This is a genomic window from Empedobacter sp. GD03861 (assembly GCF_029840885.1).
In the GTDB taxonomy this organism is placed as follows: domain Bacteria; phylum Bacteroidota; class Bacteroidia; order Flavobacteriales; family Weeksellaceae; genus Empedobacter; species Empedobacter falsenii_B.
In genome coordinates, this window is record NZ_JAOCDJ010000018.1 from 1 (window position 1) to 43046 (window position 43046).

At 31.5% G+C, this 43046-nt stretch carries 34 protein-coding genes and 1 pseudogene; 23 read left to right on the forward strand and 12 right to left on the reverse strand.

Features of this window, described 5'->3' with window-relative positions; genetic code table 11:
• The 3 genes from N5D03_RS09575 to N5D03_RS09585 form a co-directional block, all read left to right on the forward strand.
• On the forward strand, positions 1–728 hold a 728-nt coding region (locus N5D03_RS09575), incomplete at its 5' end, for a GLPGLI family protein (RefSeq protein WP_280051504.1).
• A 15-nt stretch (positions 729–743) separates the two neighbouring features.
• The gene (locus N5D03_RS09580) at positions 744–3371 is read left to right on the forward strand and encodes a carboxypeptidase regulatory-like domain-containing protein (protein WP_280051505.1); all 2628 of its coding nucleotides are present in this window, start codon (positions 744–746) and stop codon (positions 3369–3371) included.
• Between the two features lie 143 nt (positions 3372–3514).
• Positions 3515–5779 (forward strand): NADP-dependent malic enzyme, encoded by a 2265-nt coding sequence (locus N5D03_RS09585; protein WP_280037204.1) that lies wholly within the window; start codon positions 3515–3517, stop codon positions 5777–5779.
• A gap of 163 nt (positions 5780–5942) precedes the next feature.
• Here N5D03_RS09585 and dnaK read toward each other — a convergent pair whose 3' ends face one another.
• Both dnaK and N5D03_RS09595 read right to left on the reverse strand, forming a co-directional pair.
• A complete protein-coding gene (gene dnaK / locus N5D03_RS09590; RefSeq protein ID WP_125349684.1) occupies positions 5943–7844 on the reverse strand; it encodes a molecular chaperone DnaK in 1902 nt (633 codons plus the stop codon).
• Between the two features lie 378 nt (positions 7845–8222).
• Positions 8223–8549 (reverse strand): tRNA-binding protein, encoded by a 327-nt coding sequence (locus tag N5D03_RS09595; RefSeq protein WP_280051519.1) that lies wholly within the window; start codon positions 8547–8549, stop codon positions 8223–8225.
• A 615-nt stretch (positions 8550–9164) separates the two neighbouring features.
• On the opposite strand from N5D03_RS09595, the gene N5D03_RS09600 reads away from it, so the two are divergent.
• The 6 genes from N5D03_RS09600 to ftsY all read left to right on the forward strand — a co-directional run bounded on the left by N5D03_RS09600 (position 9165) and on the right by ftsY (position 14370).
• On the forward strand, positions 9165–10808 hold the full coding sequence (locus N5D03_RS09600) for a M1 family metallopeptidase (protein ID WP_280051508.1): 1644 nt from the start codon (positions 9165–9167) through the stop codon (positions 10806–10808).
• 142 nt (positions 10809–10950) lie between these two features.
• Positions 10951–12606 carry an apolipoprotein N-acyltransferase gene (gene lnt / locus N5D03_RS09605; protein WP_280051509.1) on the forward strand — a complete coding sequence of 552 codons (1656 nt, stop codon included), beginning with the start codon at positions 10951–10953 and terminating at the stop codon, positions 12604–12606.
• Positions 12607–12688: 82 nt separating this feature from the next.
• A complete protein-coding gene (rpmB, locus tag N5D03_RS09610; protein WP_038337064.1) occupies positions 12689–12925 on the forward strand; it encodes a 50S ribosomal protein L28 in 237 nt (78 codons plus the stop codon).
• A gap of 11 nt (positions 12926–12936) precedes the next feature.
• A complete protein-coding gene (gene rpmG / locus N5D03_RS09615; RefSeq protein WP_038337065.1) occupies positions 12937–13119 on the forward strand; it encodes a 50S ribosomal protein L33 in 183 nt (60 codons plus the stop codon).
• Between the two features lie 14 nt (positions 13120–13133).
• Complete coding sequence (locus tag N5D03_RS09620) at positions 13134–13283, forward strand: DUF4295 domain-containing protein (protein ID WP_084106961.1); 150 nt, start codon at positions 13134–13136, stop codon at positions 13281–13283.
• Positions 13284–13407: 124 nt separating this feature from the next.
• Positions 13408–14370 carry a signal recognition particle-docking protein FtsY gene (gene ftsY / locus N5D03_RS09625; protein ID WP_114999036.1) on the forward strand — a complete coding sequence of 321 codons (963 nt, stop codon included), beginning with the start codon at positions 13408–13410 and terminating at the stop codon, positions 14368–14370.
• 56 nt (positions 14371–14426) lie between these two features.
• On the opposite strand, the gene N5D03_RS09630 is transcribed toward ftsY, so the two are convergent.
• Positions 14427–14903, reverse strand: a complete 477-nt coding sequence (locus N5D03_RS09630; RefSeq protein WP_280049161.1) for a hypothetical protein — start codon at positions 14901–14903, stop codon at positions 14427–14429.
• Between the two features lie 2 nt (positions 14904–14905).
• Positions 14906–15340 carry a hypothetical protein gene (locus N5D03_RS09635; RefSeq protein ID WP_280049160.1) on the reverse strand — a complete coding sequence of 145 codons (435 nt, stop codon included), beginning with the start codon at positions 15338–15340 and terminating at the stop codon, positions 14906–14908.
• 115 nt (positions 15341–15455) lie between these two features.
• Between N5D03_RS09635 and N5D03_RS09640 the strand changes: the two genes are divergently transcribed.
• Positions 15456–17546, forward strand: a complete 2091-nt coding sequence (locus N5D03_RS09640) for an outer membrane beta-barrel protein (RefSeq protein WP_280051510.1) — start codon at positions 15456–15458, stop codon at positions 17544–17546.
• Between the two features lie 128 nt (positions 17547–17674).
• Here the strand turns inward: N5D03_RS09640 and N5D03_RS09645 are convergent, their stop codons facing one another.
• The gene (locus N5D03_RS09645) at positions 17675–18736 is read right to left on the reverse strand and encodes an acyl-CoA reductase (protein WP_280051511.1); all 1062 of its coding nucleotides are present in this window, start codon (positions 18734–18736) and stop codon (positions 17675–17677) included.
• A gap of 62 nt (positions 18737–18798) precedes the next feature.
• On the opposite strand from N5D03_RS09645, the gene N5D03_RS09650 reads away from it, so the two are divergent.
• The 6 genes from N5D03_RS09650 to N5D03_RS09675 all read left to right on the forward strand — a co-directional run bounded on the left by N5D03_RS09650 (position 18799) and on the right by N5D03_RS09675 (position 24384).
• Positions 18799–19149, forward strand: a complete 351-nt coding sequence (locus N5D03_RS09650; protein ID WP_114999046.1) for a 4Fe-4S dicluster domain-containing protein — start codon at positions 18799–18801, stop codon at positions 19147–19149.
• 163 nt (positions 19150–19312) lie between these two features.
• On the forward strand, positions 19313–19522 hold the full coding sequence (locus N5D03_RS09655; protein ID WP_280037216.1) for a hypothetical protein: 210 nt from the start codon (positions 19313–19315) through the stop codon (positions 19520–19522).
• Positions 19519–19986, forward strand: a complete 468-nt coding sequence (locus N5D03_RS09660; RefSeq protein WP_280037217.1) for a hypothetical protein — start codon at positions 19519–19521, stop codon at positions 19984–19986. The genes N5D03_RS09655 and N5D03_RS09660 overlap by 4 nt, the downstream gene beginning before the upstream one ends.
• Positions 19987–19991: 5 nt before the next feature.
• The gene (locus N5D03_RS09665; RefSeq protein ID WP_125349677.1) at positions 19992–21659 is read left to right on the forward strand and encodes an ABC transporter ATP-binding protein; all 1668 of its coding nucleotides are present in this window, start codon (positions 19992–19994) and stop codon (positions 21657–21659) included.
• A 12-nt stretch (positions 21660–21671) separates the two neighbouring features.
• The gene (locus N5D03_RS09670) at positions 21672–22985 is read left to right on the forward strand and encodes an HlyD family efflux transporter periplasmic adaptor subunit (RefSeq protein ID WP_125349676.1); all 1314 of its coding nucleotides are present in this window, start codon (positions 21672–21674) and stop codon (positions 22983–22985) included.
• Positions 22969–24384, forward strand: coding sequence for a TolC family protein (locus N5D03_RS09675; RefSeq protein WP_185144165.1), 1416 nt, complete (start codon positions 22969–22971; stop codon positions 24382–24384). Before N5D03_RS09670 ends, N5D03_RS09675 begins: the two co-directional genes overlap by 17 nt.
• A 130-nt stretch (positions 24385–24514) precedes the next feature.
• On the opposite strand, the gene N5D03_RS09680 is transcribed toward N5D03_RS09675, so the two are convergent.
• From N5D03_RS09680 to N5D03_RS09700, 5 genes are all read right to left on the reverse strand, one after another.
• A complete protein-coding gene (locus tag N5D03_RS09680; RefSeq protein ID WP_280037221.1) occupies positions 24515–26863 on the reverse strand; it encodes a T9SS type B sorting domain-containing protein in 2349 nt (782 codons plus the stop codon).
• A gap of 423 nt (positions 26864–27286) precedes the next feature.
• Positions 27287–28957 carry a gliding motility-associated ABC transporter substrate-binding protein GldG gene (gldG, locus tag N5D03_RS09685; protein WP_280051512.1) on the reverse strand — a complete coding sequence of 557 codons (1671 nt, stop codon included), beginning with the start codon at positions 28955–28957 and terminating at the stop codon, positions 27287–27289.
• A 4-nt stretch (positions 28958–28961) separates the two neighbouring features.
• On the reverse strand, positions 28962–29690 hold the full coding sequence (locus N5D03_RS09690; protein WP_219034141.1) for an ABC transporter permease subunit: 729 nt from the start codon (positions 29688–29690) through the stop codon (positions 28962–28964).
• A 1-nt stretch (position 29691) separates the two neighbouring features.
• On the reverse strand, positions 29692–30237 hold the full coding sequence (locus N5D03_RS09695; RefSeq protein WP_280051513.1) for a CopD family protein: 546 nt from the start codon (positions 30235–30237) through the stop codon (positions 29692–29694).
• Between the two features lie 40 nt (positions 30238–30277).
• On the reverse strand, positions 30278–31120 hold the full coding sequence (locus N5D03_RS09700; protein WP_114999051.1) for an SAM-dependent chlorinase/fluorinase: 843 nt from the start codon (positions 31118–31120) through the stop codon (positions 30278–30280).
• A 76-nt stretch (positions 31121–31196) separates the two neighbouring features.
• Between N5D03_RS09700 and N5D03_RS09705 the strand changes: the two genes are divergently transcribed.
• Positions 31197–32171, forward strand: a complete 975-nt coding sequence (locus N5D03_RS09705) for a PhoH family protein (RefSeq protein WP_115001971.1) — start codon at positions 31197–31199, stop codon at positions 32169–32171.
• Positions 32172–32238: 67 nt separating this feature from the next.
• On the opposite strand, the gene N5D03_RS09710 is transcribed toward N5D03_RS09705, so the two are convergent.
• Complete coding sequence (locus tag N5D03_RS09710) at positions 32239–32412, reverse strand: hypothetical protein (RefSeq protein ID WP_280037895.1); 174 nt, start codon at positions 32410–32412, stop codon at positions 32239–32241.
• A 238-nt stretch (positions 32413–32650) separates the two neighbouring features.
• On the opposite strand from N5D03_RS09710, the gene N5D03_RS09715 reads away from it, so the two are divergent.
• A complete protein-coding gene (locus tag N5D03_RS09715) occupies positions 32651–35566 on the forward strand; it encodes a VIT domain-containing protein (RefSeq protein ID WP_280051514.1) in 2916 nt (971 codons plus the stop codon).
• A 79-nt stretch (positions 35567–35645) separates the two neighbouring features.
• Here the strand turns inward: N5D03_RS09715 and N5D03_RS09720 are convergent, their stop codons facing one another.
• Entirely contained in the window at positions 35646–37172 is a 1527-nt protein-coding gene (locus tag N5D03_RS09720) for a YifB family Mg chelatase-like AAA ATPase (protein ID WP_114999055.1), read from the reverse strand.
• A gap of 107 nt (positions 37173–37279) precedes the next feature.
• Here N5D03_RS09720 and N5D03_RS09725 point away from each other — a divergent pair, with 107 nt between their 5' ends.
• The 5 genes and pseudogenes from N5D03_RS09725 (at position 37280) to N5D03_RS09745 (ending at position 42817) form a co-directional block, all read left to right on the forward strand.
• Positions 37280–37753, forward strand: a complete 474-nt coding sequence (locus N5D03_RS09725) for a cytidine deaminase (RefSeq protein WP_038337075.1) — start codon at positions 37280–37282, stop codon at positions 37751–37753.
• A 56-nt stretch (positions 37754–37809) separates the two neighbouring features.
• Positions 37810–38814 (forward strand): pyruvate dehydrogenase (acetyl-transferring) E1 component subunit alpha, encoded by a 1005-nt coding sequence (gene pdhA, locus N5D03_RS09730; protein WP_125349669.1) that lies wholly within the window; start codon positions 37810–37812, stop codon positions 38812–38814.
• 5 nt (positions 38815–38819) lie between these two features.
• A complete protein-coding gene (locus N5D03_RS09735) occupies positions 38820–40424 on the forward strand; it encodes a pyruvate dehydrogenase complex dihydrolipoamide acetyltransferase (protein WP_280051516.1) in 1605 nt (534 codons plus the stop codon).
• A 99-nt stretch (positions 40425–40523) separates the two neighbouring features.
• On the forward strand, positions 40524–41465 hold the full coding sequence (locus N5D03_RS09740; protein ID WP_280051517.1) for a YihY/virulence factor BrkB family protein: 942 nt from the start codon (positions 40524–40526) through the stop codon (positions 41463–41465).
• A gap of 506 nt (positions 41466–41971) precedes the next feature.
• Positions 41972–42817 (forward strand): annotated as a pseudogene (locus N5D03_RS09745) (IS982 family transposase).
• Positions 42818–43046: the final 229 nt, after the last annotated feature.

A 43046-nucleotide genomic window follows, 5' to 3' on the forward strand; every position in this document is an offset into this window, starting at 1 on the left:
CATATAAATATGACAGTTTACATCCTAATAATATAATTGAAGAAGATATATTTGTTTTAAGAAACGATATCGATAGATATTATGTTTCTAAAAATACTTACAACATTAATGAAATTGAGTATTTAGCTAATCTCAATAACGAGAATCCTCAAACAACTTGGAGTAAATTAGGTCAAATTCCTAATTCTAAACTAACCACTATCATCTACGAGAAAGCTTCAAATACAATGATTCTTAATTCTAAATTAGGAACAATCAATTATGAAACAGAATTAAGTTTTCCTGATATCATATGGAATTTAAAAGATGAAAAGCATAAAAATAATATTGAATTAAAAAAAGCTACTACTACTTACTTAGGGCGTCAGTGGATTGCTTGGTATAATGATAATATTCCCATTAACGATGGTCCATTTATTTTCAAAAATTTACCAGGACTAATTGTAGAATTATATGATGTAGAAAATAATTACAACTGGACTTTATCCCAATATAAATACGATGTTAATAATCAAAACAAAGAAATTTTAGCTAAAAGAATTAAAAAAGCAATTAAACTTTCAAATAAAGAATTTAATAATATCATAAATCAGGACTTCATGGACCCAACTATTTCAATTGAAAGCGCTGGAATACAAGTTTCCGAAGATAAAAAAACAAAAATAAGAGAGTTTTTAAAAAATCAAAAATATAGATTTATAATTAAAGATTTAATGCTATACCTATAAAATATCATTATCAATTTGAGATATCAATTAACACTATTATTTACTCTAATCTCACACTTTATTTTTGCACAACTTACTATTTCTGGTGTTGTTAAAAATGAAGAAGGAAAACCTATTTCTGGTGCTAATGTTACCATTTCACCAAGTACTTCGGAAGAAACCTTGGCGTATTTTATTACAAAATCTGATGGTAAATATTCTATCAAAATAGATAATCCATCGCACGAAACCTATGAAATTAAGGTTCGTGCGATGAATTATGCTTTTACTTCAGATTTGGTAAATGAATCGTCTACAAACTTTGATTTCACTTTACAAGAAAAAGCTATCGAGTTAAAAGAAGTTAAATTAAAAGAATCTCCTATTCGTAAAAAAGGTGATACCATTGCGTATGATGTTAGTAATTTTAAAGATATAAAAGACCGTTCTATAGCAGATGTGATCAAAAAAATGCCTGGAATAGAAATCGAAAATTCTGGTAGAATCTTGTATCAAGGCGAACCAATCAATAAATACTACATCGAAGGAATGGATTTGTTGGGCGGAAAATATGCATTAGCAAACGAAAATCTTTCTGCAGACGCTGTGGATAAAGTACAAATTTTAGAGAATCATCAACCGATCAAGATTTTAGACAGTTTGGTTTATAGCTCTAAAGCCGCATTAAATATCAAATTAAAAAGCAAAATTACCTATTCTGGTAAAGCAGAAGTTGGTCTTGGCGCTTCACCATTGTTGTATCAGGCGAATATTACACCAATGTTGTTCACAAAAAAGCAACAAATGATAGGTTCTTATCAAGGAAATAATCGTGGAAATGATGTTTCTCGTCAATTAAAAACCTTAAGTCTTGAAGATTTTTTAAATGACTCTGAAAAATTTTCGAACGAAAGTTGGTTATCAATTGCAGGTGTACAAACTCCCAATTTTGATGGCGAACGTTGGTTAGATAATGCAATAAATATTGGTTCTTGGAATCATCTTTTTAAATTAAAAAAAGAGCTAGATTTACGAATTAACTTGTCTTATCACAACGATTTTCAAAAGCGATTCGGAGAAACAAACACACAATATTTTTTACCAACAGGTGATATATTTCTCAACGAAATCAAAAAAAATTATTTGCAAATAGAAAGTCTTAATCTAAAAGCAACATTATCTCAAAATAGTTCTAAAAATTATCTTGAAAATGTCTTGGAATTTAAAGGAGACTGGAACAGTTCGAGAGGAGATCTCAATCAAAATAATAATTTTATTACACAACGATTAACACAACCAAATCGGCAGTTTACCAATCAGTTTAATACAATCAAGAAAGTTGGTAAACAATTAATTACGCTAAAATCTAGTATCTCGTATAAAAGTTATAGTGAAAATTTAAGTGTTTCTCCTGGAGTTTTTACTGATTTTATAAACAACGGAAATGATTATCAAAATGTGTTTCAACAAATTAATTTTGAGAAATTTTCGACAAATAATTTCGCTGAATTTTCAAAAGGAATAAAAGCTTTAACGCTACAATCAAAAATTGGAATTAAGTACACCAATCATACAATGAAAAGTGATTTGTTAGCAGATAATCAACCAATAAATTCTACTTTTACTAACAATACACGCTGGTCAACTTTAAATCCGTATGTAGAAAATAACTTTTCGTACAGAAAGAATCGACTTAATTTTTCTTTTGGAATTCCTTTTCAGTGGTATAATTTAGAGAATAATTCTTTCGGAAATAAAACTTCATACAATCGTTTTTACATCGAACCAAAATTTAATATAGGTTTAGAATTTTCAAAATTCTGGAAAGTATCAACCTCGCATAATTTATCTAATGATTTGGGGGATTTAACACGTTTGCACGAAGGATTTATATTGTATCGATACAATTCTATTCAACAAAATGACGGAAATTTTAACGAAGTAAAAAAATGGATTTCTTCTTTACGTTTCGAGTATAAAAATCCGATAAAATCTAGGTTTATCAATTTTGGATATTCGTACAATTGGTCAGAAAATAACTTAATCTACAATTACAGCTATAATGCGGATGGAAGTACAGTTTTAGAAGCTTTGAACTTAAAAAATCATCAAAAAACACATTCTGTTAATGCTAAAATAAGTCAATATTTTTCTAAAATTAAGACAACATTTAATTTAGCTGGAGGTTATAATTTTAGAACCTACGATCAATTATTAAATGATGATTTAATCGAAATTCACAATACCATTTTAACTTCTAATTTTGATGCATCTTTCAGATTATTAAGTTGGATGACTTTTGAATATAAATACGGTTTAACAAATTATAAAAATAAGTTTTCAAAGGAATCTGAATCACGTTCAATCACCAATCAAATCCACCAAATAGGATTACATTTTTTTCCTGTAGATCAGCATTATATAAAACTTAATTTTGATTTGTATGTTAATGATGATTCAGAATTAAATCCAAATTCAACTTTAGGAGATTTAATGTATCGTTATTCATTAAAAAAGAAGAAAATAGATTTTGAATTGTCTGCTTATAATCTTTTTAATGAAAAATATTTTTCTCAAAACAGTTTTTCTTCCAATTATGAACAACGATTTATCTATGAGTTGAGACCAACTCAAGTTATGTTTACCACTCGATTTAATTTTTAATTTATCAACCTCATAATTATTAACTTCAAAATTGTATAACTCGATAATTTATTTTAATAAAATATCAAAATCTAACATCTGTCATAAGTGGGTTGAATATATTTTACCTAAATTTATTTTGAAAAAATATAAACCACAGAGAAATGAATGACAATCGTAAGAAAGATGCATTGAATTACCATTCAATGGGTCAACCAGGAAAGATTGCAGTAGTGCCTACAAAACCTACGAATACACAACGTGATTTATCGCTTGCTTATTCACCAGGTGTTGCGGAGCCTTGTTTAGAGATTGAAAAAGATCCAGAAAATGCTTATAAGTACACAGCAAAAGGAAATCTGGTTGCAGTTATTAGTAACGGTACAGCCGTTTTAGGCTTGGGAGATATTGGTGCGGTAGCTTCAAAACCGGTGATGGAAGGTAAAGGTCTTCTATTCAAAATTTTTGCTGATATTGATGTTTTCGATATCGAATTGGATACAAAAAATGTTGATGAATTTATCAATACGGTAAAAGCTTTAGAGCCTACTTTTGGAGGAATTAATTTAGAGGATATTAAAGCGCCTGAGTGTTTCGAAATTGAGAAACGTTTGAAAGCTGAAATGAATATCCCAGTTATGCACGACGATCAACACGGAACAGCTATTATTTCTGGTGCAGCGTTGATTAATGCATGTGAATTACAAGGAAAAAATATTTCTAAAGTTAAAATTGTAGTAAACGGAGCTGGTGCTGCGGCAATTTCGTGTACAGGAATGTATATTTCTGTTGGTGCAACGAAAGAAAATATCGTGATGTTAGACAGTAAAGGCGTAATCCGTTCTGACCGTGATAATCTTGATCCTTCTAAAGCAGAATGGGCAACAGATCGTGATATTTCGACATTGGCAGATGCTGTTAAAGATGCAGATGTTTTTATCGGTTTATCGGCTGCAGATGTTTTATCAGCAGATATGTTGAATACAATGGCAGAAAATCCAATTGTGTTAGCAATGGCAAATCCAAATCCAGAGATTGCGTACGATTTAGCAGTTGCGACGCGTCAAGATATTATTATGGGAACTGGGCGTTCTGATTATCCAAACCAGGTGAATAATGTACTTGGGTTTCCGTATATTTTTAGAGGAGCGTTAGATGTTCGTTCGACGACAATTAATGAGGAAATGAAAATTGCTGCTGTTCGAGCAATTGCAGAATTAGCAAAAGAACCAGTTCCTGAAGTTGTGACGCAAGCATACAATAATCATTCGATCAAATTTGGAAAAGATTATATTATTCCAAAACCTAATGATCCACGTTTGTTACCAGAAGTTTCGGCTGCGGTTGCAAAAGCGGCGATTGAAACTGGTGTTGCTAAAAATATCATTACAGATTTCGAAGAATACAAATTGTCATTGATTAAGCGAATCGGAAAAGAAAGTACGATTATGCGTAATTTGACACAAACGGCAAAATCAAATCCAAAACGTGTTGTTTTTGCTGAAGGAGATCGTTTCGAAATTCTTCGTGCAGCGCAAATTGTAAAGGAAGAAAAAATCGCTATTCCAATTATTTTAGGAAAGAAAAATAAAATTCAACAAATGATTAAAGATTATATGTTGGATTTGGAAGATGTTGAAATTGTTGATACAAATGCAGAAGAAGATTCGGACAGATACAATCAATTCGTTGATTTTATTTATTCGAAACGTCAACGAAAAGGAATCTCAAAATCTGATGCGAAAAAATTATTGAGAGATCGTAATTATTTTGGATCATGTATGGTTGAGTTTGGTTATGCAGATGCAATGATTTCGGGAATGACGAAAAATTATTCGCAGGCAATTCGTCCAGCTTTAGAATTAATTGGAGCGGAACAAGGTCAAAAAGTTGCGAGTATGTATATGATGTTGACAGAAAAAGGACCAGTTTTCTTAGGTGATACAACGGTTAATTTAGATCCAACTTCAGAGGATTTAGTTAACATTACATTGCAATTTAACGAAACAATTAAGAAGTTTAAAATTGAACCAAAGATTGCATTATTGTCTTATTCAAACTTCGGATCAAATAAAGGAGAAACGGTTTCTAAAGTTCAGAATGCAGTGAATTATCTACATCAAAATCATCCAGATGTTTTAGTTGATGGTGATATTCAGGCAAATTTTGCAGTGAATAAAGAGAAATTACAAAGTAATTTTCCGTTTTCTAAATTAGCAGGAACGCATGCGAATACATTAGTTTTTCCAAATCTTGAATCAGCGAATATTTCGTATAAATTATTACAAGAATTAGGAAATATAGAAGCGGTTGGACCAATTTTGATCGGAATGAAAAAACCAATTCATTTGTTACAATTGGATAGTACTGTTCGCGAAATCGTGAATATGGTCACTATTGCTGTGATTGATGCACAACAACATCAGTAAAACATAAAGTTTAGAATACAAAAAATCCACTTAAAATCATTTAAGTGGATTTTTTTATTTTGTATGAAATCGAGATGATTTTTTTTAATAAACTATTTATTTAAAAATAAACACAAAAAAGCCTCGCAATGCGAGGCTTTCCTATTTGATAAATGAAATTCTATTATTTAACTTCTTCGAAGTCTACGTCTTCAACACCATCATTATTTGCTTGACTTTGATCAGCACCTGGTTGAGCTTGCGCACCACCTTGTTGACCTTCGTTCATTGCAGCATAAATTTCTTGTGAAGCAGCATTCCAAGCTGTGTTTAATTTTTCCATAGAAGCATCAATTGCAGCAACGTCTTGAGCAGCGTGAGCAGATTTAACCTCAGCTAAAGCTTCTTCAATTGGTTGTTTTTTGTCAGCAGGAATTTTATCTCCGTACTCAGTCAATTGTTTTTCCGTTTGGAAAATTAACGCGTCAGCAGCATTTACTTTTTCAATTTTTTGTTTTGCTTCTTCGTCTTTTGCAGCGTTTTCTTGCGCTTCTTTTTTCATTCTTTCGATATCAGCATCAGATAATCCAGATGAAGCTTCAATTTTGATTGATTGCTCTTTTCCAGTTCCTTTATCTTTTGCAGATACACTCAAGATACCATTCGCATCAATATCAAATGTTACTTCGATTTGAGGAACACCTCTTTGTGCTGGTGGAATATCTACTAAGTCAAAACGTCCGATTTCTTTGTTATCGTTGAATAATGGACGCTCTCCTTGACCAATTCTTAATGTTACTGCTGGTTGATTGTCAACTGCAGTTGAGAAAACTTCAGATTTTTTAGTTGGAATTGTTGTATTCGCTTCGATTAATTTTGTGAATACTCCTCCTAAAGTTTCGATACCTAAAGATAATGGTGTAACGTCTAATAATAATACGTCTTTTACATCACCTGTTAATACACCTCCTTGGATAGCTGCACCAATTGCAACAACCTCGTCTGGGTTAACTCCTTTAGATGGTTTTTTACCGAAGAATTTTTCTACTTCTTCTTGGATTTTTGGCATACGTGTAGATCCACCAACTAAGATAACTTCATCGATATCGTTGATTGATAATCCTGCATCAGATAACGCTTTTTTACAAGGCTCCATAGAACGACGAACTAAATCTTCTGTTAACTGATCAAATTTAGAACGAGTTAAAGTTTCTACTAAGTGTTTTGGTCCTGTTTCGTTAGCTGTAACGTATGGTAAATTAATTTCTGTTTGAGCAGAAGAAGATAATTCGATTTTAGCTTTTTCAGCAGCTTCACGTAAACGTTGTAAAGCCATTGCGTCTTTTTTCAAATCTACACCTTCTTTCGCTTGGAATTCAGAAGCTAACCAATTGATGATTGCATCATCAAAATCATCACCTCCTAAGTGTGTATCACCGTTTGTAGATAACACTTCGAATACACCGTCACCTAATTCTAGGATAGATACGTCAAAAGTACCACCACCTAAATCGTAAACAACGATTTTTTTATCTGAGTTTGCTTTGTCTAATCCGTAAGCTAATGCAGCAGCAGTAGGCTCGTTGATAATACGTTCTACTTTAAGACCTGCAATTTCACCAGCTTCTTTAGTTGCTTGACGTTGAGCATCGTTAAAATAAGCTGGTACAGTAATTACCGCTCTTGATACTTCTTGTCCTAAATAATCTTCAGCAGTTTTTTTCATTTTTTGTAAAATCATTGCTGAGATTTCTTGTGGAGTATAGTTACGTCCATCAATATCAACTGCTGGCGTATCATTGTTTCCTTTTACAACTGAATAAGGAACACGACCGATTTCATCTGCATCATTATTAAATTTAGTTCCCATGAAACGTTTAATAGAATAAATCGTTTTCTTTGGGTTTGTTACAGCTTGACGTTTTGCTGAATCACCAACTTTAATTTCCCCTCCTTCTACGAATGCTACGATAGATGGAGTAGTTCTTTTACCTTCTGCATTTGGAATTACAACTGGCTCACTACCTTCCATTACAGAAACACAAGAGTTCGTTGTACCTAAGTCGATTCCGATTATTTTGCTCATATTGTTTAGTTATTTTTTATATTATTAATGATTTATTTTAAACTTTTACACATCATCAAAAATGATGCTACACCAGAATAGTCAATCTTTGTGCCAACATAAAAAAAATGACATCCAATAGATTTTAGATGTCAGGTTGTCAGATTATGATTAATGATTTGATTATTTATCGATAAAAAAGTCAGTTTATTGGTTGATAAAATGTCAGCGTTAAGTTATACTCAAATTTTATCTCAGTCTTAGTCTCAATCTCAATCTATGTTGTGAGAAAATAATAATTGTTTTAAAAGTTTGTTTACTCATCAGTTTTAATCAAACTCAAATTTTATCTCAGCCTTAACCTCAGTCTTAGTCTTAGTCTTAGTCTTAGTCTCAATATTACCCAATCTTACTTCCGTTTTCTACTTTTCGTTCGGGATTCAAGAGAATAACATCTTTATTATTTCCATAAACGCCCATCACGAGACATTCGCTCATAAAAGTGGCAATTTGTTTTTTCGGAAAGTTAACCACAGCCATTATTTGTTTTCCAATCAATTCCTCTTTGGTATAAAGCGATGTAATTTGTACCGAACTTTTCTTAATTCCTAATGGACCAAAATCAATTTCTAATTGATAAGCAGGATTTTTTGCTTTCGGAAAATCATTTGCACTGATAATTGTCCCAATTCTCATATCAACTTTCTCGAAATCTTGCCAAGAAATTGTTTCAGTCTTATTTTCAGATTTTAGTTCTTCTTTTGGGTTATTTTCTTTGTCGTAAATTGTTTGTAGAATTTTTTCTAAATCCGTTTTTTCATCTGCATATTTCGTTTTCATCTCATCGGGCATTCGGTTATAATACGTCAACGCTTTTTCGCCAAATTGTTTGATGTAAAAATTAGTCAATGGAGGAACGTTTGGAAATTGTTTATGAAAAATCATTTCTGTATACGCTTGCCATTCGCGTTCTTCTCGCAATTCAATTTGATTTTCGCCCGAACGCTGAAAAACATGTACCATTTCGTGCATCAAAACATTGGAAAGTAATACTAAATCAAAATCAAGAATGTTACGTGGAACACGAATTGTAATTCCAGTTTTTTCTTCACCTTCTGCAGTCAACAAAAAACCTTTCGGATCGATTTCTTCTCGAAACGTAAAACCTGTAAAAGCACTATGTTTTAATTTCAATTCATCTAAAATTTCGTACAATGCTTCAACGATTAAGTGATTATTTTTTAAATAATTTATTCTTTCTTTAAATTTTTCTGTAATCATAGCTTTTTGGCTTATTTATCAAATATATAATCTTATTTTTGATATGTTTTAAAAATGACTATGAAGAAATTAGTACTATTACTTGGCTTGATCTCGATAACAACAAATGCACAAGTACTTAATAACAAACAAGAGTTTACGCGACAAGATTCGCTTCGCGGAACGAATAATGAATTCCGAAATTGGTGGGATGTTAAAAAATATAAAGTAAGTGTAGAACCAGATTATCAGTCAAAATCGATAAAAGGAAAAACGACAATTACGTTTGATAAAATTGCTCCTCAACAATCAGATTTATTGCAGATAGATTTACAAGATCCAATGATGGTTTCGGCTGTAAAATTGAATGGAAAGAAAATTTCTGATTTCAAACGTGATGGAAATGTCTATTTTATTAATGTCGGAAAAAATATCAAGAATACGTCGAATCAATTAGAATTAGAATACAACGGAAATCCTCGTGTTGCGGTGAGAGCGCCTTGGGATGGTGGTTGGATTTTTGCGAAAGATGAAAAAGGTCGAGATTGGATGTCTGTAGCCGTGCAAGGTTTGGGTGCAAGTGCTTGGTTTCCGAACAAAGATTATTTAGGCGATGAACCAGATAATGGAATGGAATTGGAAATTATCACACCAAAAGATTTGGTAGGAGTTGGTAATGGACGATTAGTTTCTAAAAAAGAGAAAAATGGTAAAACAACTTCTACATGGAAAGTTGTTAATCCAATTAATAATTATAATATCATTCCTTATATCGGACATTATGTCAATTTCAAAGATACTTTCGAAGGCGAAAAAGGTAAATTGGATTTAGATTATTATGTGTTAGATTATAATATAGATAAAGCAAAATTGCAGTTTGAACAAGCAAAATTGATGTTGAAAAGTTTTGAATATTGGTTTGGACCTTATGCTTTCTACGAAGATTCTTTCAAGATTGTAGAAGCTCCGCATTTAGGAATGGAGCATCAATCTGGAATTGCGTACGGAAATAAATTCGAGAATGGTTATTTAGGTCGTGATTTATCAGGTTCTGGCTGGGGATTGAAATGGGATTTTATCATCGTTCATGAAGCTGGTCACGAATGGTTTGGGAATAATATTACCGAAAAGGATGTGGCAGATATGTGGATTCACGAAGCGTTTACGGCTTATTCGGAAACTTTGTTCACAGAAACTTATTATGGAAAAGATGCGGCAAGCGAATATGTGCGTGGAACGAGAAAGGCAATCCAAAATGATATTCCAATTATCGGCGTGTATGGCGTAAACCAAGAGGGTAGTGGTGATATGTACTATAAAGGTGCAAATATGATTCACACGTTGAGAACTTGGATGAATAATGATGAAAAATTCAGACAAATGTTGCGTGGATTAAACAAAGAATTTTATCATCAAACTGTAACTACAGAACAAATTGAAAATTATATTGCGAAGTTTTCTGGTTTAAATTTGAACGCTTTTTTTAATCAATATTTAAGAACAATTAAAGTACCAACTTTAGAACTTAAACAAAATGGAAATAAAGTTGAATATCGTTATACGAATGTTGTTGATGGATTTGCAATGCCGTTACGATTGAAAGATTCTGATATAACCATCAATCCTACGACTAATTGGCAAACAATTAATAATTCAACGATTACAAAAGCGATTGATGTAACAATTAATCCAAATTATTATATCGATTCGCATATTATATATTAAAACTGAATGAGATATTGAAACAAGTTCAACATGACAATGAATGTCAACCTGAACTTGTTTCAGGTTCTCATCCAAAATGATTTATAAAATATTCCAAACAAATATCATCGGTTATTGAATGATGAAATTATAAATTTGTGACATGAAAAAATACATTGCATACGCAATCTTATCAGGATTATTATTAACAGCTGGTTGGCCTTCGCATGGTTTTCCATTGTTATTATTTATAGGATTTGTACCCTTGATGTTGACAGAACATCAAATCACGCAACGCGCAGAATTCAAGAAAAAAGGGAGCAAAATTTTCGGACTTTCGTTTTTAGCTTTCTTTATTTGGAATGCGATTGTAATTTGGTGGTTGCATTATGCACAAGAAACGGACGCGAATGGAGATTTGCACAATTCGTGGAGCGCTTATTTGATTCCCGTTGTAGCGAATTCGTTGTTTATGTCAATTGTTTTTCAGTTGTATCATTTCGTCAAAACAAAAGCTGGTAATCTGTATGGATTGGTTTTTCTTCCTGCGATTTGGATGAGTTTTGATAAACTAACCTTGAATTGGGAACTAACTTGGCCTTGGTTTAACCTTGGAAATGGTTTTGCAAAATATTACGAATGGGTGCAATGGTACGAGTACACAGGAACTTTTGGAGGTGCGCTTTGGATTTGGTTAGTTAATATTACGGTATTCTATTATTTGACGGCTTATATTAATAAGAAAGAAATGAGGTATCTAAACAAATTAGGTATTTATGCTGGATTATTAATTGCTGTGCCAATTGGTATTTCTTATATTATTTATGCGAATTACGAAGAAAAGGGAAAAGCACTTGATGTGTTAGTTCTTCAGCCAGATCTTGATCCATACAACGAAAAGTATATGAAAGATGGTTTGCAGATTTATGAAGAATTGAAACAATTGGCACTGAAAAACATTCAACCAAAAACTCAATTCGTTGTCGCGCCAGAAACTGCCGTACCTGGATCATCTGCTTTGATTTTTGATAATATGTATGATGATTTAATTATACAAGACATTCAGCAATGGACAAAAACTAAAAAAGATTTACATTTTGTAACAGGAGCATCTATTATGCGAATTTATCCAATGCAATCTTTAGCATCGGAAACGGCATCTGTTATGAGAGATGGAATTACGTGGTACGACGCTTATAACTCAGCTTTGCAGATAAGTGGAAACGATTCGATAGAAGTTTATCATAAGAGTAAATTAGTACCTGGAGTAGAAATTTTTCCATATCGAAACATTTTAATGCCAATTATTGGAGAATTTATGCTTAACTTTGGCGGCACAACAAAAACGTTGGGGATTCAACCTCATCGTTCTGTTTTCAAGAATAAAACAAACAACGCTACTGTTGCTCCGGTTATATGTTACGAATCTATTTACGGAGACTATACAACAGAATATGTGAGAGAAGGCGCAAATGTTATATTCACAATGACCAACGATTCTTGGTGGGGCTCTACCGATGGTCATCGTCAATTACTATTATATGGTAATTTGAGAGCTATTGAAAATAGACGCGCTATCGTTAGATCTGCAAATTCAGGTATTTCGGCTTTCGTTAATCAGCGAGGAGATATAATGAAGTCTTTACCATATGGAGAGCAGGGTGCCTTAAATGGTACAATTTTAATGAATAGTGAATTAACGTTTTATACAAAATATGGCGATGTAATCGCGAGGATAGCGCTGTTGGTAATGGGAATTATCTTGGCTTATACTCTTGCGCAGAAGTTGTTATATAAACAAAATAAGAAAAAAATATAAAATTAATAACCTAAAGAGTTGTATAAGTAATATATAATTTGTTACTTTGCACTCCGTTTAAAATAGGACAATACAAAATAAGATGTCAAAAATTTGTCAAATTACAGGTAAGAAGAGATTAGTGGGAAACAATGTTTCTCATGCTAATAATAAAACAAAACGCACTTTTGAAGTGAATTTGTTCAAAAAGAGATTTTTTATGCCAGAAACTGGTGAGTGGATTACATTAAGAGTTTCTGCACACGGTTTAAAAACAATCAACAAATTAGGAGTTGATGAGGCTGTTAAACGTGCACGTAAAGAAGGTTTAATCAAATAATTTAAGACACCATGGCAAAAAAAGGAAACAGAGTACAGGTTATTTTAGAATGTACAGAGCATAAAGAAAGTGGTATGCCAGGAATGTCTCGTTATATCACAACTAAAAACAAAAAAAATACTCCAGATCGTATTGAGTTGAAAAAATACAACGCAGTATTGAAAAAGTATACAATTCACAAGGAGATTAAATAATAAAATTTTAGACGATGGCAAAGAAAACGGTAGCAACCCTACAAACTGGGTCTAAAAAAATGACCAAAGTTATCAAAATGGTAAAATCTCCAAAATCTGGAGCTTACGTATTTGTTGAAAAAGTAGTTAACGCTGATGAAGCAGATTCTTTCTTCACGAAATAATCAAATCATCTCCTTAACAAAAAATATTTAAGGTTAATTGAGCTGCCTCGTTTTCAGGGCGGCTTTTTTATTTCCTTATATTTTATGTATCTTCGTACAAAATTTTAAGAAATTTAGCTTATTAATGAGTTGGTTCAAAAAGATATTAGGTAAAGAAAGCAAAGAAAAATTAGATGAAGGATTAGAAAAATCTAAAACTTCTCTATTTGATAAAATCAGTCGCGCTGTAGTAGGTAAATCTAAAGTAGACGATGAGGTTTTAGATGATTTAGAAGAAGTATTGATTTCTTCTGATGTCGGTGTTGAAACAACGATCAAAATTATTCGTCGAATAGAAGAACGTGTAGAACGTGATAAATATGTTTCGACTTCTGAGCTAGATTTAATTCTTCGCGAAGAAATTGCAGGCTTACTTTCCGAAAATAATATCGAAGATACAAATGGTTTTTCGATTCCAAAGAAAGATGTACCATATGTTATTATGGTGGTCGGAGTAAATGGAGTTGGTAAAACAACGACGATTGGTAAATTGGCTTCTCAGTTCAAATCACAAGGACTTAAAGTGGTTCTTGGTGCAGCAGATACATTTCGTGCAGCGGCTGTAGATCAATTAGTAATTTGGTCGGAGCGCGCAGGTGTACCAATTGTAAAACAAGCGATGGGTTCTGATCCTGCTTCGGTTGCATTTGATACCATTCAGTCGGCAGTTGCCCAAAATGCAGATGTTGTTTTGATTGACACAGCAGGACGTTTGCATAACAAAATTAACTTGATGAATGAGTTGACAAAAATAAAACGTGTGATGCAAAAGGTAATTCCAGATGCGCCTCACGAAGTTTTATTAGTGTTAGATGGTTCTACAGGTCAAAATGCTTTTGAACAAGCGAAACAATTTACACAAGCAACAGAAGTTTCTTCTTTAGCGGTTACAAAATTAGATGGAACAGCAAAAGGAGGAGTAGTAATTGGGATTTCAGATCAATTTCAGATTCCAGTTAAATATATTGGTGTTGGTGAAGGAATCAATGATTTACAAGCTTTCAATAAAATGGAGTTTGTCGATTCTTTTTTCAAACGAAATAATTAAGAAATTTAATTTCTATAAAAATATAAATCCTTCAAGAAAAACTTGAAGGATTTTTTTTATCTATAAAAATCTTTTTCTTTGAGATTTAGTTTTTCTAAAATTAATGTAATAACTGCATGTAATTTATTCGATTGAGAATCTGATGTTTCTAAAACAATAGTATTATTATCTTCATAATTAGCGTTTATACTTAACTTAGTAGTATATCCATCAAGCGAAATTGTTTTTCGATTTTTAATAAAATCTGAAAAATTTAAATCAAGAATCTGATCTTCAATTTGTGCAAAATCCTTTTTACTCAATAAAATTTTCTTTTCTTCATTTTTTCCTTTCAACATACTTTTAGTGTAAAGGACAATTATTTTATCTGTGTCTTTAGGATGAAACATAGAAGTTGTATTCGTAAAATCAATTTTAACTCCACTTGGAATAATATGACTTGCAGAGTTTTCTAAAGTCATTGATGTAATTCTATCTTGACCAAAAGTACTAATGGAACAGATAAGTAAAATAGTCAATAATTTATAATTCATAACTAATAAATCACCTTAATATATTCTTTATAAAACTTTTTGCTTTTGTTTTCTTTTTTCGAAATAGTTTTTAGAAACTCATTCAAATATTCTCTAAAAGGCGAATCTTTCGCTAAAGCATCTTGTTTTTTACTTGTCAAAACCTGAACTGTTCCGTACATTTCTTCGTCATTTTCTACGCTCGATGCAATCAAAGTAAAGGTTTCATTGGCTTCATTAATGATATTTTTATTCGACCAAACTAACAACGGTTGATTATTTTCAGTGTACAAAACATTGTCCCATTTTCCTAACCAATCATATAGCATTTTTTTCGCAACTAAAGACGTTTGGAAACTTTCGACACGATATTCTGTCAACGAACGTTCGGCTTGTTCTTGCGCATATAATAAATTGAAACTTGTAAAAAGTGCGATAAAAAGAAATAATTTTTTCAAACTCAAAAATCTTGTTTAGCGTAAAGTTATCAAAAATAATTGCAATTCTTATGTAACTTATTTGTTCTTCATGCGTCATATAAATATACACTAACTCTTAATAGTAGAATTAACCATGAAAAAATTTTTTGTACTTGCTGTTACATTGTCAGGAATTTTTGCTTTTGGACAAGATGAAAAGCAGGATTCAACGGACTATAATCCAATCGAAATAAAAGAAGTTTTAGTTCAATCGCAACGCAAAAAAATGTTTGCAGACAAAGCAGTTTATACGTTTGATAAAGAAGCGTTGGAAAAAGCGCGCTACGCAAAAGATTTGTTGAATACGTTACCAGAACTACAAGTTGATCCAATTTCGAATACCATACAAAGTACAAAAGGAGGAACAACTTTGTTGTTGATTAATGGAATTGAAGCAACAGATAATCAAATTCGTGCCGTGAAACCGCAAGATGTGGTGCGTGTTGAGTATTTTGATATTCCGCCAGCGCGTTATGCAAATCGTGCAGATCAGGTGGTGAATTTGATTACACGAAATCCAGAAAATGGTTATGTGTATGGAGCGGATCTCACTTCGGCGTTTACAACAGGTTTTATAAATGGCTCTGCATATGCAGATTTTACAAAAGGTAAAAATAATTTAGGTTTAGAGTATTCTATCAATTTAAGAGATTATGATAATAGAGAAAATAACAATTCTTACACCTATTCTCTGCGAAATGATTTGAATGAAATGACAAATTATCGTACAAATGAAAAAAGATTTGATCATTTTGGATACACATATCAAAATATATTACTTCGTTATACTAACTCAGATTCGGATAAATATACTTTTCAAGCAAAATTTTATATGGATATTTTGACAAGTTTTTCTGATGTTAACGGAAATAGTATTTTTTCTGCAAATCAAGATAGCGAAAATCATTCGGTTTATAAACACAGTAACGAAAAATATACGAAACCAACTTTAGATCTTTACTATTCGAAGAAAATGGGGGAAAAGGATGAATTGATTTTAAACTTTGTTGGTTCACATTTTAATACAAATTCATATAATTTTTCTCATGAATGGGAAACGAATAATCAAGTAGACATTTATCAATATATTACGAATTTAAAAGCTAAACAAACAGCTGTTGTTGGAGAAATTGCGCATACACATGATTTTTCATCAGGCAAATTGAATTCTGGTTATCGGTTAACAACAAATAACATTAACAATGATTTAGTTAATTTAGAAGGATCTTCTCATTACAAAGTCAATTATTTGCAACAATATATGTACTCAGAATTTTCGGGTAAAACAAAGAAATTAATGTACCGACTGGGTATGGGATTAACAAATATACATAACCAAAGCGAAGAAAACACGGAAAATACATGGACAATAACACCAAAAATTGTATTGGGATATGAAATAGCAAAGAACAAAAGTTTGCGTTTTACAACTTCCTACACGCCTACAAGTCCTTGGAGCAATGCTTTAAGTAGTAATGTGGTACAAATAGTACCGAATATTGTACAAAAAGGAAATCCCGAATTAAATATTCAGAAATCTTTTGTTAATAATTTAGTGTATAGCTACAATTCAAAATATTTTGATCTGAATACAAATTTATTCTATCGATATAAAAAAGATGCTATTAATGAATTGTATATTTTAGACGGTAATCGTTATGCATTAACCTACGAAAATGCAGAAAATTCGCAAAGTTTGGGTGTACAAATATCTGGTTCTGTCAAGCCGTTTGGTACAGACTTATTGACGCTGAAAGTTGTTCTAAAACCAACAACAGAAAGTGTAAAATTGAAAGATGGAAGAAGTATCAAGAATGATTATTTAGGAAATAATTTTGTGATAAATTCTGCTTTCAAGAATTTTAGTATATCATATATACTCAATATTCCGGCGTATTCTCTAGATGGCGCTTTCCTAAGCACAAATGAAAATAGTAGCGATCTTTCAATCGCTTATAAAAAGAATAATTGGACTTTTTCTACAGGAATGTATTGGATCGGAATACCTTCGGAATATAAAGTAAAATCGTTAAAAGAAAGTTTGGTAAATTATACCAGTCATACTCAAATTTGGAACAATAAAAACATGTTTATTTTAGGGTTGAGTTATGATTTTTCGACAGGTAAAGAAACAAATATCAATCGAAAATTAGAAAATGAAACTGCAGGAGCAGCGACATTTTAATAAATAAACAAAAAGAGAATCCTTAGGATTCTCTTTTTGTTTATTTATAATTTGACTGTGATGTTGAAACGAGCTCAGCAAGACATATTAATTGTTTTTAATAAGTATAAATTTTAGCTTTCTAACATCTACAACTCCGCCAAAAATTTCAGCGTATCAATATTATCGGCATAATCTGTTAATTTAGGGAATTGAGTTTGCCCAAATTCAACATAATTCGGATTATCTTTCATGTCATTTCCTATCACGCATTGTATTTGATTTTCATTTTCGATCAAATAATTTTTTACATCATTCACATCTTCATAAACTTCAAAATTTACAACTGCAATAGGAGAATGTAAAGCTGGATCTTTTTTCATTAGAACAAAATTATTGTCTAAAAATTCATCTTTTCCTAACAAAAATATTGCACGATTATAATCGTAATTATTTGCATATTTAGGATGGTTAATCACATCACCCCAAGAAAAAATAGCTTCGAATATTTTTGGTAATTGTGCTTCATCTTTTACATAAAGTTTCGTCACATTTCGGCAACCTAATCCAAAATAAATGAATAAGTCGTTACCCAATTTTTTCAACTCTTCATCAGTTTCCGAACCATTCAATACAGCAACCGAAGTTCTATTTTTACGAATAATGTTAGGAACTTTTCCAAAATATTGTTCAAAATAACGTGCCGTGTTATTACTTCCAGTTGCAATAACTGCATCAAAATTTTCTAATCGTTCAACAGTTTGAATAATCGATTTGAAATTTTCATCAATCGAATACAAATATTTTATCGCTAATTTGATTAATTTATCATCTTTAGACGAAGTTTTAATCAACGCATTATTTCCAGAAATAACAACAGAAAGTAAATCATGAAAACCAACCAAAGGTAAATTCCCAGCCATGATAATTCCGACATTTTTTGGCATTTCAGCAAAAGGATAATCTTTCGACCAAGCCAATAAATTTTCTTCCGTTAAAGCTTCTGCCCAACTTTTCAAGGCTAACGTAATATTATCTTTTGTAAACCAATTGTTGTAGGCTTCTGCATCGCTCACTGCATATTCAGCTTCTTCTTTCCAATTCTCGAATTTTTCTGTCAGTTCTGTGTCTTTAATCGAATCATTATTTATAATAAAATTAAAAAACTGCCCCAATTCGTTAAATGCTGAAATCCTTTGTTCAAATGTCATTTTTTCTGAAAATTAAATGTAATTTTGTAGTTGCAAATGTAGGAAATAAAAAAACAGATACAATGGCTATAATTATTACAGATGAATGTATAAATTGTGGAGCTTGTGAGCCAGAATGTCCAAATAACGCGATTTATGAAGCTGCGGTAGATTGGAAATATTCTGATGGAACTTCTCTTAGCGGAACAATTGTAAACGTAGACGGCGCAACTTTTGACGCTGATGCGGTGCAAGATCCTGTGAGTGATGAGGTTTATTACATTGTTCCCGATAAATGTACTGAATGTAAAGGTTTCCACGAAGAACCACAATGTGCGGCAGTTTGTCCGGTGGATTGTTGTGTGCCTGATGATAACCACGTAGAAAGCGAAGAGCGCCTTTTGAGTAAAAAAGCGTTTATGCACTTAGAGTAAAATCGTCACAACTTTACATATCATAACCTCGACTTTTAGAAGTCGAGGTTATGATATGTTCAATTTTCTAATCACATTTTAATATTATTCTAATCGGATAGTAATACTATTATAGCGTATAGTCTTGTATTTTTGATAGGAAAGATTAAATAAATAAAAACGGATGAATTTTCAGTTGAAATTCAGTGTAAACGAAAAACTATATCTTAAAAATCCAGAAAGTAGCGAAGTTGGAAAAACTATTGTAAAACAAGCAATAGAGCTGATTTTTGAAACAGGATTTGAACATTTTACATTCAAAAAATTGGCGGTAAAAATAAATTCTACAGAAGCTACAATTATCGTTATTTTTCTTCAAAATATAAATTATTGACCTATATTTTGAATTGGTATTGGTCTTACATTGAATTTATTTGCGAATTAAAAACGAAAGAGATTAAAAACTCATTAGAAAAATTAGATAAGATATTAGAGATTATTACACATTATGATAATTCTTGTGAAGAAGTGGAAGATTATAATATAAAGAAGCTTCATACCATTGTAATATCAGAAAGTAGTAAATCTTATCTCGTAAAAGAAGTAGATAAAATTTGTAAAGAAATGGTTTTTGCTCCATTAGAAAGTCTTTGCAAATTTATTGCGGTAATCATAGAAGAAGTTAAAGGAGATTTTCCTTATCCTTTTTCTTTAGCAAGTACATTATTAGAAACTGCGCACGATCAACATTTTTTTAGTGAACATTTACCTAATCTTACAGATAATCATCAAGAACAGAATCACACAGTTTATGTGTTAGATTATTTAAAATATATTACGTCAAACTTTATCAAATAAACACAATGGCATCAATATCAGCAAGCGAACACGGTAGAAAACTGCTTCGCTATATTACAAAAGAGAAAAAAGATGTAACAAATATTTATTTCTATGCAATACTAAATGGACTTGTGTCTTTAAGCATTCCGTTAGGTATACAATCTATTATTGGGTATGTGTTAGGAGCAACAATGGTTACCTCTATTTATATCCTGATTTTCTTTGTTGTAATCGGAACTTTCTTTGTAGGATATTTTAGATTGAAAGTAATTGAAATTATCGAAAAAATTCAACAAAAAATATATGTAGAATTTTCGATGGCTTTCGCAGATAAATTACCTAAAGTAAACTTATCAACTACTAGAAAGTATTATTTACCAGAGTTAATGAATAGATTTTTTGATATTCAGAATTTTCAAAAAGGAGTTTCAAAAGTTCTTTTAGAAATACCAACGGCATTAATCCAAATTCTGTTTGGTATCTTATTATTAGCTTTTTATCACCCTTGGTTTTTAGCATTTGGAGGACTTGTAGTTATATCTATTGTTATGATATTTTACTACACAATGGAAAGTGGAATAAAATCTAGTATAGAAGAAAGTGATAAGAAATATGAAACGGCAGCTTGGATAGAAGATGTCGCAGCTTCTGTAAAAACATTTAAAATACATTCAGAAAAAGGAACGCATCTTATTGGAACAGATGACCGTGTTTCAGATTATTTAGATGATAGAACTTCTCACTTTAAAGTACTAGTTTTCCAATACAAAACAGTAATTGCCTTTAAAGTAATAATTACGTTTACAATGTTAGCTATAGGTACTTACCTTATGTTGGATCAGCAATTAAATATTGGGGCATTTATTGCAACAGAAATTGTTGTTTTAACAATTATGGCCGCTGTAGAAAAGTTAATTGTTAGTTTAGAGAGTTATTATGATATGATTACTTCTTATGCTAAGCTTACTAAAGTAACAGAATTAGACGAAGAAGTTGAAGGAGATATAGAACTTTTATACAAAAAACAAGGAACAACAATTGAGTTTAAAGATGTAGAATTTGCCTATAATGATAGTCCTAAAATTTTAGACAATATAAACTTTAAACTTCAAGAAAATACATTAACAGTAATAACAGGAAAAACAGGTACTGGGAAATCACTTCTTTTAAATATGTTGGCTGGTTTTTACGAATCGAGCTCAGGAAGTATTCTTTACGATAAAATTCCATTGAAAAACTTAAATAAGAAACATTTCAGAAGTAGTGTTGGACTTTATTTAGAGAGTGCAAAAGTTGTTCAAGGAACTGTTCAAGAAAATATTCTTTTAGGAAATACACAAAGCAATACACAAAGTATTATAGAACTTTCTGATGAATTAGGAATAGAAAATATTTCTAATTTATTTAGTAAAGGTTTTGCAACAGAAATTAGCGAAACAGATTCGGAACTTTCATTTAGTTCTAAAAAGAAAGTACTTCTTCTTCGTTCATTATTAGGAGAAAAGAGATTATTGCTTTTAGAGAATCCTATGAGCGGAATGTCAGATCAATTTCAAGAAAAAATGATTGAGTATTTAAATGGCTTAAAAAAGCATACAACTATTGTTGTTGTGTCGTCGAATAATAAGCTTATCCGATTTGCAGATCAACATCTTCATTTAGAAGATGGAACACTTAAAGTTATTTCATAAAAATTAAAGAAAATGCAACTAAAATCATTCGATAAAATATATCAAATTCGTAAAAAATCGAGAGTTAAAAGATGGTTTTTATTCATTCTTTTAGCCGGAATTGTTACGTTGTTTCTTCCTTGGACACAGAATATAAAAGTTAAAGGAAATGTTTCATCTTTATATCAATCTCAGCGTCCACAACAATTAAATTCTCCAATTCCTGGACGAATTATTAAATGGAATGTAAAAAATGGAGATTATGTTTCTAAAGGAGATACACTTTTACAACTATCTGAGATAAAAGAAGATTACATGGATCCTTTGTTAGTACAGCGTACAGAAGAACAAGTGGATGCAAAAATAGGCGTAAGAGAATTTTATAGAGCTAAAGTTGGTACAGCAAAAAATCAATTAGAGGCTTTAAATGCAGCTAGAGATTTAAAATTAAATCAGGTTAAAATTAAAATTAGTCAGTTAAATAACAAATTAGTTGGAGAAGAAGCTGAATTAGTTGCAGCAACAAATGAGCTAAAACTTTCTGAAGATCAGTATGCAAGACAAAAGAAAATGTATGATGAAGGTTTAGTTTCATTAACACAATTTCAACAAAGAAGTATTTCTTATCAGAATTCGATTGCGAAGAAAACAGCTTATGAGAATAAAGTTTCACAAACGAAACAAGAAATCATTAATACACAAATTGAGCAAAATGCTGTAACACAAGATTACAATGAGAAATTAAGTAAAATTGAAGGAGAGCGTTTTCAAAGTATGGGACAAATTGAAGGAAGTGATGGAGATATTGCAAAACTTCAAAATCAAGTTGCGAATTATAAAGCAAGACAAGGTTTATACTTTATTATTGCTTCTCAAGACGGTCAAATAGTTCAGTTGAACAAAGCTGGTATTGGAGAAGTATTAAAAGATGGAGAAAACATTGGTACTATTGTTCCTACGAAAGTAGATTATGCTGTAGAGATTTATGTTCGACCAGTAGATTTGCCATTGGTAAAAGAAGGACAGCGTGTAATGTGTATTTTCGATGGTTTTCCAGCAATTGTTTTCTCTGGTTGGCCAGATTCTAGTTATGGTGTTTTTTCAGGAAAAGTTGTTGCTGTAGAAAGTAATATTAGTCCAAATGGTCTTTTTAAAGCATTGGTTATTGAAGATAAAAATGAGAAAAAATGGCCAACAAAAATTAAGATGGGAACAGGAACACAAGGAATTGCAATTCTTAACGATGTTCCTATTTGGTACGAGTTATGGCGAAATATAAATGGATTTCCACCAGATTACTACGAGGTTGCAAATACAAAAACAACAAAAGATGAAAAAAGTAAATAAGGTATTCCTTGTTTTAGTTTTATTAATTTCTCACTTTAGTTTTGGACAGGATTCTTTAAAAATATCTTCATCAGAATTTATTTCAGTGGTGAAGAATTATCATCCACTGGCTTTAAAATATCAACTTCAGAATAAAATAGCATTGGAAGAAATAACAAGAGCAAGAGGTGGTTTTGATCCTGTTTTAGCAGCAAAATTAGGAGAAAAGAATATTGATGGAACAAGGTATTATGAACAAAAAAATATTGAACTAGGTATTCCGACTTGGTATGGAATAGATATTAATGGTAGTTACAATCATATACAAGGAGATAAATTAAGTAATACAGAAACTGTTGGAGGTTTATTTCAATTTGGTGTAACAATTCCTTTGGCTAAAAACTTATTGTACGATAAAAGAAGAGCAATGTTAGATCAGGCAAAATTTGCACTGAAAATGACAGAAGCTGAGCAAACGGTTTTAACAAACGACCTTCTTTTAGAAGCAGAAAATACCTATTGGGAATGGGTTCAGAATTTTGAAATTTATAAATTAAAATCTGAAATTGTTGACATTAATAAAGAGCGTTTAGATTTTACAAGAAAAACATTAGATTTTGGAGAAGTACCTGCTATTGATACTATAGAAGCACTTTCTCAGTTGCAAAGTTTTGAATTGCAACGACAAGATGCTTTTTTAAATTTTGTAAAAAGTACACAGCAGCTTCAGTTATATTTATGGAAAGATAATCAACAACTGTATGAGCTTACAGCAATGATTTATCCTTCGGATGGATTAGAAAATCATTCAGCTTATTCTGATTTTGAGTTTTTAATTGACGAAGTAGAATCTCAAGAATTAGATGCGCATTCATCTATTTTATATTACAATCAAAAACAAAATATCTTAGAAAGTGAACGAAGATTAAAATTTCAGAGTTTTCTTCCTAAAATAGATTTTACGTATAATTTCTTTACGAAAGAGGGGTACTCAGCCGATTATTTACCATTCTTTGATAATAATTTTCAATATGGTTTAAAGTTAGAAATTCCGATATTTCTACGAGAAGCAAGAGCAAATTATGAAATAGCTAAAATTAAGCTGAATCAGAATGCTTTAGATACTCAGATAAAAAGTAGAGAGTTAGATGTTAAAATAGAGACCTATAAAAATGAAATTTTAAATTTTCATACTCAAATAAATCTTTCTCGAAATAATCTGCAAAATTATAGAAAGCTTTTAGATGCAGAAGAAACAAGGTATGGAATTGGTGAAAGTTCACTCTTCTTAATTAATTCACGCGAAAATAAAGTTATAGATGCTCAAGAGAAATTTATTTCTATTCGAACAAAATTTCTAAAAAGTTTTAATAAACTAAAATGGTTGAAAGAAAATTTTTTAGTTGCAACTACAAATTAAGGCATAATGCCTATTTATTATTTTCGTATTTGTTTGATTTATAATTTATTTATATTGAAAAATATAAGATTAAATTCTTTCAATTACTTGAAAAGTAAAAATTCCACTTCAAAAATGAAGTGGAATTTTTTTATTTATTCTTTAATAATATAGATCCTTGTAATTTATTTGGCACACTAGAATTTAATTCATTCCATTGCGCGAAGAACCAATAACTATCGGACGGTAATGGCATTACATTCAAATATTTTCCATTCCAAATAAATTGATTACTTAAAGAACCTTCAAAAATATTTTTTCCTTGTCTGTCAAAAATTCTAAAAACAGGATTTTCTTTGGTTGCTAAGAATGAGAAATCAACTTTATCATTCAAGCCATCACCATTTGGAGAAATAAAAGTATAAAAATCAGGAATAATAAACGTAGAACTTTTTATACATCCCTCTACAGTTTGTATTTCAATTTTATGAGAGCCTTTTGATACATTACTGAATATATTTGTGCTTACCCATTCTAATTCATCTATTCTGTAAAGAATAGGACTATTTCCGTTTATAACATTTACTAAAACATCATTCTTCGTAATATTTAAACTAATTCTTACAGGTTCACAAGGATCTGGAGCAGGAATTGTTTCAAAGGTATTGGTAGAACAAGAAACTGCTGGTCCAACAGTATTCGTAGCAGTTACTTTTACATAGTATGTTGTTGCGTGAGAAAGAGTAGTGGTAAGTGTAAAATTATCTACATCACCAACATTGTAATTATTTAAAATATCATTCCCATCAATAGTTGTTCCTATTGTAATTAGATACGCTGTTGCATCAGTAACTTTATTCCATCTAATTGTAGGAGTTAATGATACATTCTTTTCTCCGTTTGCAGGAGAATTTACAGTTGTACAAGTAGGTGCTGTTGGAATCTTTTCTGTCTTAAATCTATAAATTTGACAGTTTTCCTTTAAAATACCAATAAGTGTATTTTCTGGTTGTATTGAAACACTGTACCAAGTATTTGGTTTTAAGTCTGTAGTTATTCCAGTATAATTTATTGTACTAATAGAAGAATCTATTACCGTAGCTGTAACTACACTCGCTCCAAGTTCATCTGTAATTTTAAGTCTGTATTGACTAGCATTAGCAATTTTATTCCAAGAGATTATTGGTCTTAAGGTTACATTTTCCTCAGTGTCGTATGGCGAAATAATAGTCGGACAGTCGGGGAAAAATAGCTCACGATCAAATGTTAATTCGTAAGCACCTAGATCGACAGAATTTCCGTAATGTCTATTTCTTTTGTCTAAATCATGGAATAGAGAAGTAGCCCCACCAGCAACCTGTTGAAACAATTCTTCTTTACCAGCATTAAGTGCAGGACTAGGAATTTGTAAAGTATAATCACTATTATTATCAACAAAAAGAGGATCAATACCAATTAAATTATTAGAAGCAGAATATTCTTCTATAATATTGTTTGTAATATCATTTGTGAAAGAAGAAGAACCAATCGTTTCTGCTGCAATATCTTTTTTAAAGTCAGTAGATTTAGATGTGTTTAGATAGAAAATACTATTTACAACAGTTGTTTTAGAACCATCTTTAAAAAGAATAGCTGAGTTTGTATTTTTTACAAATGTAGCATTCGTTATAGCTAAGATATTTGCATTGTAAATAGCTCCACCATTAATTGATGCTTTATTGTTACTAAATAAAGAACTTAGAATTTTCAATTCATGATTACTTCCATTGTAAATACCACCTCCAATTTTTGCCGTATTATTCATGAAATGAATTCTATTTAAATAAGTTTTAGAAGTAGGTGTTGCGTAAATACCAGCACCATTTTCTTCTGCAGTATTATTAATAAAATAAATGGCAGTTAGATTAATATCGCTATTATCATTGTAAATTCCACCACCATTTCTAGTACTATAATTATTTTCAAAATTTAATTTTGTATCAAATCCAATACTATTTCCTGCAACTTGCTCCATCTCTAAATTAGTATCTTTAATATATAATGCAGCACCATTTAAATAGGACTTATTACCTGAAAAAGAAAAATTATCAATAACAGCTTTTTTAGAATTATTAACATACAATGCACTTGCATTAGTACCATTTGTAGAAGTGTAGTAGCTGTCTTTGAAATCAACAAAATCAAAATAAAAATCATCTACATTATTCACGTAAACAGCACTTGTGTTAGAGATATTAGTGTTTTTTACAATAATGTCTTTAAAATTTAATTTAGGAGTATTGATTACAGATATAGCACTACCTTCCTCTGATCTTGTTGTTAGATTAGCATTTTGAATGGTAAATGTGTTTAATTCAACTGTTCGATTATTCTCAAAACTGAATATTTTTGTTATGTTTTGACCATCGATAGATGTTAGTGTAGCATCACTAGAAACAATTTCAATAGGATTTCCTGTTTCGGGATCAATCTCATAAGAATATCCACCTGTAATTTTCACAGTTTGATAATTATTGAAATTAATCTTTTTATTAGTTTTTAAAATACCTTTGTAAAGTTTAACTTCTATAAAAAATCTATTGGTACTTGAATTTACTAAGTCAGCTAGGTTATCAAAAGACATAGCATTATCCCAGTTAGCTCAAGAACCATTTCCTGTTCTAGCTTCTCGAACATAGTATTGTCCAAATGAAAAATTAATTCCAAATAATAATAGTATTAAGTAAAAATATGTAGAGATAGCCCGCATTAAGTCTAGTTTAAATGTAATCACTAAAAATAAACAAATTATCGGATAAATTGCTTATTTAGAGCTTAGAAAGTATACATTTTTAAAAATAAGACTCTAATAAGTGTATTAAATTATTTTATTTTAATATTATTGATGGAATGAATCGTATATCGTCAATTTAAAATAGTCAATCTATTTACTATATCTCTTTTTTCTAATCCAAAATCCAATTCCAGCGAACAATCCAATAATAGCAGTTGGAACAAGTAAATTAATCATTTGCCAAGTAGATTTTTCTTGTAAAACAGTCGTTTCACTTAGCAACGGAATCTCTAATTTACGATTACGTAAAGCCAAGAAATCAGAATCACCTAATAAATAATCCATCGCATTCATTACAAATGTTTGGTTGGCGTATGTTTTCGGTTTTCCATCTGGGGTATCTGGTCGAACCGAAAATTTATTTTCTCCTAATTGCATTGGAATTCCTCTCCACAAAGCATTTTTCAAAACATCTCCGTCCGAAATAACGATCATTTTTCCGTCAGTAGTTTTCGGTTTGAAATTCGGAAATTCTTTACGTTCGTAACGCGAAGCATAAGCCGAATTGAAATTACCTTCTAACAAAACTGCCATCGGAATTTTACCCATTTTATATTCTTCAGGATTTTCGATTTCTACTTCGTTTAATTGAATATAATTTAAAGCAGGTTTCAAACTTGATTGTTCAGAAGAACTCAACAAAACGGTTTGTTTAATATTTGGATTTTTTAATAACTCGATTGGATTCGCAAATTGAAATAAAACATGATCGATCGAACTTGTAATTGGGTTTTCTTCACCTTTAATTCCTAATTCAAAATAAGGCCAATTGTAATAATTGTAACTTGTATTTCCTGCAGTTTCACCATCAGCCAAAACAATTTGCGCCCCATTCATATCCTTGATAACAGCTGGATGAATACGAACACCATAATTGAATAAGAAATCATTTAACTTCAAATCTCTTGGAAAAGCAACGATTTTTCCACTTCGGAAAATAGAATCCATTTCAGCATCGACAGTTTCCACAGCCATCATCATTTTTCCACCATTCATGATATATTGATCCAAAACCAATTTATCCATATCAGAAAAAGGTAATGTAGGTTTTGCGATAATTAAGGCGTCAAAACGTTTCAAACTATCCAAATCAGAAGGTTGTAAAGTAAACGATTTGTTTGCTATTGGATTAAGGTAGATCTCAACATCATATTTTTCTGACAAAGCAGAACCTAATCCTTGAATATTTACTTCTGGTAATTCGTCATGATGAACGATAAAACCAACTCTTTTGCGCTCAAAATTGGTTGATTTCTGAATTTTTTCTGCAAATAAATATTCTAATTTTTCAGTAGATGCTAATGCTAATTTTTCAAATGGAGTAGAAGGGTCATTCACTAAAACCTCCATATAAGTCGATTTGTCACCGTAAGTTAATTTTGCATACGGATAAACATTCAAAATTCCTTTGTCTGTTTTAATTGGAACTGGAGCTAATTTATTTTGCTCTAATTCGGCTTGTCCTAAATCGACAGGATCAACAAAAGAATAAGAAATATTACTATTTTTTTCGCGAAGTTCGTCTAATAAAAATTGAATTTCGTTCTTCAAAATTCTGTAATCACCTGTTAAATCTCCACCCAAAAGAATTTCAATTTTAAGCGGTTGTTTTACATTTTCTACTAACTTTTCGGTTGTAGAAGTTAACGTAAAACGTTTGTCTTTTGTCATGTCAATTCGCGTATAAAAAAATTGAGCAATGATAAAAAGCGCGATAAATGCGATGAAAGTAATTAGATGTTTTTTGTTTAATTTTTTCATGGCACTATTTTTTATTTTCAAGATTAACGATTGAAATTTGATTTAAAATTCCAATCAAAATCAAAAAGTAAAGTAAATCTCGTGTGTCAATAATTCCTTTCAAAAACTGGTTGTAATGTGTAAAACTTCCAATTTTTTGAACATAGAAATCCATCGAACCAAGTAAATTATATGACGCTAAACTTTCGAATCCATAAAAAATAATGAAGCAAAAGAAAACCGCCAAAACATAAGCCATTACTTGATTTTTGGTAATAGATGAAGTAAATAAACCAATTGCGGCGAATAAACTTCCTAGAAAGAAAAGTCCTAAATAACCAGAAAAAATTGTTCCGTAATCTAATTCTTGTTCGGGCATCAAAAATTCTTGCAACGTAATAGTGAACAAGAAAGTTGAAAGTAAACAAAAAACAACAACTGAAACGACTGCTAAATATTTGCCCCAAATAATTTGGTTATTTTTTATAGGTAGTGTGAATAACCACAATAGTGTTCCGTTTGCTTGCTCTTCTGCGATTAATTTCATCGTTAAAGCTGGAATCATGAATAGAAAAATCCAAGGTCCAACAAAGAAAAAACTACTTAAAGAAGCATTTCCAGTATTGAAAACATTGAATTCGTTATCAAAAAACCAAAGGAACAAAACCGAAACGATAACAAATGTTGCGGTTGCTAAATAAGCGTTGAAGCCTAAATAAAAATTGGAAAACTCTTTTTTGAAGATTGTCCACATGTTATTTTTTATTATTACGATTAATTAAACGCACAATAAGCATAAGTAGTATACCACAACCAAAGAAACTGACAATCGACCAATACCAATTTTGACCAAAATCTGTTTTTTGAATCACAGCAAACACGATAACAAATAATAAAATAGTCGCCAATTCGTTAATCATTCGCAATTGAACAGAAGTGTATTTGAAAACTTTATTTTGGATTTGTTTCAACGTTCGCCAGCACCAAAAATGATAAATTAATAAAACACTTATCATTCCTAATTTACTTTTCATCCACGGCATTTGTAATAAACCTTGATTTTTGTAAAGCATATTCAATCCCATTGTAATCAAAATAACCAAAGCAGGAGCGGTAATTACATTCCATAATTTTTTCTCCATGTAGGTATATTGATCCTGCAAAATTGATTTTTTTGGTTCTTCCATTTGTTGCGTTTCTGTATGATAAATCATCAAACGAACAATGTAAAATAAACCAGCAAAGTAACTTACCACGAAGATAACGTGTATTGCTTTGTATATTAAATAATTATAAGTCATATAGTTATTGTAAACTCTCTAATACTAAATTTTCTCAGCGTTAATTTTCAAATTCAATTGTAATTGTATCGTTTTTCTTTAATCCCATTAACTGATTTGCACCTCCTGATATTGTTGGATTACTCTTGTATAAAGTAACTTCTAAAAATCCTGCCGAATTAAACAAACACAATGTTCGTCCAAAAGCTTGCACTTCTTTGTTAAAATCTTGTACAACTTCGTTGTAATGCTCATAAATAACAGTAATATCGGTCATCGAGAAATCTTTCTGACGAAGCAAAATTTTATATTTTCTGTCTTGTGCAATTTCATCGAAAAAATCTTTCGAAATATTACTCACAACATTTCCAAAATGATCAATATAAATCACATTTCCTATGATATATTTATCATCGCGATAAATTGGTTTCAACTCATTCAATTGCTTCATTTCGGTACGTTTGTTCCCTAAAAGAGCAGGAACTCCGCCGCGCGCCAAGTGACATGCAACTGGCACAAAACAATTTTTCATTGGAAATAAACTGTCTATTCCTTCTGGATAAGCAGTGATTTCGTAAATTTCTTCTGGTTGATTTTTTTGGCAAATCAAGGATAAAATTCCATTATCTGCACAAATAAAATAATGATGATTGATTAATGCACAAATCGGCTTCTGATAAGGCGTACTTAAGGCATTAATTCCAATAATATGTATAGTTCCGTCGGGAAATTCTTCGTAAGAATTACGAATGATATAGGCAGCTTCAGATAAATCATAGGGATTAACATGATGCGAAATATCTACAATCGTAACATCGGCCAATTCCTTTAGAATTGCGCCTTTAACGCTAGAAACAAAGTAATCTTTGACTCCAAAATCCGATGTTAATGTAATAATTGCCACTATTCTCTAATAATTAGCAAATATATTGTTTATTATTCTTTATTTTTGTGTAAGTGAACCAAAAAAACAATCTCATTTGACAGAAATTAATATTGAATTAGCCGAAATTAATGCTCAAGATTTTTATGGTGCTAATAATGAACATCTAAAAAGAATCAAAGAATATTATCCAAAATTAAAGATTGTTGCTCGCGGAAGAGAGTTGACAGTATTTGGAAATGAAGATGTTCTGAAAGTATTTGACCAAAAAATGCAACGAGTAATTCAGCATATTCACAAATACAATCGACTATCTGATCGCGAACTCGAAATCATTATGACCGAAGATAATAATGAAATGCTTCAAATAAAAAAAGAAGACGAAATTATTGTACACGGTGTAAATGGTAAAATCATCAAACCTCAAACGCCTAATCAACAAAAGCTGGTACAAACTGTTTACAACAAAGACATGGTGTTTGCAATTGGGCCTGCTGGAACGGGAAAAACTTATACTGCTGTTGCGTTGGCGGTACAAGCGTTAAAGAACAAAGAAGTTCGCCGAATTATTATGACACGTCCTGCCGTAGAAGCTGGCGAGAATTTAGGTTTTTTACCAGGTGATATGAAAGATAAATTAGATCCATATTTACAACCTTTGTATGATGCGTTGAAAGATATGATTCCGTTCGAGAAACTTTCGTCTTATACCGAAAAAGGAGTGATAGAAGTAGCGCCTTTAGCATTTATGCGTGGTCGAACATTGGACGGAGCTTTTGTAATTCTTGATGAAGCGCAAAACACAACCTATGCTCAGATGAAAATGTTTTTGACGCGTATGGGAAAAAATTCTAAGTTTATTATCACAGGAGATCCTGGTCAGGTCGATTTACCACCAAAACAAAAATCTGGTTTACGTGAAGCGATTAATATATTGAAAGATGTAAAAGATATCGGATTTATTTATTTGGATGATAAAGATGTTGTTCGACACAAAATTGTTCGCGAAGTCTTGAAAGCTTACAAAGTGAGTGAAGATAAAGAGCGAGAGAAAATAGATATTAAAAAATAAATCAAAAAGCCAATTGTTTCTAAGAGCAATTGGCTTTTCGATTTAATATTTATGGCAGAATATTAAATTATTCTTTTAGTGGATTAGTTTTTAAAGTAAAACCTAAAATGTTAAATACTAATCCTATTGGCAAAATCATTCCTGCAATTAAGCTCATTCTATTAGAATCAGAAAATTCTAAGATTAATAAAATTGAAGTTAATATTAAAACTAATCCCGTTATATATAATATATTTTTCATTTTATTATAAATTGTAATTCAATCAAATATAATGATTTATTTCTGATTTTGTAAAAAAATATTCGATTCTAAAATCAAGTTCAGAAAGATAATTTTGATAATGCGAATCAAGTAAATGTGATTCTGACAAAAGGGGAAATCTGAAATAAACTTATAACTAACAACTCAACACTTAAAACTTTTTCACATCAACCAACCTTTTTGTAATTTGTTGCATCTAACTTACAAATCAAACAATATGAAAAAGTTATTTTCTTTTTTCTTTGTTTTTGTTGGAATGTTTTTTTCTACAAAAATAAATGCGCAAGATATTCGAATCGGATTTCCGCGTATCGAAATTGGTGAACGCCCAGACGAAAATTCTGTGAGTTTGCAATCGATGAATGTGCAAGTTGAGATTTTTGGAAATTTGGCCAAAACGACAACAACTTTAGTTTTTACAAATTCATCAAGTCGAAATCTTGAAGGGAATTTAGTTTTCCCTTTGCCCGAAAACACGACTGTTAGTGGATATGCAATTGATATTAATGGAAAATTGCGAAATGCAGTTCCTGTTACAAAAGTGCGTGCGGTTGAGGTTTTCGAAAGTATTCAGAAGCAAAATATCGACCCTGGAATCATCGAAAAAGTAGAAGGAAATAATTTTCGAACTCGTATTTCTCCGATTCCAGCAAAAGGTTCACGTACGATTCAGTTATCGTATTACCAAGAATTAAAATTGGATAAATCGTCGTATCAATATCATTTGCCGTTAGATTCTTCGAAAAAAATTGCGAAGTTTAATTTGACAACAAAAGTGTACAATGCTGCTGGAAAACCACAATTGGTAGAAACGCCAGATGGTTCGTTCAATTTTTCGGAAAATAGTAATATATATGAAGCAAATTTGTCGAAAACAGATTTTACACCTAAAAAATCATTGATTATTAATCTTCCGAAATCGCCGAATAATGTAGAATCTTTTGTTCAGAAAAATGTAGATGGTTCGGTTTATTTTTATGCGAATTTATTGGTTGATGCAAAATCTCAACCAAAAGTTTGGTCAAAAAATATTGGAATTATCTGGGATAATTCGTTGAGTGGTTTGAAACGAAATCATCAAAAAGAGTTAGAATTTTTAGATAAAATTATTTCTCAACAAAAAAATCTAAATATTGAAGTTTCGTTATTGAATTTTTCTTTGGAAAAATCGAGATTTTTTCAAATTAAAAATGGTGATTGGTCAGAATTGAAAAAATATTTGGAAAATGTGACGTATGATGGAGGAACAAATTATGCGAAAATTCTTCCAGCAAGTCTGAAAGCAGACGAATATTTATTGTTTTCGGATGGAATTTCGTCTTTTGGCTCGAATATTTTTAATATAGATAAACCTTTTTATACAATTGCATCTTCGCCGACTTCTAATTATGGCGTTTTGAAAATGATTGCGCAAAAAGTTGGAGGAAAATTTATCAATCTAAATGAAAATTCTGTAGAAAATGCGTTCAAACAAATCAACGAAAGTTCGGTTCAATTCTTAGGAATTATCAATAATACAGCGGGAGAAGTTTACCCAATTTCGACAAATGATGTGAACAATGGAATTTCGATTTCGGGAATTTCTCAGTATCCAAATGCAAAATTAACGATGATGTTTGGACGAAATGGAAAAGTGGAATTCAACAAAGAATTGGATTTGAGTAAAGCAACTCAAAATCTTGAAATCAGTAAAATTTGGGCGCAAAGTAAAGTGAATTATTTGGAATTGAATCCAGAGCAAAATAAAACAGAAATTGAAGAAATTGGGAAACAATTTTCGATTGTAACATCGAACACAAGTTTGATTGTTTTGGAAAATGTTTCGGATTATGTAAAGTATAAAATCAATCCACCAGCAGAATTGCAAAATGAATTTAATAAATTATCGAAACAAGGTTTTGAACAAAAAGAAACTCGAAAAGCTGATTTGTTGAAAAATGCAATTGCGAAAGCAAAGGAATTGAAAGAGTGGTGGAAGAAAGATTTTAAATATGTAAAACCGAAATATCCAAAACCTGTTGCGGATTCTGTTTTAGTTTCAGTTGCATTAGAAGGAAGAGCGGAAGGGATTGCAATTGAAGAAAGAGAAGTTTCTGCAGATATACAAGCTGTTTCTGTTACAGCATATGGAACAACTAGAAGAGAAAGTAGAGCGAGTAGTGCAAATATGCTTGTTACAGATAAAAAAATGAAGGATGAATCATCAGTTTCGGTTCCAGAAATTAAAATAGTCAATGTAAAATCGGATAAAGAATATATGAAGTTGATAGAAGCGTCAAAAAATCCATATCAAACTTATTTGGATTTGAGAAAAGATTATGCCGAAACGCCTGCGTATTATTTTGATGTGGCAACATTTTTCTTTCTGAAAAAAGAAAGAGAAACTGGATTAAAAATTTTAAGCTCGATTGCAGATTTAGGTTTGGAAGATGCAGAATTGTATAAAATGTTAGCATACAAATTGAAAGAAATTGAGGAGTATCAAACAGAATTATTTATCACGAAAAAAATATTAGATTGGCGACCTTTTGATGCGCAAAGTTATCGAGATTATGCGTTGGCGTTGCAAGATAATGAGCAATATCAATCGGCTTTAGAATATCTGTATAAAGTATTAACGAATGATTATTCAGTAGAAATTGCCAATCGTGATCGAGATATTACGGAGATTATTGTTCCTGAAGTTAATAATTTGATTTCGCTTCATCGAAAAGAATTGAATTTATCGAAAATTAATAAAGATATCATTGTTGATATTCCGGTTGATATTCGTGTGGTGATGAATTGGAATAAAGATATGACCGATATTGATTTGTGGGTGACGGATCCAAATGGCGAGAAATGTTTTTACGGACATCGTACAACTGCGATTGGTGGACGAATGAGTGAGGATGTGACGCAAGGTTTCGGACCAGAACAATTTATGTTAAAAAAAGCGATCAAAGGAAAATATAAAATAGAAACGAATTTTTTCGGAGAAAGACAAATGAGTATTTCAGGGCCAACAACTATTTCGGCAGAGATTTACTTGATGTATAGCTCAGGAAAACAAGTGAAGAAAATGATTACTTTCCAGAATAACAAGCCAAATTCTGGCGGCGAAGGAATTTTGGTTGGTGAATTTGAATTTTAGTAAATGGAAAAGGAATCTTGAAAGAGATTCCTTTTTTTTGCATAACGCATAATTCATCATTCATCATTAATAATTAAACTCACATCCACTGATTTCGATCCAAACTTCTATACTGAATAGCTTCACTAATATGTTTTGAAAGAATAGTTTCAGAATTATCTAAATCTGCAATTGTTCGTCCAACCCTAATAATTCGATCATACGCACGAGCAGAAAGATTTAATTTTTCCATAACAACTTTGATTAAATGCTTCGAATGATCATCTAAATCACAAAAAGTATCCAACTCTTTTGGTCCCATTTGCGAGTTGTAATGGACTTTTGTATTTTCAAATCGTTTGGTCTGGATATTTCTTGCATTAATGACACGTTCACGAATCACAGCACTTTTTTCGCCACGACGTTCTTGCGACAAATCATCAAACGGAACAGGATTCACTTCGATATGTAAATCAATTCGGTCCAAAAGTGGTCCAGAAATTTTATTCATATAACGTTGCATTTCCGCTAAAGAGGAAGTGTTGTTTGGATCATCCATAAAATAACCGCTCGGACTTGGATTCATAGAAGCTACTAACATAAAACTCGCAGGATAATTCACAGTGAATTTTGCCCTCGAAATTGTGACTTCTCGATCTTCCAAAGGTTGACGCATAACTTCTAAAACAGTTCGCTTAAATTCGGGTAATTCATCCAAAAACAAAACACCATTATGCGCCAAAGAAATTTCTCCAGGTTGTGGATAAGAACCACCGCCGACTAAGGCGACATCCGATATAGAATGATGTGGACTAGAAAAAGGACGACTTACAATTAATGATTTGTTAGATAATTTTCCAGCAACGCTATGAATTTTTGTTGTTTCGAGCGCTTCTTGTACGGTCATTTTCGGAAGAATTGAAGCAATTCGTTTGGCTAACATTGTTTTTCCACTTCCTGGAGGACCGATCAAAATAATGTTATGTCCTCCTGCAGCAGCGATTTCCATCGCACGTTTTACATTTTCTTGACCTTTTACATCAGCAAAATCGAAAGGATAATTATTCATTTCACTAAAAAAATAATCATCTAAATTAACTTGATGAGGTTGTAAAATGATTTCTTCGTTAAAATAATCAACAACTTCTCTGATGTTATTAACCGCAAAAACATCGATTCCTTCTACAACAGCTGCTTCGTCTGCATTTTGTTTGGGTAAAATAATTCCTTCGAAACCTTCTTCTTTTGCTTGTATTGCAATCGGCAATGCACCTTTTATAGGTCGAAGTGAACCATCTAGCGATAATTCGCCCATCATTATAAATTTATGGAGTTGTTCAGAATTTACTTGCTCCGAAGCTGCTAAAATTCCAATTGCGATTGGTAAATCATAGGCAGAACCTTCTTTTTGTAAATCTGCTGGCGCCATATTAATCGTGATTTTTTTACCAGGTAATTTCAAATTAGAATTTTTTAGTGCAGCATTTATCCTAAAATTACTTTCTTTTATTGCGCTATCGGGCAAACCAACCAAATGATACCCGACACCTTGATCAATATTAACTTCCACAATAATTGTTTTTGCGGAAACTCCGAAAATAGCACTTGCAAAAATTTTCACTAACATAAAATATTTTTTTATAAATTTACTTCCTTTTTCTATTGAATAAAATAGCTGAGAGGATTTAAGTATTTAATAATTAATTAAATAATACACTTTGGTGTAAATTCTATATGAAAAAAGAAAAATATTCTTTTGAATTTGAACGATTCGAGAGTAAATCTGAGCTTGCAGCAGAACAAAAAAAAGTAGTAGAAGAGGCTTATGATATTTCGTTGAATGCATATGCGCCTTATTCTAATTTCAATGTTGGTGCATCTGTTCAATTAGAAAATGGAGAAATTTTTTCGAGTTCAAATCAAGAAAATGCTTCGTATCCAGTCGGAACTTGTGCCGAAAGAGGTTTATTGGCTTATGTAAATGCAAACTTCCCAAATATTAAGATTGAAAAATTGGCTGTTTCTACGCCAAATGTCAATTATCCATTGCCTCCATGCGGGATGTGTCGACAATATATTTTAGAGATTGAAAAGAAACAATCGCAACCAATCGAAATTATTTTATCTGGAAAAGAAGGTGATGTTTTGGTGATAAATTCTGCTAAAGATTTGCTTCCATTACATTTTACTGACGAATTTTTAGGGTAGCAATTTTGTACACTAAATAGATTAGTTTAAATTTGTTCCAACGGAATTGTGCAATTATGGAAAAATTAACGCAAGAAACGTACCTACAATGGTATCGTGATATGACTTTTTGGCGTCGCTTCGAAGATAAGTGTCGTTCATTATATTTAAAGCAAAAAATTAGAGGTTTCTTACATTTATACAATGGTCAAGAAGCTTTACCAGCCGGTTTTATTCATGCAATGAAACCTGGTGTAGATCATGTGATTACTGCTTATCGTTGTCACGTTTGGCCTATGGCTTTGGGTGTAGACCCAAAACGTATTTTGGCTGAATTATGTGGTAAAGAAACAGGAACTTCTCATGGTTTAGGAGGATCTATGCACGTTTTCAGTAAAGAGCATAATTTTTATGGTGGACACGGAATCGTTGGTGGGCAAATTCCATTAGGAGCAGGAATCGCTTTTGGTGATAAATTCTTTAATCGCGATGGTGTTACAATCTGTTTAATGGGAGATGGCGCAACTCGTCAAGGTACATTACATGAAACATTTAACATGGCGATGAACTGGAAATTACCAGTTGTTTTTGTTTGCGAAAACAATCAATACGCTATGGGAACTTCTGTTTCTCGTACTGCTAACCACGAAGATATTTGGAAATTAGGTTTAGGATACGAAATGCCTTGTATGCCTGTAGATGGTATGGATCCTGTAAAAGTTGCAGAAGCAGCTTACGAAGCTATTGAAAGAGCGCGTCGTGGAGATGGACCAACTTTCTTAGATGTACGTACATATCGTTATAGAGGTCACTCTATGTCTGATGCTGAGCCTTATCGTACAAAAGAAGAGGTGGAAGAGTACAAACAAGAAGATCCAATCTTGAATGTTGAGAATCATATCTTAGTAAACAATTGGGCAACTAAAGAACAATTAGATGCAATTATTGATGAAGTAAAAGTGATGGTAGAAGAATGTGCAGAATTTGCAGAAAACTCTAACTATCCAGAAGAACACGTAATGTATGATTATATCTATTCAGAAGAAAATTATCCATTCTTAGATAAAATCGAAAACAACTAAAAACCATGGCAGAAATTATTACAATGCCTCGCTTAAGCGATACAATGGAAGAAGGAACTGTTGTAAAATGGCACAAAAATGTAGGAGATAAAATTGCTGAGGGTGATATCTTAGCAGAAATCGAAACAGATAAAGCAATCCAAGAATTCGAATCAGAATTTGACGGAGTATTATTATATCAAGGTGTTGCAGAAGGTGTATCAACAAATGTTGATGAAGTTTTAGCAATCATCGGAAATGAAGGAGAAGATATTTCAGGTTTAATCGGAGGTGGAACAAAAGCGACTACTGAAGTGAAAGAAGAAAAATCAACTCCCAACGAAACAAAAACAGAAGAAGCAAAACCAGCTGCAGAAATTCCTGCAAATGTGGAAGTAATTACAATGCCTCGTCTTTCTGATACTATGGAAGAAGGAACTGTAGTTGTTTGGCACAAAAATGTTGGAGATCAAGTTGCGGAAGGTGATATTTTAGCAGAAATTGAAACAGATAAAGCAGTTCAAGAATTCGAATCAGAATTTGATGGTGTTTTATTATATCAAGGTGCTAAAGTGAACGAGCCTGCGCCAGTAGATTCTGTTTTAGCAATTATTGGTGAAGCTGGTACTGATGTTTCTGCAATTGTAGCAAACGGAGGTAAAGTTGCTGCTCCAGCAGCTTCTACAGAAGTTGTTGATGACGAAAAACCAGTAGTTGTACAATTAGATGTAAATAATAAGGTTGAAGAAACTTCTTCTTCTGATCGTATTTTTGCATCACCATTAGCAAAAACAATTGCAAAAGATAAAGGAATTAATTTAGCTGAGGTGAAAGGTTCTGGTGATAATGGACGTATCGTGAAAAAAGATATCGAAAATTATCAACCATCTGCTCAACCAAAAGCGGAAACAAAATCTGAATCAGTTAAACCTGCTCAAACTTTTGTTTCTGGAGAAGATAAAGTGATTCCAAATTCTCAAATGAGAAAAGTTATCGCAAAACGTTTGGCTGAATCTAAATTTACGGCTCCTCATTATTATTTAAATGTTGAGTTGGATATGGATAACGCAATCGAAGCGCGTAAACAATTAAACACTGTTCCAGATACTAAAATTTCGTTCAATGATATGGTTGTTAAAGCATGTGCTATGGCATTACGCAAACATCCAGCTGTAAATTCTACTTGGACAGATGCAGAAATTATTCAACACGGAGATATCAATATCGGTGTTGCAGTTGCTGTAGAAGATGGTTTATTGGTTCCTGTTGTTAAAAATACAGATCAAAAATCATTTGCTCAAATTTCTGCTGAGGTCAAAGATTATGCAGGTCGTGCAAGAGATCGCAAATTAAAAGCAGATGAAATGGAAAAATCAACATTCTCTGTTTCAAACTTAGGTATGTTTGGAATCGAATCATTCACATCGATTATCAATCAACCAAACTCTTGTATCTTATCAGTTGGTGCAATTATTCAAAAACCAGTTGTAAAAGACGGACAAATTGTAGTTGGTAACACAATGAAATTATCTTTAGCTTGTGATCACAGAACAGTAGACGGAGCTACGGGTGCACAATTCTTACAAACGCTAAGAATGTACATCGAAAATCCTGTTACAATGTTAGTGTAAGCTAAGATTTAAGATATATTTTTAAAGACCATTCATCGAATGGTCTTTTTTTTGTTATAGATTTTATGAATTTGTATCTTTAATCTCTAAACCAATTTAATGAAGCAACTAAAATTTTACTTTAATATTTTAAAACAGACAATTGTCGAATTTGGTGAAGACCGAATTATGAAATTGAGTGCTTCGTTAACTTATTACGCATTATTTTCACTTTCTCCATTAATTCTGATTGTAATTTCCAGTGCAAGTTTATTCTTTAAGAAAGATGCTATCGAAAACCGAATGTTTTATGAGCTTAAAAATATTGTTGGTCCAGATGTCGCTTTAGCTGTACAAAATTTTGTCACAAATTCTACCATTTCAGGAGATAGTTCGCTTGCATTATATATAGGTATCGGAATTTTGATTTTTGGTTCTACAACAATGTTTACCGATATGCAAGATAGCCTCAATCTCATTTGGCGTGTCGAAGCAGTTCCAAGAAGAGCATGGTTAAAATTTGTGATCAATAGAGGACTTTCGTTTCTTATCATTCTATCGCTTGGAATCGTACTTATCGCAACGGTAATTCTCAACAGTGTTTTAGTATCATTTGGAGAAGAAATTTTCAGTCTTTTCGAACTCGATACCATTATGACGAAGACCACAGTTATTCTTCTTAATAATACATTGAGTATTTCAATCTCGATTTTGATATTTTATATTCTCTTCAAGATTCTTCCCGATGCACGTATCAAAGCAAAACAAGCTTTTGTAGGAGCGTTTTTTACGGCGATTCTATTCTTTATTGCAAAATATTTAATTGGTATTTATATCGCAAACTCCAAATATTCTACCATTTTTGGATCGGCAGGTTCGTTGGTTATTCTTTTGTTGTGGATTTATTATGTTGCAACAATTCTATATTTCGGCGCAAAATTCACAAAAGTATTTGCCGAAGCCAAAGGTTACCCTATTATTCCAAAACGAAATGCGAAGCTCAGAAAAGTATCGTTTATTGATTATCAACTCGATAAAAAAGATTATGAAAGTATAGATTAGTTACTAATTTATTTCGCTTCTCGAAACCTCTCCCGAGCCCATAACCCAAAAGTAGCCGCTGCCTATTTGTTTGATTCAGCAAATATTCACCGCCTAATCATTTCATACAGTGAAAATACAAAACTCGAGTGTAATGATTCACCATTTTTTTTCAACTCGAACTGTCAACAAAATTAAAACTCTTGAAAAACAATTGTACTTTTCGTCAGTTCGAGTGAAAATCTCTGATTTTAGTATCGGGAACTTAGACGAATTGCTGTCAACTTTCAACCGTCCAAAAAAAGTATTGTATACACTCTACTGCCACTATGTTGCCTTCATCCTGCCTTAAAGTAGGGAGTAAGCTGCAATTACGAATTGAGGATATGGCTGATTTTTTACAAAACTTAAATCAAAATTATGATTAAAAATATTAGTTTTACCCGTTGTGCATTTTGATTACTAAATAATAAAGTTGTTCATTTGATTGAAAATCAGTAAATTGTTTTAAGTACAAAACATTTACAATGAACAACTTACTTACAAATTATGAAAGAATATTATAAGTTCTACGAAAATATCCACAGATACACTTTTAATTTATCAACGTAGAAGACCTAAACTTTTTGATTTATAACTCATAAATCTTGTCTTAACAGCTAAATTTATGGGTATTGATAGTGAAAATCATTTATTTCGAAATCTTCCTAAAGCGCTAAGTTGTAAAATTGAGCGTAGTATTTACAATCGTAGAAAACGAAGATTATCAGAGCAAATTAATAATATTCGACTCAAATTAGCGAAAGAATTTAATGAATTTAAAAATTGTTTTATCGTTGATATTATGCCGTTGGAAGTTTGTGAAATAACAAGAATTAATCACTCTAAATTTTGCAAAGAGCATCAGTTTTGTGCACCAAATAGAGGTTTTAGTGCTTCTCAGCAATTGTCTTTTTATGGCTATAAACTTCATGCTGTTTGTTTTTTAAGAGGTGTTTTCTAGAGTATTGATATTAGTCCCGCATCTGTTCATGATATTTATTTTTTGAAAGATATAAAATCTCAACTATCAGATTGAGTGCTACTTGGTGATAGAGATTATTTGTTACAAACAATTCAAATTGACTTATTTAATGAAGCTAATATTTGATTAGAAACAGCGAAAAGATCCAATCAAAAAATATCAAAAATGAATTGAAACTTTTTTTTCTCAACTATGTGATTAATTTATGATTATACGCAATTATGCAAAGACTTTTGAGGGGTTTAAAACCAGAATTCTAGCTAAAATTACTGCACAAACATTGAATCAGTACATTAATAAAACATACTTTAATCGAAATATTAATAAGCTAAAAACCCAAATTATTTAAAATGCACAACGGGTATTAACTATATTGAATAAATGAGTTTCGCTTTGTGCAATTTCTCCCGAATAGTTAACTCAAAAGTATCCATTTTACTTTTCTTTTTGGTAAGAAAAGCAAAAAGTCTAATCATTTCATGCGGTAAAAAAGAGCTTTTCTCGTCAAAAATCTAATATCTACATCTCAAATCTAAAATTCTCAAAAAATATTTTCCATTGTACCAGCGACTTAAGGA

What these genes read in the sequence shown, in the direction of transcription:
- N5D03_RS09600 (WP_280051508.1), top strand. Translation starts at nt 9,165, where the DNA reads ATGAAGAAATTAGTACTATTACTTGGCTTGATCTCGATAACAACAAAT.
- N5D03_RS09690 (WP_219034141.1), bottom strand. Translation starts at nt 29,690, where the DNA reads ATGTGGACAATCTTCAAAAAAGAGTTTTCCAATTTTTATTTAGGCTTC.
- N5D03_RS09735 (WP_280051516.1), top strand. Translation starts at nt 38,820, where the DNA reads ATGGCAGAAATTATTACAATGCCTCGCTTAAGCGATACAATGGAAGAA.
- N5D03_RS09585 (WP_280037204.1), top strand. Translation starts at nt 3,515, where the DNA reads ATGAATGACAATCGTAAGAAAGATGCATTGAATTACCATTCAATGGGT.
- N5D03_RS09740 (WP_280051517.1), top strand. Translation starts at nt 40,524, where the DNA reads ATGAAGCAACTAAAATTTTACTTTAATATTTTAAAACAGACAATTGTC.
- N5D03_RS09640 (WP_280051510.1), top strand. Translation starts at nt 15,456, where the DNA reads ATGAAAAAATTTTTTGTACTTGCTGTTACATTGTCAGGAATTTTTGCT.
- N5D03_RS09675 (WP_185144165.1), top strand. Translation starts at nt 22,969, where the DNA reads ATGAAAAAAGTAAATAAGGTATTCCTTGTTTTAGTTTTATTAATTTCT.
- N5D03_RS09710 (WP_280037895.1), bottom strand. Translation starts at nt 32,412, where the DNA reads ATGAAAAATATATTATATATAACGGGATTAGTTTTAATATTAACTTCA.
- pdhA (WP_125349669.1), top strand. Translation starts at nt 37,810, where the DNA reads ATGGAAAAATTAACGCAAGAAACGTACCTACAATGGTATCGTGATATG.
- N5D03_RS09725 (WP_038337075.1), top strand. Translation starts at nt 37,280, where the DNA reads ATGAAAAAAGAAAAATATTCTTTTGAATTTGAACGATTCGAGAGTAAA.
- N5D03_RS09630 (WP_280049161.1), bottom strand. Translation starts at nt 14,903, where the DNA reads ATGAATTATAAATTATTGACTATTTTACTTATCTGTTCCATTAGTACT.
- rpmG (WP_038337065.1), top strand. Translation starts at nt 12,937, where the DNA reads ATGGCAAAAAAAGGAAACAGAGTACAGGTTATTTTAGAATGTACAGAG.
- N5D03_RS09655 (WP_280037216.1), top strand. Translation starts at nt 19,313, where the DNA reads ATGAATTTTCAGTTGAAATTCAGTGTAAACGAAAAACTATATCTTAAA.
- N5D03_RS09695 (WP_280051513.1), bottom strand. Translation starts at nt 30,237, where the DNA reads ATGACTTATAATTATTTAATATACAAAGCAATACACGTTATCTTCGTG.
- lnt (WP_280051509.1), top strand. Translation starts at nt 10,951, where the DNA reads ATGAAAAAATACATTGCATACGCAATCTTATCAGGATTATTATTAACA.
- gldG (WP_280051512.1), bottom strand. Translation starts at nt 28,957, where the DNA reads ATGAAAAAATTAAACAAAAAACATCTAATTACTTTCATCGCATTTATC.
- N5D03_RS09650 (WP_114999046.1), top strand. Translation starts at nt 18,799, where the DNA reads ATGGCTATAATTATTACAGATGAATGTATAAATTGTGGAGCTTGTGAG.
- N5D03_RS09715 (WP_280051514.1), top strand. Translation starts at nt 32,651, where the DNA reads ATGAAAAAGTTATTTTCTTTTTTCTTTGTTTTTGTTGGAATGTTTTTT.
- N5D03_RS09620 (WP_084106961.1), top strand. Translation starts at nt 13,134, where the DNA reads ATGGCAAAGAAAACGGTAGCAACCCTACAAACTGGGTCTAAAAAAATG.
- ftsY (WP_114999036.1), top strand. Translation starts at nt 13,408, where the DNA reads ATGAGTTGGTTCAAAAAGATATTAGGTAAAGAAAGCAAAGAAAAATTA.
- N5D03_RS09670 (WP_125349676.1), top strand. Translation starts at nt 21,672, where the DNA reads ATGCAACTAAAATCATTCGATAAAATATATCAAATTCGTAAAAAATCG.
- N5D03_RS09720 (WP_114999055.1), bottom strand. Translation starts at nt 37,172, where the DNA reads ATGTTAGTGAAAATTTTTGCAAGTGCTATTTTCGGAGTTTCCGCAAAA.
- N5D03_RS09665 (WP_125349677.1), top strand. Translation starts at nt 19,992, where the DNA reads ATGGCATCAATATCAGCAAGCGAACACGGTAGAAAACTGCTTCGCTAT.
- dnaK (WP_125349684.1), bottom strand. Translation starts at nt 7,844, where the DNA reads ATGAGCAAAATAATCGGAATCGACTTAGGTACAACGAACTCTTGTGTT.
- N5D03_RS09645 (WP_280051511.1), bottom strand. Translation starts at nt 18,736, where the DNA reads ATGACATTTGAACAAAGGATTTCAGCATTTAACGAATTGGGGCAGTTT.
- rpmB (WP_038337064.1), top strand. Translation starts at nt 12,689, where the DNA reads ATGTCAAAAATTTGTCAAATTACAGGTAAGAAGAGATTAGTGGGAAAC.